Annotated in this window: 47 protein-coding genes and 2 pseudogenes (2 of these 49 only partly in view); 24 read left to right on the top strand and 25 right to left on the bottom strand. The window is 70.7% G+C overall.

The features are described 5' to 3' along the window. The 10 genes from CLM62_RS39865 to solA (CLM62_RS39820) form a co-directional block, all read right to left on the bottom strand. Positions 1-553: the 5' portion of a succinylglutamate desuccinylase/aspartoacylase family protein gene (locus CLM62_RS39865; RefSeq protein ID WP_095754760.1), read on the bottom strand. 401 nt of this gene lie to the left of the window's left edge; the window shows 553 of its 954 coding nt (coding positions 1-553); it begins with the start codon at positions 551-553; its stop codon lies off the left edge, out of view. Positions 554-576: 23 nt separating this feature from the next. Then, positions 577-1932: an aminotransferase class III-fold pyridoxal phosphate-dependent enzyme gene (locus CLM62_RS39860; RefSeq protein ID WP_095754759.1), complete on the bottom strand. Its 1356-nt coding sequence runs from the start codon at positions 1930-1932 to the stop codon at positions 577-579. Further along, a complete protein-coding gene (locus CLM62_RS39855) occupies positions 1929-2795 on the bottom strand; it encodes an ABC transporter permease (protein WP_095754758.1) in 867 nt (288 codons plus the stop codon). Before CLM62_RS39855 ends, CLM62_RS39860 begins: the two co-directional genes overlap by 4 nt. Further along, the gene (locus CLM62_RS39850) at positions 2792-3688 is read right to left on the bottom strand and encodes an ABC transporter permease (RefSeq protein ID WP_095754757.1); all 897 of its coding nucleotides are present in this window, start codon (positions 3686-3688) and stop codon (positions 2792-2794) included. Before CLM62_RS39850 ends, CLM62_RS39855 begins: the two co-directional genes overlap by 4 nt. Positions 3689-3691: 3 nt before the next feature. Then, positions 3692-4831: an ABC transporter ATP-binding protein gene (locus CLM62_RS39845; protein ID WP_095754756.1), complete on the bottom strand. Its 1140-nt coding sequence runs from the start codon at positions 4829-4831 to the stop codon at positions 3692-3694. After that, complete coding sequence (locus tag CLM62_RS39840) at positions 4824-5927, bottom strand: ABC transporter substrate-binding protein (protein ID WP_095754755.1); 1104 nt, start codon at positions 5925-5927, stop codon at positions 4824-4826. Before CLM62_RS39840 ends, CLM62_RS39845 begins: the two co-directional genes overlap by 8 nt. Before the next feature lie 86 nt (positions 5928-6013). Beyond that, positions 6014-6985, bottom strand: a complete 972-nt coding sequence (locus tag CLM62_RS39835) for a succinylglutamate desuccinylase/aspartoacylase family protein (protein ID WP_257004359.1) — start codon at positions 6983-6985, stop codon at positions 6014-6016. A gap of 77 nt (positions 6986-7062) precedes the next feature. Beyond that, entirely contained in the window at positions 7063-8094 is a 1032-nt protein-coding gene (locus CLM62_RS39830; RefSeq protein ID WP_257004358.1) for a succinylglutamate desuccinylase/aspartoacylase family protein, read from the bottom strand. A 5-nt stretch (positions 8095-8099) separates the two neighbouring features. Beyond that, the gene (solA, locus tag CLM62_RS39825; RefSeq protein ID WP_095754753.1) at positions 8100-9236 is read right to left on the bottom strand and encodes an N-methyl-L-tryptophan oxidase; all 1137 of its coding nucleotides are present in this window, start codon (positions 9234-9236) and stop codon (positions 8100-8102) included. Between the two features lie 42 nt (positions 9237-9278). Beyond that, positions 9279-10418 carry an N-methyl-L-tryptophan oxidase gene (gene solA, locus CLM62_RS39820; protein WP_095754752.1) on the bottom strand — a complete coding sequence of 380 codons (1140 nt, stop codon included), beginning with the start codon at positions 10416-10418 and terminating at the stop codon, positions 9279-9281. Positions 10419-10673: 255 nt separating this feature from the next. On the opposite strand from solA (CLM62_RS39820), the gene CLM62_RS39815 reads away from it, so the two are divergent. Beyond that, the gene (locus tag CLM62_RS39815) at positions 10674-11420 is read left to right on the top strand and encodes an IclR family transcriptional regulator (RefSeq protein ID WP_095754751.1); all 747 of its coding nucleotides are present in this window, start codon (positions 10674-10676) and stop codon (positions 11418-11420) included. Positions 11421-11520: 100 nt separating this feature from the next. Here the strand turns inward: CLM62_RS39815 and CLM62_RS39810 are convergent, their stop codons facing one another. Beyond that, entirely contained in the window at positions 11521-12711 is a 1191-nt protein-coding gene (locus tag CLM62_RS39810; protein ID WP_095754750.1) for an aminotransferase class V-fold PLP-dependent enzyme, read from the bottom strand. A gap of 328 nt (positions 12712-13039) precedes the next feature. On the opposite strand from CLM62_RS39810, the gene CLM62_RS39805 reads away from it, so the two are divergent. Then, positions 13040-13783, top strand: a complete 744-nt coding sequence (locus tag CLM62_RS39805; protein WP_095754749.1) for an IclR family transcriptional regulator — start codon at positions 13040-13042, stop codon at positions 13781-13783. Between the two features lie 193 nt (positions 13784-13976). On the opposite strand, the gene CLM62_RS39800 is transcribed toward CLM62_RS39805, so the two are convergent. The 3 genes from CLM62_RS39800 to CLM62_RS39790 are packed head-to-tail and all read right to left on the bottom strand — an operon-like array spanning position 13977 to position 19587. Continuing rightward, positions 13977-15416 (bottom strand): NAD-dependent succinate-semialdehyde dehydrogenase, encoded by a 1440-nt coding sequence (locus tag CLM62_RS39800; protein WP_095754748.1) that lies wholly within the window; start codon positions 15414-15416, stop codon positions 13977-13979. Next, positions 15413-18322 carry an FAD-binding and (Fe-S)-binding domain-containing protein gene (locus CLM62_RS39795; protein ID WP_095754747.1) on the bottom strand — a complete coding sequence of 970 codons (2910 nt, stop codon included), beginning with the start codon at positions 18320-18322 and terminating at the stop codon, positions 15413-15415. Before CLM62_RS39795 ends, CLM62_RS39800 begins: the two co-directional genes overlap by 4 nt. Beyond that, positions 18319-19587 (bottom strand): aspartate aminotransferase family protein, encoded by a 1269-nt coding sequence (locus CLM62_RS39790; protein WP_095754785.1) that lies wholly within the window; start codon positions 19585-19587, stop codon positions 18319-18321. The genes CLM62_RS39795 and CLM62_RS39790 overlap by 4 nt, the downstream gene beginning before the upstream one ends. Positions 19588-19813: 226 nt before the next feature. On the opposite strand from CLM62_RS39790, the gene CLM62_RS39785 reads away from it, so the two are divergent. Then, positions 19814-21457, top strand: coding sequence for a PucR family transcriptional regulator ligand-binding domain-containing protein (locus tag CLM62_RS39785; protein ID WP_095754746.1), 1644 nt, complete (start codon positions 19814-19816; stop codon positions 21455-21457). Between the two features lie 45 nt (positions 21458-21502). Here the strand turns inward: CLM62_RS39785 and CLM62_RS39780 are convergent, their stop codons facing one another. After that, positions 21503-22039 carry a DUF2269 domain-containing protein gene (locus tag CLM62_RS39780; RefSeq protein WP_095754745.1) on the bottom strand — a complete coding sequence of 179 codons (537 nt, stop codon included), beginning with the start codon at positions 22037-22039 and terminating at the stop codon, positions 21503-21505. A 283-nt stretch (positions 22040-22322) separates the two neighbouring features. After that, positions 22323-22898 (bottom strand): DM13 domain-containing protein, encoded by a 576-nt coding sequence (locus CLM62_RS39775; protein ID WP_095754744.1) that lies wholly within the window; start codon positions 22896-22898, stop codon positions 22323-22325. A gap of 188 nt (positions 22899-23086) precedes the next feature. On the opposite strand from CLM62_RS39775, the gene CLM62_RS39770 reads away from it, so the two are divergent. From CLM62_RS39770 to CLM62_RS39755, 4 genes are all read left to right on the top strand, one after another. Next, positions 23087-23500 carry a VOC family protein gene (locus CLM62_RS39770; RefSeq protein ID WP_095754743.1) on the top strand — a complete coding sequence of 138 codons (414 nt, stop codon included), beginning with the start codon at positions 23087-23089 and terminating at the stop codon, positions 23498-23500. Between the two features lie 209 nt (positions 23501-23709). Then, positions 23710-24642 carry a metal ABC transporter solute-binding protein, Zn/Mn family gene (locus CLM62_RS39765; RefSeq protein WP_095754742.1) on the top strand — a complete coding sequence of 311 codons (933 nt, stop codon included), beginning with the start codon at positions 23710-23712 and terminating at the stop codon, positions 24640-24642. A gap of 32 nt (positions 24643-24674) precedes the next feature. After that, entirely contained in the window at positions 24675-25481 is an 807-nt protein-coding gene (locus CLM62_RS39760; protein ID WP_095754741.1) for a metal ABC transporter ATP-binding protein, read from the top strand. Beyond that, positions 25478-26359: a metal ABC transporter permease gene (locus CLM62_RS39755; RefSeq protein ID WP_095754740.1), complete on the top strand. Its 882-nt coding sequence runs from the start codon at positions 25478-25480 to the stop codon at positions 26357-26359. The genes CLM62_RS39760 and CLM62_RS39755 overlap by 4 nt, the downstream gene beginning before the upstream one ends. Positions 26360-26443: 84 nt before the next feature. Here CLM62_RS39755 and CLM62_RS52835 read toward each other — a convergent pair. Then, positions 26444-26626, bottom strand: a pseudogene (locus CLM62_RS52835) (DNA-binding response regulator); the annotation flags it as partial. Between the two features lie 226 nt (positions 26627-26852). Between CLM62_RS52835 and CLM62_RS39745 the strand changes: the two are divergent. After that, positions 26853-27872: a LacI family DNA-binding transcriptional regulator gene (locus CLM62_RS39745; RefSeq protein ID WP_095754739.1), complete on the top strand. Its 1020-nt coding sequence runs from the start codon at positions 26853-26855 to the stop codon at positions 27870-27872. Between the two features lie 3 nt (positions 27873-27875). On the opposite strand, the gene CLM62_RS39740 is transcribed toward CLM62_RS39745, so the two are convergent. After that, positions 27876-31829 carry a glycosyl hydrolase gene (locus CLM62_RS39740; protein ID WP_095754738.1) on the bottom strand — a complete coding sequence of 1318 codons (3954 nt, stop codon included), beginning with the start codon at positions 31827-31829 and terminating at the stop codon, positions 27876-27878. 232 nt (positions 31830-32061) lie between these two features. On the opposite strand from CLM62_RS39740, the gene CLM62_RS39735 reads away from it, so the two are divergent. Continuing rightward, positions 32062-33360, top strand: coding sequence for an MFS transporter (locus CLM62_RS39735; protein WP_095754737.1), 1299 nt, complete (start codon positions 32062-32064; stop codon positions 33358-33360). 32 nt (positions 33361-33392) lie between these two features. Then, the gene (locus CLM62_RS39730; RefSeq protein ID WP_095754736.1) at positions 33393-34862 is read left to right on the top strand and encodes an L-fucose/L-arabinose isomerase family protein; all 1470 of its coding nucleotides are present in this window, start codon (positions 33393-33395) and stop codon (positions 34860-34862) included. Between the two features lie 90 nt (positions 34863-34952). Here the strand turns inward: CLM62_RS39730 and CLM62_RS39725 are convergent, their stop codons facing one another. After that, positions 34953-36008, bottom strand: coding sequence for a glycoside hydrolase family 5 protein (locus CLM62_RS39725; protein ID WP_095754735.1), 1056 nt, complete (start codon positions 36006-36008; stop codon positions 34953-34955). Between the two features lie 432 nt (positions 36009-36440). Here CLM62_RS39725 and CLM62_RS39720 point away from each other — a divergent pair, with 432 nt between their 5' ends. Further along, positions 36441-37532, top strand: coding sequence for a LacI family DNA-binding transcriptional regulator (locus tag CLM62_RS39720; protein ID WP_373559234.1), 1092 nt, complete (start codon positions 36441-36443; stop codon positions 37530-37532). A gap of 95 nt (positions 37533-37627) precedes the next feature. Here CLM62_RS39720 and CLM62_RS39715 read toward each other — a convergent pair. Beyond that, positions 37628-37813, bottom strand: a pseudogene (locus CLM62_RS39715) (SAM-dependent methyltransferase); the annotation flags it as partial. 46 nt (positions 37814-37859) lie between these two features. Here CLM62_RS39715 and CLM62_RS39710 point away from each other — a divergent pair. After that, positions 37860-39302, top strand: coding sequence for a GAF domain-containing SpoIIE family protein phosphatase (locus CLM62_RS39710; RefSeq protein ID WP_257004357.1), 1443 nt, complete (start codon positions 37860-37862; stop codon positions 39300-39302). A 37-nt stretch (positions 39303-39339) separates the two neighbouring features. On the opposite strand, the gene CLM62_RS39705 is transcribed toward CLM62_RS39710, so the two are convergent. Then, on the bottom strand, positions 39340-39780 hold the full coding sequence (locus CLM62_RS39705) for an ATP-binding protein (RefSeq protein WP_095754734.1): 441 nt from the start codon (positions 39778-39780) through the stop codon (positions 39340-39342). 316 nt (positions 39781-40096) lie between these two features. Here CLM62_RS39705 and CLM62_RS39700 point away from each other — a divergent pair, with 316 nt between their 5' ends. The 5 genes from CLM62_RS39700 (at position 40097) to CLM62_RS39680 (ending at position 44009) form a co-directional block, all read left to right on the top strand. Continuing rightward, the gene (locus CLM62_RS39700; protein ID WP_095754733.1) at positions 40097-40972 is read left to right on the top strand and encodes a helix-turn-helix transcriptional regulator; all 876 of its coding nucleotides are present in this window, start codon (positions 40097-40099) and stop codon (positions 40970-40972) included. Continuing rightward, positions 40969-41220 carry a DUF397 domain-containing protein gene (locus CLM62_RS39695; protein ID WP_095754732.1) on the top strand — a complete coding sequence of 84 codons (252 nt, stop codon included), beginning with the start codon at positions 40969-40971 and terminating at the stop codon, positions 41218-41220. The genes CLM62_RS39700 and CLM62_RS39695 overlap by 4 nt, the downstream gene beginning before the upstream one ends. Before the next feature lie 104 nt (positions 41221-41324). After that, positions 41325-42131 (top strand): SAM-dependent methyltransferase, encoded by an 807-nt coding sequence (locus CLM62_RS39690; RefSeq protein WP_095754731.1) that lies wholly within the window; start codon positions 41325-41327, stop codon positions 42129-42131. Positions 42132-42228: 97 nt separating this feature from the next. After that, positions 42229-43356: a CapA family protein gene (locus CLM62_RS39685; RefSeq protein ID WP_095754730.1), complete on the top strand. Its 1128-nt coding sequence runs from the start codon at positions 42229-42231 to the stop codon at positions 43354-43356. Next, the gene (locus tag CLM62_RS39680) at positions 43353-44009 is read left to right on the top strand and encodes an MBL fold metallo-hydrolase (protein WP_095754729.1); all 657 of its coding nucleotides are present in this window, start codon (positions 43353-43355) and stop codon (positions 44007-44009) included. Before CLM62_RS39685 ends, CLM62_RS39680 begins: the two co-directional genes overlap by 4 nt. A 25-nt stretch (positions 44010-44034) precedes the next feature. Here CLM62_RS39680 and CLM62_RS39675 read toward each other — a convergent pair whose 3' ends face one another. The 3 genes from CLM62_RS39675 to htpG form a co-directional block, all read right to left on the bottom strand. Beyond that, positions 44035-44232, bottom strand: a complete 198-nt coding sequence (locus CLM62_RS39675) for a hypothetical protein (protein ID WP_095754728.1) — start codon at positions 44230-44232, stop codon at positions 44035-44037. 385 nt (positions 44233-44617) lie between these two features. Beyond that, the gene (locus tag CLM62_RS39670; protein WP_095754727.1) at positions 44618-45289 is read right to left on the bottom strand and encodes a lytic polysaccharide monooxygenase; all 672 of its coding nucleotides are present in this window, start codon (positions 45287-45289) and stop codon (positions 44618-44620) included. 251 nt (positions 45290-45540) lie between these two features. Next, positions 45541-47439, bottom strand: coding sequence for a molecular chaperone HtpG (gene htpG, locus CLM62_RS39665; RefSeq protein ID WP_095754726.1), 1899 nt, complete (start codon positions 47437-47439; stop codon positions 45541-45543). Between the two features lie 190 nt (positions 47440-47629). Here htpG and CLM62_RS39660 point away from each other — a divergent pair, with 190 nt between their 5' ends. Further along, the gene (locus CLM62_RS39660; RefSeq protein WP_095754725.1) at positions 47630-49849 is read left to right on the top strand and encodes a sialidase family protein; all 2220 of its coding nucleotides are present in this window, start codon (positions 47630-47632) and stop codon (positions 49847-49849) included. A gap of 93 nt (positions 49850-49942) precedes the next feature. Here the strand turns inward: CLM62_RS39660 and CLM62_RS39655 are convergent, their stop codons facing one another. Beyond that, positions 49943-50659, bottom strand: a complete 717-nt coding sequence (locus tag CLM62_RS39655; RefSeq protein WP_257004355.1) for an FCD domain-containing protein — start codon at positions 50657-50659, stop codon at positions 49943-49945. Positions 50660-50952: 293 nt separating this feature from the next. Between CLM62_RS39655 and CLM62_RS39650 the strand changes: the two genes are divergently transcribed. The 6 genes in view from CLM62_RS39650 to CLM62_RS39625 are tightly spaced (at most 31 nt apart) and all read left to right on the top strand, a layout consistent with a single transcriptional unit that may run on beyond the window. Beyond that, positions 50953-51849 (top strand): proline iminopeptidase-family hydrolase, encoded by an 897-nt coding sequence (locus CLM62_RS39650; RefSeq protein WP_095754724.1) that lies wholly within the window; start codon positions 50953-50955, stop codon positions 51847-51849. Between the two features lie 31 nt (positions 51850-51880). Beyond that, entirely contained in the window at positions 51881-53605 is a 1725-nt protein-coding gene (locus CLM62_RS39645) for an ABC transporter substrate-binding protein (RefSeq protein ID WP_095754781.1), read from the top strand. Then, a complete protein-coding gene (locus CLM62_RS39640; protein ID WP_095754723.1) occupies positions 53602-54624 on the top strand; it encodes an ABC transporter permease in 1023 nt (340 codons plus the stop codon). Before CLM62_RS39645 ends, CLM62_RS39640 begins: the two co-directional genes overlap by 4 nt. A 5-nt stretch (positions 54625-54629) precedes the next feature. Then, complete coding sequence (locus CLM62_RS39635; RefSeq protein WP_095754780.1) at positions 54630-55598, top strand: ABC transporter permease; 969 nt, start codon at positions 54630-54632, stop codon at positions 55596-55598. A gap of 4 nt (positions 55599-55602) precedes the next feature. Continuing rightward, complete coding sequence (locus tag CLM62_RS39630) at positions 55603-56649, top strand: ABC transporter ATP-binding protein (RefSeq protein ID WP_373559233.1); 1047 nt, start codon at positions 55603-55605, stop codon at positions 56647-56649. After that, positions 56646-57328 carry the 5' portion of an oligopeptide/dipeptide ABC transporter ATP-binding protein gene (locus CLM62_RS39625; protein WP_218835661.1) on the top strand. Its footprint extends 361 nt past the window's final position, so 683 of the gene's 1044 nt are visible here — the first part of the coding sequence; its start codon is at positions 56646-56648; its stop codon lies beyond the right edge, outside the window. Before CLM62_RS39630 ends, CLM62_RS39625 begins: the two co-directional genes overlap by 4 nt.

The raw sequence follows: 57328 nt of genomic DNA, 5'->3' as shown, positions 1-57328 counted from the left end.
GGCGGACCGTGCCACCCCACTTGCCGCCCTTCCAGACCAGCTCGTGCCCGGCGGCGAGGGCGAGGTCGGTCGCCAGTTCCTCGTAGCCGCCCTGGAGAATGACCAGCGGGGCGATTTCGCCGAAGGTGCCGCCGGTGTGCAGGTCGACCAGGGCGTCGATGGCGGGGACGACCTGCTCGACGAAGGTGGCGGCCAGGCGCAGGGAGTACGAGCCGTCCGCGTCGCCGGGGAAGATGCGGTTGAGGTTGAGGTAGTCCAGGCCGCTCGTGCGGGCGGCTGCCTCGAAGGCCGGGGTGTTCATGCAGGGGATGCCGACGAGCGTGCCGCGCAGGGTGGCCGGGTCGATCTCGGCGAGGACGCGGCGGATGGCCTCCTGGCCGTCGTACTCGTCGCCGTGGACACCCGCGTCGACGCAGAGCACCGGGCCGTCCTGGGCGCCGTTGACGACGATCAGCGGGATGCCGAGCTCAACGCCGTAGCTGCTGGTGCCGACGGGGATGAGGCCCTGGGCGCGCTCGCCGGGGGCGACGGTCAGCGAACCGATGGAGTACATGTCGTTCCTTTCGAAAACATGGATCACAGGCGGGCGGAGGCCTCGGCGAGGGTGTCCGCGATGATGTCGGCGATACGGTCCAGGAGTGCGCGGTCGCTGATCAGCGGGGGCGCGATCTGGACCAGCGGTTCGGCACGGTTGTAGACGCGGGCGAGCAGCCCGGCCTCGCGCAGCCGTCGGGGGATCAGGTCGGCGACGAGCGCGGCGCGGGCGGTGTCGCTGAAGCCGCCGTCGTCCAGGTCGCCGACGAGCTCGAGAGCGTAGAAGAACCCGGCGCCCCGGACGTCCCCGACGATCGGCACAGCGGTCAGCGAGGCCATGCGCCCCGCGAGGTGGTCCTGGAGGTCCCGGACGTTCTCCAGGATCCGGTCACGTTGCATGATCTCGAGGCTGCGCAGGGCGATGGCCGCGCTCAGCGGGTGGCCGCTGAAGGTGTAGCCGTGGTTGAGGACCTCGCCGGGCCGGTTGATCACCTCGGCGACGTGGTCCGCGACCAGGGTCGCGCCCATCGGGGCGTAGCCGGCGGTGATGCCCTTGGCGACGGTGACGATGTCCGGACGAGCGCCGTAGCACTCGCCGCCGAACCACTCCCCCAGCCGGCCGAACGCGGTGATGACCTCGTCGGCGACCAGCAGGAAACCGTACCGGTCGGCCAGTCGGCGCAGGCCTTCCCAGTAGCCCTCGGGCGGGGTGATGCAACCGCCCCGGTTCTGCACCGGTTCCGCGATCAGCATTCCGACCGACTCCGGTCCCGCCGCGAGGACCGTGGCCTCCACGTCGGCGAGCAGGTACTCGGTGAAGGCAGCGTCGTCGAGCGGCTGCTCCAGCGCCGCGCGGTTGGTGTTCGCCACGAAGTGGGTCTCCACCGCACGCGGTCCGTACGGCTCGGTGAGGCCGGGGTCGTCGGTGAAGGACAGCGCGCCGAGGGTGAGCCCGTGGTAGGCACCGCGACGGGCGATGGCCTTGATGCGGCCCGGCTCGCCGCGCAGGGTGTGGTACCTGCGGGTGATCTTCCAGGCGGTCTCCACGGCTTCGGCTCCGCCGCCGCTGAAGAAGACCTGGTCGATGCCGTCGGGGGCCAGGGCGGCGATCCGCTCGGCCAGTTCCAGCCCGGTGGGGTGCGCGGATTCCGACCACAGGGGGCTGTAGCACAGTTCGCGCAGCTGCTTGCCCGCCGCCTCGGCGATCTCGTCGGCGTAGGAGTAGCCGATCTGGCAGCAGTACAGGCCGGACAGGCCGTCGATGTAGCGGTTGCCGGCCGCGTCGTCGACGTACGGTCCCTCGCCGCGACGGACGACGAACAGCTCCTTGCCCTGCGGGGCCAGGGACCCGTTCGCGGTCATGTTCAGCAGCAGGTGCCGCTGTGCGGTGGCGGTCATGCCGCGTCACCTCCAGGGGTGGCGATTCCCGTCGCGGTCTCGACCGACAGCAGGGAGTTCTGCCGTCCGGAGCCGAGCCAGCGCACCACGGCCACCAGGGCGAGGGCGAGGATCGCGAAGGCGATGAGGATCGCGCTGATCGCGGTCACGCTGGGGTCGATGTCGAAGGTCAGGGAGTTGTAGATCTGCACCGGCAGGGTGACGGTGTCGACCGAGGACAGGAACTGGGAGATGTAGAACTCGTCGAAGCTGGTGATGAAGGAGAAGATCGCCGCGGCGATCATGCCGGGGGCGGCCAGGGGAAAGGTGATCCGCCGGGCGATCGTCAGACGGCCCGCGCCCATGCTGGCGGCGGCGTCCTCCAGCCGTTCGTCGATCCCGCGCAGGGTCGCCACCAGGATCAGCACCGCGATCGGTGAGGCCAGCACGGTGTGGCCGAGGGCGATGGCCAGCGGGCTGCCCAGCATCGAGGCGGGCTCGAAGAGCAGGAACAGGCCCAGGGCGGTGACGATCTGCGGGATCAGCAGCGGTCCGAGGACCAGGGCGTAGACCGCGGAGCGCAGCGGGAGTTCGCTGCGGGTCAGCGCGGTGGCCGCGCTCACGCCGATGATCAGCGAGAACACGGTGCTCAGGCAGGCGACGAACGCGCTCATCGACAGAGCGGCCGGCCACTTGCTGCCGTCGGCGAAGAGCGCCTTGTACCAGTTGAGCGTCCACACGTCCGGCGGGAACGAGCCGAAGGCGTTGCTGCTGAACGAGGTGACGATGATGACGACGATCGGCAGCGCCAGGAACAGCAGGATCACGGTGGCGACCGCGGACAGCGCGATCCGCCCGGCGAGGCTGCTGCGCAGTTCCATCATGACGCGCTCCTTCTCTTGCGGCTGGCGCCGAGCGAGGTCACGAGCTTGACCAGCAGCAGTCCGGCGAAGGTCAGCAGCAGCAGGATGACGCCCTCGGCGGCCGCCCCGTTCCACTGGTTCTGCTTCATCACCTGCTGGTTGATGAGCGAGGCGATCATCGTCTGGTTCGGGCCGCCCATCAGGGCGGGGGTGATGTAGTAGCCCAGCGAGAGGATGAAGCTGAGCAGTCCGGCACTGGCAAGGCCGGGGGCGACCAAGGGCAGGTAGACCCGGCGGAAGATCGTCACGCGTCCCGCGCCCATGCTGGCCGCCGCCGCCAGCAGCCTGCGGTCCACGCCGCGCATCACGCCGTAGAGCAGGAGCACGGTGTAGGGCAGCATCACGGAGGTGGTGCCGATGACCACGCCGAGCTCGTTGTAGAGCAGCTGGTACGGCGCCCCGGGGAACCACAGGTCGGCCATGGCCTGGTTCACCAGGCCCTTGTCGCCGAGCATGATGATCCAGCCGTAGGTGCGCACCAGGGCGCTGATGAAGTGCGGGACGACGACGATCAGCATGGCCAGTCCGGCCCACAGGGGCTTGAGCCGGGAGATCGCGTTCGCCAGGACGAAGCCGAAGACGAGGCTGAACAGCGCCGTCTCCGCCGAGATCCGCACCGTGGTGAACAGCACGGAGAGGTTGACCCCGGTCAGCGCCTCGACGTACCAGTGCAGCGTCAGCGATCCGTCGGTGCCCTTCACACTGAGGAACAGCGTGCTGAAGATCGGGTAGACGAACAGCACCAGCAGGTACACGACGACCGGCAGCGCGTACAGGATGCCGACCCGTGTTCTGCGGGAGGCCAGGAGCTTGCGCGGCCGCGCGGGGGCGTTGGCGGTCAGAGTGGCGGCCATGGCTCACCCACCCTGTTCGGGGAGGAAGAGATTGACGTCCTCGGGATCGACGGTGACGCCGACCCGCTCACCGCCGACGGGACCCCGGCCGGCTGGTATCTCCAGGCGTAGCAGCGGAGCATCACCACCGTCGACCCGCACCCCGGCGCGGACGATGGTGCCCACGTACGTGGCGGCCTCCACCGTGCCGGTACAGAAGCCGTCCCCCGGCGCACCGGCGCGCAGCCGGCCCGGCTGCACGGCGACCTTGACCGCCGCCCCGGTGCCCAGGTCGTGGCGCCGCGCCTTCAGCAGGCCGCCGCACTGGTCGAGGCGGACCAGGGTGTGCTCGTCGGTGTGCTGCTCGATGCGGCCGGGGAGGAAGTTGGCCGCGCCGAGGAAGTCCGCGACGAAGGGGGTCCTCGGCCGCTCGAACAGTTCCCGAGGGGTGTCGAACTGCTCGATCAGGCCGTTGCGCATCACCGCGATGCGGTCGGACAGGACCAGCGCCTCTTCCTGGTCGTGCGTCACATAGATGACGGTCAGGCCGAGTTCCTGCTGGATGGCCTTGATCTCGACCTGGAGCTGGTCGCGCAGCTTCTTGTCCAGGGCGCCGAGGGGCTCGTCCATCAAGATGACCGGCGGGCGGTAGACCAGCGCGCGGCACAGGGCGACGCGCTGCTGCTGCCCGCCGGACAGCTCGCGGGGGCGACGACCGCCGAAGCCGGACAGACCGGCGATCTCCAGGGTCTCCCCCACCCGCCTGCGGATCTCGTCCTTCGGCACTCCGCGCAGTTGGAGCGGGAAGGCGACGTTCTCACTGACCGTCATGTGCGGGAAGAGCAGGTACTGCTGGAAGACGAAACCGAGGTTACGTTTCTGCGGGGCGAGCCGCGTGACGTCGCGGCCCCCGACCGTGATGGTGCCGGAGTCCGGTTCGCAGAACCCGGCGATCATCATCAGGGTCGTGGTCTTGCCCGACCCGGAGGCGCCGAGGAAGGTGACGAACTCCCCGGCCGCGATCTCCATGGACGCCTCGTCGACCGCGACGACATCCCCGTACGTCTTGCGCAGGGCCACCACCGACAGCGCTTTGCCGGTCGCGGCGGCCGGCGTACCGCCGGCCACCTTCACGGACGGGGTGACCACACCGAATTCAGCCACGAGCCCACTCCAGCCAGCGCTTGCTGACGGCCTCTTCGTTCTTCAGCCACCAGTCGACGTCCGCGTCGAAGCCCTTGTCGTAGTACTGCGGCGCACCGGCGAGTGCGTTGCGCTCCTCCTTGGTGAGCTTCTCGTAGGCCACCGGGGAAGACGGGTTCGACGGGAAGGCCTTGGCCAGAGCGGCCTGGACCTCGGGCCGCAGCGAGTAGTCCATGAGCTGGTAGGCGGCGTCCACATGGGCCGCGCCCTTGGCGATCGCGTAGCCCTGGAACTGTCGGCGCATGCCGTTGAGCTGCCTCGCGACCGGGACGCCCTGCTTCTGCAGATCAGCGAGCCGGCCGTCCCAGACGGTGGTCATCGTCACCTCCTGGCGGCTGAGGAGCACACCGGGGAGCGGGCCGCTGTCCCAGAACTTCTTGATGTCGGACCGGAGCCGGGTCAGCACCTTGAAGGCTCGGTCCACATCGAGCGGGTACAGCTTGTCCATCGGGACGCCGTCGGCCAGCAGCGCGAACTCCAGCTCGGGCAGGTCGCCGTCCGGGTTGCACATCGAGCGGCCGCCCTTGAACGCCTTGGTGTCCCAGAAGTCCGCCCACGACTGAGGCTTCTTGCCGCCGAAGGCGTCGGTGCGGTACCCGATGCACTGGCCGTAGAAGCTATTGGCGACGGCATGGTCGGTGATCTGGTTCTCGGGGATCTTGGCGGCCTTCAGGCTCTTGATCCGGTCGCGGTCCAGTGTCTCCAGGGCGTCCTGGGCCACGAATTTGTAGTGGTCCATCATCGAGTTGTTGATGAGGTCGCACTGGGGGCGGCCCTGCTTGATCTGGGCGAGCAGCGGGGCGCCGTCCAGGTTGACCACCTGGACGTTGATGCCGGTCTCCTGGGTGAACGGCGTGTAGATCGCCTTCTGGAGGGCCTCGCCGAAGGAACCGCCGCTGTCGCGGACGACCACCGACTTGCCGCCGCCCTTGGCGCTGCCGGACGAGGCCCGGCTGGTGCCGGTGCCGCAGGCGGCGATCGAGGGCACGGCGGCGAGAGCGGCCAGGCCGCCTGCTCCACGCAGAAGCGCTCTGCGGCCGATCATGGGATCACTCATCACAAATCTCCTGAAATTAGCGCGTGGGACCAGCTGAGCGGGGGTTGGGGGGTGGGAACCAGGGGGCGACGGGCGCGAGGGGCCCGTCAGTCGTGCGGCACCGCGATGGCCGCCAGCTCCGCTCCGGGGGCGACGGTGAGCCCGTTCATGCCGTAGAGGATCTGTCCGGTGGCGGTGGCGGTGACCTTGTGTTCGCTGCCGTCGGCCGGGTCGACGACCCGTCCGATGGTCTGTCCCTCGGTCACCTCGTCGCCGGTGGTGGCGTCGGGGTACCACAGGCCGGCGGCCGGGGACTCGACGGCGCCGGTCCAGACCCAATCACGCGGCTGCGCGGTGAGCGGTGCGACGTGCTGGGGCGCGTCGATCACGCCGAGGTGGTGCAGGAGCCGGTACAGGCCGTCGAGCAGGGTCCGCGTGGCGGCGGCATCCCGCTCTCCGAGCTGGCCGGTCTCGATGAGGATGGCGGGGATGCTGTGCCGGGCGGCCGCGGCGTGGCTGTTGCCGCCCTCCGCGTTGCGGCCGAAGAGTACACGCTCGTAGCCGACAGACTTCGCCATGCCCCGCGTCTTCGCGTCCAGTTCCTCGTCCGAGGTCAGGCGGTAACCGACGAAGTCGAGCAGGGTCTCGTCGATGCCGCCGCTGTGCAGGTCCGCGTAGGCGTCGGCGCCGCTGATCACGTTCTCGAAGAGCCAGGCCGCCAGCCGCTCGGTGGGCCCGCCGTCCTTGTCGCCGGGGAAGACGCGGTTGATGTTGACGCCGTCCAGCGGGGACTTGCCGAGGCGGCCGTCGTACACGGCAGGGGGGTTGGCCACCGGGCAGATCACCACCTGGCCGCTGACCTCCCCCGGTTCCAGCAGTCCGGCGAGGCGGGCGGCCGCGTCGGTGCCGATGAACTCGCCGCCGTGGACGCCGCCGGTGAGCACGACCCTGGGGCCGGGCCGGGAGCCGTTGACGAGGATGAGAGGGATGTCCACGGTGGTGGGACCGAGGTCCACGGGGACGGTGCCCCGGGTCTTGCGGCCGGGTTCGGCACTCAGGGGGCCGACGGTCAGTGTCATGTCGTACCTCATTCAGGCCGCGGTGCGGCGGAGCGTGGTGAGGAAAGCGGTCGGCGGGGAGCCGGGTCCGGTGCCGTTCAGTCGTGTGGCGCCGCGATGGCCGCCAGCTCCGCGCCGGGGGCGACGGTGAACCCGTTCATGCCATAGAAGATCCGGCCGGTCGCGGTCGCGGTGACCTTGTGCTCTGGGCCGCCGGCCGGATCGATGATGCGGCCGATGACCTGCCCCTCGGTGACCTCGTCGCCGGTGGCCGCCTCCGGATACCACAGGCCGGTGGCCTCGGACGCGGCGAGGCCGACCCAGACCCAGTCGCGCACCGGCCGCGGTGCCGGCGCCGGGCCGGACGGCTCGTCGTCTCCGTACGGTCCGGCCGGGTCGAGGCAGCCGATGTGGCGCAGCAGCCTGTACAGGCCGTCGAGGAGGCGGCGAACGGTGGCCGGGGTCCGGTCTCCGGCCGTACCGGTCTCGATGAGGATGGCGGCGATGCCCTGGCGGGCGGCGGCCGCGTGGCTGTTCCCGCCGTCGGCGGTCAGCCCGACGATGACATCCCGGTAGCCGACCGACCGGGCCATGGCCTCGGCTTGTGCGTCGAGGGCCGCGTCGCCGGTGAGGCGGTAGCCGACGAAGTCGTCCAGGGTCAGGTCGATGGCGCCGGCGTGCAGGTCGGCGTAGGCGTCCGCGCCGTCGAGCAGGGTGGCGAAGAGCCAGGCGGCCAGGCGTTCGGTGGGGCCGCCGTCCGGGTCGCCGGGGAAGACGCGGTTGATGTTCACGCCGTCCACCGGTGAGACGCCCAGCCGACCGCCGTAGGCCGCCGGCGGGTTGGCCACGGGGCAGATGACGATCTGCCCGTGGACCTCGCCGGGTTCCAGTGCCGCCGCGAGCCGTGCGGCGGCGTCCACGCCGGTGAACTCTCCGCCGTGCATGCCTCCGGTGATCACCAACCGAGGGCCGGGGTGGGCGCCGTTGATCAGGGTGAGCGGGACGTCCGTGGTCAGGGTTCCCAGGTCGGCGGTGACGCTGCCGCTGGTCTTGGTGCCGGGCTCGGCGCGCAGGGTGGCGATCGTCAGGTCGCGGGTCATGGCGCGCGCGTCGTTGTCGTCGTTCGTCATGGCGGTCAGGCCTCCGTCCGGCCGGTGGTGGAAAGGAAGTCGATGGGCTGGGCCGAGGAGCCGTCCAGCGCCAGGTCGGCGGCGATGTCGCCGAAGGCGGGCGAGAGCTTGAAGCCCTGGCCGGAGAAGCCGGCCAGCAGGATGATGTCGTCGCGGCCGGGCAGGGGCCCGACCAGCGGGCGGGTGCTGTCGGTGTAGCCCTCCATGAAGACGGCGAGCCGTACCGGGTCGGGGTTCAGGCCGGGGAGGTAGCGGCGGACCATCGCGGTGAAGGTTTCCAGTTCTTCGGGGGCGACGGTCCGGTCGAGCTTGTTGGGGTCGTCCACGGGCTTGTGGTGGGCCTGGGACAGGCCGAGCTTGACGGCGAGACCGTCCGGGGACGGGATGCCGTAGAAGGGGATGTCGCCCCGGCGGATGAAGGCAGGGCGCTCCGCGTCGGCCTGGTGGTCCTCGTTGGGCAGGAACCAGGCGCTGATCGCGCGGTAGACGCTCACCTCCCACGGCAGGTCGGGCAGCAGGTCGCCCACCCACGGGCCGGGGGTGACGACCGCGGCGTCGAAGCGTTCCGTGTCGGAGTCCGTGCGGACCTCCACGCCTCCCCCGGCAACGGGGTCGACCTCCCGCACCGGGGTGTAGCGGCGGATCCGGGCGCCCAGTTCCTCGGCGCGGCGGGCCGCGGTCTGGACCGTCAACTCGGGGCGGACGAAGCCCGCACGGGGGTCGAGGACCGCCAGGTCCCCGTCGTCGACGCGGAACTGCGGGAAGCGCTTGGCCAGCGCCTCGGCGTCGATCACCTCGTGGTCGAGGCCGTGCTCGGCGATGACCTTCATGATGGTGCGCATCTCGGGGTCGTCGCCCGGCCCCGTGAACAGGCAGCCCGTCAGCCGGCGCAGCTCCCGGCCGGTCTCCGCCTGCAACTGCTTCCAGAGGGCGTCGGCGTGCCGGACGAGCGGCACGTACCGGCCGTCGTCGGTCTGCACGCTGCGGAAGACCCGGGTCTCACCGCCGGCGGCGCTGCGGTCGTGCCCCGGGGCGAAGCGATCGTAGGCAACGACCTCGGCGCCCCGTGCCGCCAGCCGCCACGCGGCCTGGCTGCCCACCGTGCCGGTACCGACGACGGCGACACGTTTCCTCGTGGCCATGTGGTTCTCCTTGCCCGTGTGCCGGATCGTGGTCGGGGCGGCTCAGGCCACGGTGCGGTCGACGGTGGAGATGAAGTCGATGGGCTGGGATGACCGGCCGTCCAGCGCCAGGTCCGCCGCGATGTCGCCGAAGGCGGGTGAGAGCTTGAAGCCGTGGCCGGAGAACCCGGCGAGCAGGATCACGTTCTCGTTGCCGGTGCCGGGCAGGGGGCCGACCAGCGGGCGGCTGCTTTCGGTGTAGCCCTCCATGTAGACGGAGAGGCGGGTCGGGTCGGGGTGCAGGTCCGGCATGTAGCGGCCCATCAGCTCGGTGAAGATCTCCAGCTCCTCCGGCTGCACCGTCCGGTCCAGCTGGTTCGGGTCGCCCGCGAGCCGGTGCAGGGCACGGGAGAGGCCGAGCTTGACGGAGACGCCGTCCGGCGAGGGCAGGCCGTAGCAGTGGGTGGGCGCCGTACGGATGAACGCCGGGCGCTCCTCGCCGAACCAGGCGTCGCTGGTGGGCACGTACCAGGCGCTGACGAGGCGGCGGATCTCCACCTCCCACGGCAGGTCGGGCAGCAGGTCGTTCACCCACGGGCCGGGGCTGACCACCGCCGCGTCGAACCGCTCGCTGCCGGCGTCGGTGTGGACCTCCACCCCGCCGCCGCTCGGCACGATCTCGCGGACCGTGGTGTAGCGGTGGATGCGGGCGCCCAGTTCCTCGGCGCGGCGGGCGGCGGTCTGGATCGTCAGCTCCGGCCGGATGAAGCCCGCGCGGCGGTCGAGCACGGCGGCGTCGCCGTCCTCGATCCGGAACTGCGGGAAGCGCTTGGCGAGCAGTTCCGCGTCGAGCACCTCGTGGTCGAGGCCGTGCTCGGCGATGGACTGCAGGACGGTGGCCATCTGCTGCTGCTCGGTCGGCCCCATCAGCAGGCAGCCGGTCAGGCGGCGCAGCTCACGGCCGGTCTCCTGCTGCAGCCGCTCCCAGAGGGCGTCGGCGTGCTGGAGCAGCGGGACGTACCGGGAGTCCTCGAAATGGGCGCTGCGGAAGATCCGGGTCTCCCCGCCGGCGGCGCTGCGGTCGTGGCCGGGAGCGAACCGGTCATAGCCGACGACCTCCGCTCCGCGGGCCGCCAGGCGCCAGGCGGCCTGGCTGCCCATCGTTCCGACGCCGACGACGGCGACACGCTTCCTGACAGACACAGGGCTTTCCTTTCGATCGCCGGGTGCGCATGCTGGGCCCCGACACAAGAGGCTGGTGCGATTCGCGTGGCGTGGGGTCGGCGGAGATCCAGAGCTCGTGGCCGACCGGGGTGGGATCCGAATCGTTCTCTCGGTTCATGCCACATTGTGGAACGCTGTGCTAAGATCTGGCACGAGAATGACAGCCACTCCTGCGGGAGTCAAGGGGATGTCGGCCAGGTATTTCGAGGATTAACAGGGGGAAACCGGATGGAAATGAAGAGCGTGACCAGGTCGCTGCGCATCCTGGAGGCGGTCGCCCAGCACCAGCCAGTCACCGTCGGGGAGTTGACGAAGCTCTTCGGGCTTCCGAAGTCGACCGTGCAGCGCACGCTGGTCACGCTGGCCGAGGCCGGCTGGCTGCGCGCGAACCGCAAGGACACCACCCGCTGGGAGATCGGCGCCCGCGTCCTCGCCGTACGCCCCGCCGCCCTCCAGGGCTCCAGCCTCCTCGCCGCCGCCCACGAACCCATGGTCCGCCTCCGCGACACGGTCAACGAGACCATCCACCTGACGGTGCCCGACGCCCTGCAGTGCATGGTCGTCGTCGACCGCGTCGACTGCGACCACGCCGTACGGACCTTCCACACCATCGGCGACACCTCGCCCCTGCACGCCACCGCCACGGGACAAGCCGTTCTCGCACATCTGCCGAAGGCCGACATCGACGAACTCGTCGACCGTGGACTGGAGCGGTTCAGCGACTCCACGCCGACCGATCCCGCACAGCTGCGGGCCGAACTGGACCGCGTGCGGGCAGAGGGCTACTCGGTGAACGTCAACCAGTACCGTCCGGACGTGTGCGCGGTGGCCGCGGCCGTGCTGAACGAGGACGGCACACCGCTCGCGGCGGTGGCCGTGTCGATGCCGGCTTCCCGGTACGACCCGGACCGGCTGCCCGAGTGGGGCCGCCTCGTCGCCGACACGGCGGCGGAGATCGCCGCGCGCCGCACGGGCGGCTGAGCCGGGGAGGCTGCCCGGGCCAGCGAGGACGGGCCGGGCAGCCGCGCCGCCATGGCAGGGGCGACCCGTGGGAGGCGTGGGTCCGACGCTGACCCGGAGGTCACAGAGGCCCGCGCTCGGAGTATTCCTTCTCGACCACTTCTCGGAGCGCCGAGACGAAGCGGTCGAGCTCGTCCTTGCGCGTGTAGATGCCCGGTGACACACGAAGCCCGCTCAGATGCCGTACCTCGCGGTACTTGGTGTGGACTCGGTAGATCTCCCTCAGTTGCCGCTCCACGGCCCTGTTGTCCAGGTGGTCGATCGAGAACAGCGTGACGGCACCCAGGTTCTCCGTGTCCAGCGGGGTGTGCAGCCGGAATCCGGGGATGTCCTGGGCGAGATCCACCCAGTAACGGGTGAGCTCCCGCAGCCGCGCGTGGATTGTCTCCACGCCGATCTCCTTGTGGAGCCGCGTGGCCGGCGCGATTCCCGCCTGGAGGGCGGAGTTGTACGTGCCGAGGTTCCAGTGGTCGAACTTGTCGATGCGCAGCGGCGGCGGGTCGAAGGGAGCCAGCAGCGGCCAGGTGTCGTCGATCCGGTCCCGCCTGACCACGAGCATGCCGTTCCCCACCGGCGCGCCCATCCACTTGTGGAGGCTGGTGATGTAGTAGTCGCAGCCGAGTTCGCGGAAGCTGACCGGCATCTGCGCGAAGATCTGAGCGCCGTCGACGACGGTGCGGATGCCGTTCTCCCTCGCCAGACGGCACAGCCGCTCGGCCGGCACGACCCGCCCCGTCCAGTGGTACATGTGGGTCACCTGCAGCACCCGCGTACGCGGGGTGAGCGCCGCGGCGTACGCCGCCACGATGTCGTCGTCGCTGTCCATCAGGTCGAAGCCGGCCGTCACCACCTCGATCCCCTCGCGGTCCTGCCGCTGCCGCCAGGCCGCGAGCACGCTCGGGTAGTCCCACGCCGACACCACGACCCGGTCGCCCGCGGACAGCGGTATTCCGAAGATCGCCGTGCAGAGCCCTTCGGTGGAGTTGCGGTTGAGCGCGATCTCGTCGGGCTCGCAGTCGATCAGTTCCGCGAGCTGCGCCTTGACGTCGGGAAGCCCGGCATCGAGCTTCTGCCACATGGTGGAGTCGGGGTTCTGACTGACCAACCGGTAGGCATCGATCGTCGCCTGCTCGACTACCAGCGGCGGCGGGCTCACGGCCGCGTTGTTCAGGTTCAGCAAGGGCCGCTGCTCCGGGTAGGCCGCGCGGACGCGTTCCCAGAAGTCGTCCCCGGCGAGATCGGTGCTGCTCATGAGGGCATCTCCATCGTCTTGGCGGTAAGGCAGGGCTGCGGCAGACGGTCCGCGCCCCGTGCCCCGGCCGGGGGGAGGCCGGGGCACGGGGCGGCCTCGCGCGGTGCGAGACGGCGCGGTCAGGGCATGACCGCCGCAAGGGCACCGGCACCGCGAGGTCCATGGCGTCGAGGAACTCCCCGACAAGGCGAGGCTGTCTCACAGCAAGCCGTGCCACATTCTGGAACCCTATGCTAATATCCGGCACGAGAATGGCAGCCGGCAAAGAGGCAGTCAAGAGGGTGTTGGTCAGATATTTCGAGGATCAGCAGGGGGAAACCGGATGGAAATGAAGAGCGTGACCAGATCGCTGCGCATCCTGGAGGCGGTCGCCCAGCACCAGCCGGTCACCGTGGGAGAACTGACGAAGCTGTTCGGACTGCCCAAGTCCACCGTGCAGCGCACCCTGGTCACGCTGGCCGAGGCCGGCTGGCTGCGCGCGAACCGCAAGGACACCACCCGCTGGGAGATCGGCGCCCGCGTCCTCGCCGTACGCCCCGCCGCCCTCCAGGGCTCCAGCCTCCTCGCCGCCGCCCACGAACCCATGGTCCGCCTCCGCGACACGGTCAACGAGACCATCCACCTCTGCGTACCCGACGCCCTCCAGTGCATGGTCGTCGTCGACCGCGTCGACTGCGACCACGCCGTACGGACCTTCCACACCATCGGCGACACCTCGCCCCTGCACGCCACCGCCACCGGGCAGGCCGTCCTCGCACATCTGCCGAAGGCCGACATCGACGAACTCGTCACCCGCGGACTCGAGGGTTACAGCGACTCGACCCCCACCGACCCCTCACGCCTGCGCGCCGAATTGGGCCGCGTGCGCACCGACGGCTACGCGGTCAACCGCAACCAGTACCTGCCCGGTGTCTGCGCCATCGCCGCACCTGTCCTGGACGATCGCGGCAGCCCGCTGGCCGCCGTCGCCGTCTCCCTGCCCGACTCCCGCTTCTCCCAGGACCGGCTGCCTGAACTGGGCCGGCTGGTCGCCGACACCGCGGCGGAGATCACCGCACGCCGCCTGGGCTGACGCCGACACCGAACGCCGCGCTCGACAGCTGGGACGGCAACGCCCGTAGCCCGGGACGCCGTCGAAGGACGGCCTCCCGGGTTACGGGCGGGGCAGGTGAGGGCCGTCCGACCCGTGCCCGGTGGCCTGGAAGACCGGGCACGGGTCAGCCCGTCACGGTGCGCGACGCGGAGGAGTCAGGGCATGACCGCCCTCATCGCACGGGCACCGCGAGGTACTGGTACTCCAGGAACTCGTCGATCCCCACCCGGCCGCCTTCCCGGCCGAGCCCGGACTGCTTGACGCCGCCGAAGGGGGCGGCCGGGTTGGAGACGAGCCCGGTGTTGAGGCCGACCATCCCCACCTCCAGGCGCTCACTGACGCGCAGGGCACGGTCCAGGCCCTCGGTGAAGACGTACCCGACCAGGCCCCAAGGGGTGTCGTTCGCACGGCGGACGACCTCGTCCTCGTCGTCGAAGGTGAGGATCGCCGCGACCGGACCGAAGATCTCCGTGTCCATCAGGCGGCTGCCGGGGTCCACGCCGGCGAGCACGGTAGGCGGGTAGAAGCAGCCCGGGCCTTCGGGCGTACGACCGCCCACGATCACTCGAGCGCCGCGCTCCACCGCGTCGGCGACCAGTTCCTCGACCTTGGCACGTCCGGCCCTGTCGATCAGCGGGCCGACATCGACGCCGTCCCGGGTGCCCGGACCCACGACGAGCGCGCCCATGCGCTTGGCGAGCCGCCGTCCGAACTCCTCCGCCACGGAGCTGTGGACGAAGAAGCGGTTCGCGGCCGTGCAGGCCTCGCCCATATTGCGCATCTTGGCGACCATCGCGCCGTCCACGGCCACGTCCAGGTCGGCGTCCTCGAAAACGATGAACGGCGCGTTGCCGCCCAGCTCCATGGACGTGCGTACGACCGTGTCGGCGCACTGCGCGAGCAGCAGCCGTCCGACCTGCGTGGAGCCGGTGAAGGACAGCTTGCGGATCCGGCCGCCGCGCAGCAGCGGTTCACATACCTCGCCCGCCCGGGAAGTGGTGACGACGTTCAGCACCCCGTCAGGCAGCCCGGCCTCCTTCAGGATCGCGGCGAGGGCCAGGCTCGACAGGGGTGTCTGCGGGGCCGGCTTGAGGATCATCGTGCAGCCCGCCGCGATCGCCGGGCCGATCTTGCGGGTGCCCATCGCCAGCGGGAAGTTCCACGGGGTGATCAGCAGGCAGGGGCCGACCGGGCGGCGGGAGAGCAGCATGCGGTTGCGGCCGTCGGGCAGGACGCCGTAGCCGCCGTCGATGCGCACGGCCTCCTCGGAGAACCAGCGGAAGAACTCCGCCGCGTACGCCACCTCTCCCCTGGCCTCGGCCAGCGGCTTGCCCATCTCGGACGTCATGAGGTGGGCGAGCTCGTCGGTGCGCTCCAGGATGATCTCGTGCGCGCGGCGCAGGATCTCGCTGCGCGCCCGGGGCGCCGTACGGGCCCACTCCTCCTGCGCCTCGACGGCCGCGTCCTCCGCGAGCCGGGCGTCCTTCGGGCCCGCGTCGGCGACGTGGCAGAGGATCTCGCCGGTCGCCGGGTCGTCCACGGGCATGGTGGCGCCGTCCGCGGCGTCCACCCAGGCACCGCCGATGAACAACTGCGTGGGTGTGTCGGTCATGAGGTCTCTCCTGGCTGATTGGCGGGGTCGAGGAGTTCCGCGAGGTGCAGGGCGCGGATGTCCCGGTCACCGGCGAGGTGGTCGATCTGGGTGGCACAGCTGAAGCCGTCGGCCACGACGGCGGTGCGTGAGTCGCCTCGTGCCGCCTCGTCGATGCCGTCGAGGCGGGGTTTGAGGGCCAGGTCGGCGACGGCCATCGAGGTGTCGTAGTGCTCTGCCTCGAAGCCGAAGTTCCCGGCGAGTCCGCAGCAGCCCTCGGCCTCGTCGACCTTGCGCACGCCTAGCCGGCGCAGCAGGTCGGCGGCGCGGCGGCCCTTGAAGGTGGCGTACTCGTGGCAGTGGGTCTGCAGCACGACGTTCCCGGGCAGCGGCGGCGGGGTCCAGCCCTCGTCGGCGAGGTCGGTGAGGGCGCCGGTGAAGGTCTGGACGCGGTCCGCGACGCGCTGGGCGGCCTCGGTGCCGAGCAGTTCGGGTACGTCGCGCTTGAGGGCGGCGGCGCAGCTTGGCTCGGCCACGATGATCGGCCGGTCGTCGCCGTCGTCCAGGTGGGCGACCGTGCGGGCCATGATCCTGCGGGCCGTGGACAGCTGGCCGGTGCTGACCCACGTCAGACCGCAGCACAGGCCGTCCTGCGCGGTGGTGGGGATGCCGGCGTCGGCGAGGACGCGGCTCGCGGCACCCGCCACCTGGGGGCGGAAGGCGCGGGTGAAGCTGTCGACGAAGAACAGGGCCTTCGCCGGCTCAGCGGTTCTCGCGGCGCGCAGGGTTTTCCGTAGGGCGCGCCGGGAGGCGAAGGCCGGGATCCTGCGCTTCGTCGTCACGCCGCCGAGGCGGGCGAGGAGCCTGCCGATCGGGCCGCGCAGCAGCAGATTGACCGGGCGGGCGGCGTAACCGGCGAGGGCGGAGGTCAGCGGCAGCCAGCCCAGCGAGTAGTGGGAGCGTGGCCTGAGCCTGCCCTTGTAGTGGTGGTGCAGGAACTCCGCCTTGTACGTGGCCATGTCGACGCCGACCGGGCAGTCGCTGGAGCACGCCTTGCAGGACAGGCACAGATCGAGGGCGTCCTTGACCTCGGTCGAGCGCCAGCCGTCCTGGACGGCCTCGCCGCGCACCATCTCCTGGAGCATGCGGGCCCGGCCGCGGGTGGAGTCGTTCTCCTCTCCCGTGGCCCGGTAGCTGGGACACATCACGCCGCCCGCGTCGCTGCGGCAGCGGCCGACACCCACACAGCGGCGCACGGCACCCGCGAAACCGTCCTCGTCGTGCGGGAAGCTGAACAACGTGCTGACGGGCACCACGTCGGGCGTGTGCAGCGCGAGGTCGGCGTCCAGCAGGGCCGGATCGACGATGATGCCGGGGTTCAGCAGCCCCTCGGGGTCGAAGATCTTCTTGAACGCGGCGAACGCGCCGATCATCCGGTGGCTGTACATGACCTCCAGCAGCTCGCTGCGGGCCCGTCCGTCGCCGTGCTCGCCCGACAGCGTGCCGCCGTGCTCGACGACCAGGGCGGCCGCCTCGGTGAGGAACCTGCGGGCGGCGGCCCGGCCGGTGTCCGTGCCGAGGTCGAAGTCGACCCGCACGTGGACACAGCCCGCGCCGAAGTGCCCGTACAGCACGCCGGTCAGCCTGTGCGTGGCCAGCAGCTTGCGGAAGTCGCGCAGGTAGGCGGCCAGGTTCTCGGGGGCGACCGCCGCGTCCTCCCAACCGGGCCAGGACTCCCCGCCGTCCACGAGGCGGGCGGCGAGCCCGGCCCCGTCCTCGCGGACCCGCCACAGGGAACGCCGCTCGGCAGCGCTCTCCACGACCCGTCCGCCGGTCAGCCGACCCTGTGCCTTGAGTGCGTCCAGCAGCTCGGCGGCGCGGGCGGTGACCGCTGCCTCGTCCTCGCCTTCGAGGCCTTCGAGTTCGACGTAGAGCCAGGCGCGGCCCTCAGGCAGGCCGGTGACGGAGTCCGGGCCGCGGCGGGCGCGCATGGTGGCGACGATCGCCTCGTCCAAGCCCTCCACGGCGCTGGGCGACCAGCGCAGGATCTCCGGCACGTCCTCAGCCGCGTCGACGACGTCGTCGTAGCCGAGGGTCAGCAGCGCGGAAGCCTGTGCGGTCGCCACCAGGCGGACCGTCGCTGCGGTGACGACCGCGCAGGAGCCCTCGGTGCCCACCAGGGCGCGGGCCATGTCGAACCCGTTCTCCGGCAGCAGGTGGTGCAGCTGGAAGCCGGAGACCTGGCGGGGGATGCGCCCCAACTCGGTGCGGATCGGCGCCAGGTTGTCGTCGATCAGGCGCCGCAGGTCCGTCTCGAGCCGGGCGACGCGCCGCACGGCTTCCGCGTCGCCCGGCTCGGCGGCACGCAGCCCGCAGTGGTCGGCGACGGCCCGCACGCCGTCGGCCGTCACGATCTCCAGGGCCTCGATGTGGCCGCTGGTGCGCCCGTCTCGCACAGACCGGTTGCCGCACGCGTCGTTGCCGATCATGCCGCCGAGGGTGCAGCGGCTGTGCGAGGACGGGTCGGGACCGAAGGTGAGCCCGTGCGGGGCGGCGGCGCCGCACAGCGCGTCGAGGACCACGCCGGCCTCGACGCGCGCGGTGCGCGCCTGCGGGTCGATGTCCAGGATCCGGTTCATGTACCGGGAGAAGTCCAGGACCACACCGAGTCCGACGGCGTTGCCGGCCATGCTGGTGCCGCCGCCCCGCGCGGTGACCGGGATGCCCACCTCTCGGCAGGCCCGCAGCACCGCGACCACGTCGTCGGCGGTGCGCGGGAAAGCCACGGCGCGTGGCAGTACTCGGTAGTTGGAGGCGTCGTAGGCGTAGGGGCCCGTGCCGCCAGGGCCGGTCTCCACCCGCAGGCCGGGCGCGATCTCGGCGATGCGGGCCGTCAGACCCGCCAGGTCGCGGGTGGCGGTGGTCATCGGTCCGCCGCTCCCGACGTCCCCGCCTCCACGGCGTTCGCCCAGGCCTGGAGGCCCTCGTCCACGCCCGCCTCGTCGATCACGAGCGCCGGGATCATCCGGACCACCTGGTTCCAGGCACCGCACAGCAGCAGGAGCAGGCCCTCGTCGATGGCGGCCCGCTGCACGCGGGCGGCGGTCTCGGGGTCGGGGCTGCCGTCCTCGGTGACGAACTCGGTGGCCAGCATCAGCCCGAGGCCGCGCACGTCCCCGATGCCCGGGGTCCGGTCGGCCACCGCCTCCAGGCCCTGGCGCAGCCGGGCGCCCATCGCCTCGGCGTTCTCGACGAGCTTCTCGTCGCGTACGACGTCGAGGGTGGCGCAGGCCGCGGCGCAGGCGACGGCGTTGGCGCCGTACGTACCGCCCTGCGAGCCGGGCCACGCCTTGGTCATCAGTTCCTCGGAGGCGGCGATGCCGGAGATCGGGAACCCGCTGGCCAGCCCCTTGGCGGTGATCAGGATGTCGGGCGCGACGCCGAAGTGGTCGTGCCCCCAGAACCGGCCGGTGCGGCCCACGCCGGTCTGCACCTCGTCGAAGGTCAGCAGGAAGCCGTGCCGGTCGGCGCGCTCGCGCAGCCCCTCCAGGAAGGCGCGGTTCGCGGGCACGTATCCGCCCTCGCCGAGCACCGGCTCGACGATGATCGCGGCCGTGTCGGCGGGCGACGAGATCGTCTGGAGGGTGTAGTCCAGCTCCCGGAGGGCGAAGCGGGTGGCGGTCTCCTCGTCCCAGCCGTACCGGAAGGCCGTCGGGAAGGGGGTGACGACCACGCCGCTCATCAGCGGCGAGAAGCCCGAACGGAAGCGGGTGCCGGAGGTGGTCATGGAGGCGGCGGCCACGGTCCGGCCGTGGAAGCCGCCGTGGCAGACCAGGACGTTCGGCCGGCCGGTGGCCTGGCGGGCGAGCCGCAGCGCGGCTTCGACGGCCTCGCTGCCTGAGTTGGTGAAGAACAGGCTGTCCAGGCCGGCCGGCAGCACCTCGCCCAGCTTGTCGACCAGGCGCCGCAGCGGCTGGTGCATGACGGTCGTGTACTGGCCGTGGATGAGCGTGCCCACCTGCTCCTGCGCCGCCGCCACGACCTTGGGATGGCAGTGCCCGGTGCTGGTGACGCCGATCCCGGCGGTGAAGTCCAGGTAGCGGCGGCCGTCCTCGTCGTAGAGGTGGACGCCTTCGCCCCGGGCCGCCACTACGGGCGTGGCCTGGCGAAGGTGCGGCGACAGTGCGGTCATGTTCGTCTCCCGGCCCATGCGTTGCGGTCTACTGCGGCATCTCGAGCATCCCGGCCCATCTGGACGGCGACAACGCCTGATCTGTCCAGCTCGGCAGTCCTGTTCGGACGTTGTGTCAAGCGTCCCGGGCACGGCGGCGGGGCCGGGGCCGCGACGGCGGCCGTAGGGTCGCTCTTGCGCAGGTCAAACGCGCTTGTCACAGTGTCCGGGCACGCAGGGAGGCACCATGAGCGAGAACGTCGAAGCGTCCGCGCCGCCGGTCACCGAGGATCACGAGTCCGCCGCGTCCGGTGGCGCGCTCACCGTGGCCGACGTGCTGGCCCTCCCGGTCCTCGCCGCGGGGCGGCCCCAGGTCGTGACCGGCGTCACCCGTCTCGACCGGCCGGTCCGCTGGGTCCACATCACCGAGCTGACGGACCCCGCCTCCTTCCTCAAGGGCGGCGAACTCGTCCTGACCACCGGCATGCCCCTGCCCGAGGACCCGGCGGGTGTCCGCCGCTACGTCGACGAACTCACGGACGTGGGCGCCGCCGCCCTGGTCATCGAGCTCGTACGGCGCTACCACCGCCCGCCCGACGCCCTCGTCCAGGCGTGCCACGCCCGGGGCCTCCCGCTCGTCACCCTTTCCAAGGACGTCAACTTCCTGGAAGTCACCCAGGTGGTCCACGCGCTCATCCTCGGCAATCAGGCGGACGCGATGCGCAGGACCCAGCGGATCCACGAGGCCTTCACCACGCTGACGCTGCGCGGCGCGGGCCCGGAGGACGTGGTGCGTGCCGCAGCGGAGATGAGCGGCCGTACGGTGGTCCTGGAGAACCTGGTCCACCAGGCGCTGACCTGCGAACCTTCGGGCACGACGGTGGAAGAGGCGCTCACCGACTGGGAACGCCGCTCCAGGGCGACCCCGACCGGCGATCACACGGAGGTCCGGGGCCCGGAGTCCTGGCTCGTGGCACCCGTGGAGTACCGGGGCGAACGCTGGGGGCGCGTGGTGATGCTGTCCTCCGTGGCTTTCGGGCACGAGGACGTCACCGTCCTGGAGAGGACGGCGATGTCCCTCACCATCGCCCGCCTGATCCACCCCACGCCCTGGGAACGCACCGCGCACCGAAGCGCCCTGCGCGATCTCGCCGAGCGGCGGCACCGCTCCCCCGAGGACGCCCGCGCCCGCTGCGCGGCACTGGGCCTGCCCACGGAGGGCGGCACCTTCCTCGCCGTACTCGTGGAAACCCGCACGGAAGACGGTGGCTCCGAGACGGAGGCCCGCCTGTCCCAGGAACTGCACACCGCGGGGATCCCCGCACTCGTCGGTCAACTGGCCCCCGGTCGCCTCGGCATCCTGCTCGCCCTGCGCCCCACGCAGTCCTGGCGCCCCGTGGTGGAGCGACTGAGCCGCACCGCGCTGGACCTGGACCCGGAGGTGGTCGTGAGCGTCGGTTCCGAGGTGGCGGACCTCTCCGACGCCGCCCGCTCCTTCCGTCAGGCGGCCCGCGTCACCGAGGCCGTCCTGCCCGGTCAGCCCCTCCCCGAGGGCAGGTCCTTCCACGAACTGACCGACATCGGCCTGCGCCATCTGCTGTACGCGCTCCGCGAGGACACCCGGATCCAGGAGTACGCCGAGCGTCAACTCGGGCCGCTCATCGACCACGACACCCGGCACGGCACCGACCTGCTGACGACCCTGCGCCACTACCTGGACGCGGCAGGCAACAAGACGACCGCGGCACGTCGCGGCAACCTGTCCCGGGAGACCGTCTACCAACGCCTGCGCACCATCGAGCGCCTGCTCGACCGTGATCTCGAATCCGGGGAACAACGCACAGAACTGCACGTGGCACTCACCTCGCTCGATGTCCTGCGGGTCGGCTGAACGAGGGCCGACGCAACCAGCCCGGCGCAACCAGCCCGGCGCAGCTCAGGCGGTCTGGCGGGCGCGCTCGGCAGCCACCGGCCCGCGGGCGGACGCGCGCAGGTTACGACCACGCCGAGTCAGCCCCCAAGGCTTGAGGACGGAGATCACCGTCATGAAGACGTAGGCGGACAGCGAGACGATCGGCCCGAACAGGACGTCGCCGGCGTCGGGCAGCGCTTCGCCCACGGCTACGGCGGCGACCGCGGAGTTCACCCCGGGGCGCAGTGCGAAGACCGTGGCGGTGGTCGTGGCCAGGGTCAGCCAGAACTTCGTGCAGACCCATCGATGCCTCGCCAGTCCCCACGGAGTGCCCAGGGACAGCACCAGGCCGCTGAGGAGGGTGAGGAACGCGACGGGGAGCAGGAGCCAGTCGGCGAAGAGCTTCATGGCTCGGACGGAGGCCTCCATGGTCACCGGGGATCCGGTGGTGGCCGCGGTGACCCCGAGTGCGAGCAGCCCGAGCGTGAGCCCGAGCCAGCCGGCGGAGGCGATTACGTGGACGACGAGGGAAGCCCGGCGTGCGGGTCGGCTCAGTTTCACGTCACTCACCGTGCCGTCCGGGGGCGGCGAGTACGTCTGACAGCGGGAGTAACCCCGCGTACTGGCGTCGGCGTACCCGGCACGACTCGACGTACGCCGTGCACCCTGGTCCGCATCCGGGTCCGGGGCGGTCCGGGCGGCTTCTACCGGCCGGCGGCACCCCTCCTGGCCCGGCAGGTCCGCTCGTCCCTGGCCAAGGACCTGCGCGACCTCGAACGCGGACTCACCGAATGACCGGCGGCGACGTCCGTGAGCCCTCACCGGCCGTGCCCACGCACCGGCATCAGGCCCGGGCGAGCTCGGCGGCGCCGAAGGAGACGTCGAAACGGTCGCACCAGATGCTGACGCTGCTGTAGCGGGCGGGGTCGACGTCGGCGGGCACGGCGTAGTTCTGGCTTCCCTTGTTGCCCTTGAGCTTGCCGAGACTGACGTACTCCCCGTCGTCGAAGACGTGCCAGCCGGCCCGCCCCTCCTTCACCGGCGCGTCGGTCAGCCACACGCGCAGGTCCGGCCCGTTGCTTGTGTCGAGGTTCTCCAGCCGGACGACGTGGGAGCCGTCGGCCAGCCGTACGAGCTTCACCGTGCCCGACGTCGCGTGCTCGTGGCTGATCAGCTCACCCCCGGCGAGCGTCCGCGGCCCGGAGGGCGACGCGGAGGAGTTCGCCGAAGGCGCCGCCTCGGGAGCCGCTTCAGGAGGCTCGGCGGCCTCCACGACGCCGGGCAGGGCCTCGTCCACGGTCTCGTCCTGCCACAGCTTCCACGGCTGGAACCAGTAGAGCCCGAAGCCGACGCCGACGACGGCGACCACCAGCACTCCGATGCCCCACGGTCCGCCCAGCACCTTCCGCACGCGCCCCATTCCCGCCCCGCTTCCTGTGAGTTCCTGTCGCTGTCCCATTCAACGGGGCGGGCGGCCGTCGCGGACCCCGAGAAAGATGACGGAACCCTTACGTCGTCGGAGCGGGGCCGAAGCGGAGGACAGAACTATCTGCCTTTCGGATAATGATCTGCACCAATCATGACATTTCCCCCACCCTGGGAGGTCTCATGGCTTCGCGCCTCAACCCGTACATCACCTTCGGCGGCGACGCCCGGCAGGCGATGGAGTTCTACAGGGAGGTCTTCGGCGGCACCCTGACCCTCAACACCTACGCGGAGTTCGGCCAGGCGGACAGCCCGGAGGCCGACAAGATCATGCACGGCATGCTCGAGACGACGAGCGGCTTCACCCTGATGGGCGCCGACGCCCCTCCGGGCATGGACCACACCCCCGGCAACAACTTCTCGATCAGCCTCAGCGGCGACGACGACGCCGAGCTGCGCGGCTACTGGGAGAAGCTGTCCGCCGACGGCTCCGTCTCCGTCCCGCTGGAGCGGCAGATGTGGGGTGACGTGTTCGGCATGTGCACCGACCGCTTCGGCATCCCCTGGATGGTCAACATCAGCGGGCCGCAGAGCTGACCGGAGTGCCGACGGGCACGGAGGGCGAGCGATGCCGCAGGTGGCGCAATCCATAGCGGACGTCAAGCGCCGGCAAGGATTTGGGCATGGTCGGGATTCAGCCATGGTTCTGACATTCGTTTCCACCTAGCGTGGTGTGGGCCCGGCCCACGCCGGGTCCCGCTCTCGGGAACACCCCTGCTCACACCTGTCGTAGAGGACCCATGCCCATGTCCATGTCCCCGTCCCGGCGCCTCGCCCTGATCACCGGCGCCTCACTGGCCCTCCTCGCAGGCTGTGGCAGTTCGTCGGACTCCGGCGGCGGGAGCGGTTCGCAGAAGCCGGCCGCCGCGTCCAAGGTCGCTGTCGTCGCCTCCACCAACGTCTATGGCGACATCGTCGAGCAGATAGGCGGCGCGAAGGCCGACGTCACCTCGATCATCAGCGACCCCGACCAGGACCCGCACTCCTACGAGGCCGACACCCAGAACCAGCTGGCGCTGTCCAAGGCGAAGGTCGTCATCGAGAACGGCGGCGGTTACGACGACTTCGTCGACCGGATGCTCAAGAGCGGCGGCTCCTCCGCCGAGGTGATCAACGCCGTCAAGGTCTCCGGCAAGAGAGCCCCGAAGGGCGGCGAGCTCAACGAGCACGTCTGGTACGACTTCCCCACCGTCGCCAGGATCGCCGACCGCATCGCCGCCGCGCTCGGCAAGGCCGACCCCGACGACTCGGCCACCTTCACGAAGAACGCCGAGACCTTCAAGACGAAGCTGGAACCGCTGGAGGCGAAGGAGGCCCGGATCAAGAAGGACCACGGCGGCGAGGGGGTGGCCATCACCGAACCCGTGCCGCTGTACATGCTCGACGCGTGCGGCCTGGTGAACAAGACGCCCGAGGAGTTCAGCGAGGCCATCGAGGAAGGCGACGACGTCTCGCCGAAGACTCTGCAGAGCACCCTGGCGTTGTTCACGGACAAGCAGGTCAAGGCCCTGGTCTACAACGAGCAGACCTCCGGCCCGCAGACCGAGAAGGCCGAGAACGCGGCGAAGACGGCCGGCGTCCCCGTCGTGCCGGTGACCGAGACCCTGCCCGAGGGCAAGGACTACCTCGACTGGATGACCGCCAACGTCGACGCGCTCGCGAGCGCGCTGGACCAGTGAGCGGGTCCACCGTGGCCTGCGGGACCGGTGCTGTGATCAGTCTGCGCGGGGCCGCCCTGTCCTACGGCGACCGCGTGGTGTGGCAGGACCTCGACCTGGAGGTGCGGCCCGGGGAGTTCCTCGCCGTGCTCGGGCCGAACGGGTCGGGCAAGACCAGCTTCGTACGGGCCCTGCTGGGCCGGCAGCCACTGTCCGCCGGGACGCTGACGGTCCTCGGCCGGCCCCCGCGTGAGGCGGGCAGGCATCTCGGCTATGTGCCCCAGCAGGCGGAACTGTCCGCGCAGGCGATGCTGCGCGCCCGCGACCTCGTGCGCTTCGGCATCGACGGGCACCGCTTCGGCCCACGGCCGCGCAATCGAGACGTCCGCCGCCGGGTGGACGAGATCCTCGCCTCGGTCGGGGCCTCGGCGTACGCCGACGTGCCGCTCGGCCTGCTGTCCGGCGGCGAACGGCAGCGCGTGCGCATCGGACAGGCCCTGGCCACCGATCCGCGGATCCTGCTGTGCGACGAGCCGTTGCTCTCCCTCGATCTCCACCACCAGCGGGCCGTCACCGAACTGGTGGACGCCCGGCGCCGTACGCACGGCACGGCGGTGGTCTTCGTGACCCACGAGATCAACCCCGTGCTCGGCCTGGTGGACCGGGTGCTGTATCTGGCGCCCGGCGGTCACCGGGTCGGCACACCGGAGGAAGTCCTGACCTCCGAGTCGCTGTCGCGGCTCTACGGCACACAGGTCGATGTCGTCCGTGTCCGCGGCCGCGTCGTGGTCGTCGGGGCCCCCGACGAGCCGGCCGCGCCACCGCACCACACCCCTGAGATCGAGGAAGTACACCCATGACGCTCGCCGACGGGGTCTGGCAGCAGATCTTCAGCTTCGAGAACTACGGCGAACTCCTGGCGCTGGTCCGCAACTCCCTCATCGCCGGTGCCGCGCTCGGCCTGGTCGGCGGTCTGGCCGGGGTTTTCGTCATCATGCGCGACCTGCCCTTCGCGGTGCACGGCATCAGCGAGCTGTCCTTCGCGGGCGCGTCGGCGGCGCTGCTGATGGAGGTGAACATCGTGGCGGGCTCGATCGTCGGCTCGCTCCTCGCGGCCGGCGCGATCGGGATCCTGGGTGCGCGCGCCCGTGACCGCAACTCGGTGATCGGCATCATCATGCCGTTCGGCCTCGGGCTCGGCGTGCTCTTCCTCGCCCTCTACAAGGGCCGGGCGGCCAACAAGTTCGGCCTCCTGACCGGCCAGATCGTCGCCGTCGACACCCCGCAGATGTCGTGGCTGCTCGGCACCTCCGCCGTGGTCCTGCTCGCCCTGGCGGTCATGTGGCGTCCGCTGACCTTCGCCAGCGCCGATCCGGATGTCGCGGCGGCCCGCGGGGTGCCCGTGCGTGCGCTGTCCTTCGCCTTCATGATCGTGCTCGGCCTCGCGGTCGCCCTGTCCGTCCAGATCGTCGGCGCGCTGCTGGTCCTCACCCTGGTCGTCACGCCCGCCGCGGCCGCCGCCCGCGTCACCGCGTCACCGGTGCTGCTGCCGCTGCTCAGCGTCCTGTTCGCCGTCGTCTCCATCGAGGGCGGCATCCTGCTCGCCCTGGGTGGATCCATCCCCATCAGCCCCTACGTCACGACGATCTCGTTCACTCTCTACGCCACGTGCCGCATGGTGGGCACCTACCGCACCCGGAGATGGGGAGCCGGAAGAGCGACCACGCAGCCCGCCTGACGGCAGATCCTGCTGGGCCTCGCGGACCACCCAAGCCCGCGAGGAATCGACATACGCCTCAGCGTCGCCGAGCGCGTCGGCGGCTACCCGCCCGTCCACGTGCACCCGCCGGGTGCGCAGATCGAGCGCGAGGTCACCGGCTCGCAGGACGGACGCCTCCGAGGTACCGTCCGCCCGCAGCCGCAGCCGTACCCGCGCCAGCAGTTCCTCGCAGGCGAACGGCTTGGAGATGTAGTCGTCCGCGCCGCCCTCCAGGCCCGCGACGACGGGCTGAGCACGACCCGGTCTCTGAGCATCATCCGGCCAGTCTGCCAACCACCGGAAAACAATGGTCGATCACGAGAGGATTCTCATCTGACGCCCGTGTGCAGGGCCTGGTGCGGTCGTCGTGGACCAACATGAAAAACGTTCTAACCGCGGCCGGGGTAGACTTGCGTCGCCCATGAGGACCACGTCGTGCCTGGTCGCACGGCTGCCACAGCGAGGGGGGTGGATGGACGCCATCTCGGCTCGCCCCGCCCGCATCCAGGACGTCGCGGCCGCCGCGGGGGTCTCGGTGTCGACGGTGTCGAACGTCCTGAACCGGCCGGAGCGCGTCAACGCCCGCACCGCCGAGCGGGTCCGGGACGCGGTCGCCGCGCTCGACTACGTTCCCCATCCGGGAGCCGCCGGTCTGCGGACCGGACAGTCGTCCTCGATCGGTCTGGTGCTGCCGGACGTGGCCAACTCGTTCTACTCGCGCATCGCACGGGGCGCGGCGGACGCGGCGTACGACCACGGTTACTCCCTCGTGCTCTGTGACAGCGGGGACGCGCCGGAGCGGGAGCAGGGCTACTTCACCATGCTCGTCGAGCAGCGGGCCGTCGGGACCGTGGTGGTTCCGCTCAGCGCCGATCCCACCCGGCTCGCGCGGCTGCGTGAGCGCGGCATCCCCCTGGTGCTGGCCGACCGTGCCATGTCGGCCGAGGACGGCTGCTCCGTCTCCGTCGACGACATCGCCGGAGGCCGCATCGCCGTGCAGCATCTCCTGGACCGCGGAGCGCGCGACATCCTCGTCGTGAACGGAGAACGCGGGATACGGCAGTGCGCCGACCGGTACCAGGGCGCCCGGCAGGCCGTGCGCAGCCGGCGTGAGGCGCGGCTGGGCCAGGTCGTCGCCGAGGAGATGACGGTGGCCTACGGCAGGGAGATCGCCCTCCGGCTCGACGACCTGCCCGACGGGGTCTTCTGCACCAACGACTTCCTCGCCGCGGGGCTGTGCCGCGGCCTGGGCGAGCGGGGCGTGCGGATTCCCGAGGACGTGCAGGTGGTCGGTTACGGCGACCTCGACATCGCCAGCTTCGTGGGAACGCCCCTGACGACGGTCCGGCAGCCGGTCGAGGACCTCGGCAGGGCGGCTGTGGAGATGCTGCTCGACGAGGTGGAGGCCCGCGCGGAACACGCCCACGAGGCGCGGGTGTTCGCACCCGGCCTCGTCCTGCGGGACTCCACGCGGCCGCCTTCCGGCGCCTGAGCTCTACCGCCCCGCGTCGAGGCCGGGGATCCGCAGCGTCACCGGTCCCAGCAGGCCCGAGGAGAGCTGCGACGGGAAGGCCCAGGCGGTCGGCGTCGCTTCGGCGAGATACGGGGCCAGTGTGTTGTGGACGGTCACGTCGACGGGGACGGTACGCCCGGCGGCACCGCGCAGCTGGAAACGGTACGGGGCGCAGAACGCCTCGCCGACGGGTTCCCCGTCGAGGAACACCGCGACGCTGCCGCGCACCCGCCCCAGATCCAGCACCGGATCCGGCCCGGCCGGTACCTCCAGGGCACGCGTATAGGTCACGCCCCCGCTCCAGCCGCCCAGCCCCACCGAGCGCCAGTCCCCCAGCGGCAGCGGCGCCGGTACGGTACGCACGCGCACCGGCCCGTGCCAGGCGGAGCCGCCCCGCAGCACGGCCGTGGGCACGGTGACGACCTCGATCTCCGTCGGCTCTGCCAGCGGTTGATCGAGCGTCAGTTCTCTCCGACCGTCCAGCAGTTGCTCAAGTCCGCTTCCGACCCGCACCCGTGCGGGAAGCGCCAGCGGCAGGTCGGCCGACACGGTGCCCGACGGCACGGTGAACCGGAACCGCTGCGCACGCTCGTGGACGTCGTCGGTGGATCGCAGGGGCAGTACGGCGTTGCCGAGCACCGGAGCGCCGGTGAGCCACTCGGCGTCCGGCAACGGGTGCGGCCGTACGGCCGCGTAGCAGTGCTGCAACTCGCCCCAGCGGCCCTCGTGTTCGACAGTGTGTCCGCGCCACTTGCCCGTCTCCGCCTCCCAGCCGGTACCGCTGACCAGCGCGGTCACGGAGGAACCCGCGGACGCCACGAGATCGACGAACACCGCGTCCCGCGTATCGACACTGTCGGCCACGACCTCGAGTACGTGCTCGCCCGCGCGGAGCGTCAGTGGGTGGCGGAAGAACATCGGCACCGCGCCCCAGTCCGCCTCGTAGTACTCCACCTTCTCCTGCCGCGCCACGGCATCGCCGTCGAGCAGCACGGTGACACCCGCCGCGGCCCCCACGACGAGCACCGCCTCCGCGCCGTGGCTCGACAGTCGCAACCGAGCGCGGTAGGTCACGCGGCCGTCCGGTCGTACGTCTTCGGGAAGAGACATGAACTGCGGACGCGGCGTGAATCCGTCCGGGCGGGACAGGCAGAAGTAGCTGCCCAACGGTGTGCCGGCGGCGCCCGAGATGAGCAACGGACGGTCCTGGGCGTCCGCGAGTTCGTACTCGAGCACGTTGCGGGGCTGTTCCACGTCCACCCGGGCGGACGCCAGATAGCCGCCGCCCGTGTCCAGCCGCTCGCCGTTCCACCACACACGCTTGGCCGCCGCCGCGCCGATGTGCAGTTCGGCGGGTCCGCGGTGGTCGGTCTCCACGATCGTGCGGACCCGGGCGACGGTTCCGCTGCCGGGCACCGGGACGCGCACGAACTCCTCGGCCACCAGCCCCTTGTTGCCGAGCAGCCCCTCGGGATCCGGGATCCCGCGGCTCGACGAGTACAGCGAGACGCGCCAGCCCGCGTCCGGGGGCACGAGGGGCAGCTTTCCGGCCAGGATCCCTTCGGCGGAGGCGCTGTCCAGCGGGTCGGGGGCCTTCTCGGAGGGCACGGGGGGCAGGACGCGCACCCGATTGCCGTATGTCACCCGTGTCCGCTCGTCCTGCGCGTCCGTCTCGCTCCATCGCATGGTCCAGATCTGCGGCTCGTCGACGGACGATCCGGGGGGCAGTGCCAGATCGCCCCAGGTGTTGTCCATGGTGGGGACCAGGCGGCCCTCCCAGCCGGTCGAGACGTCCATCGTCTCGACCGGCTCCGGCGGCGGTGTGGCCGTCCGGGGCGCGGGGGTGCCTTCGCGCCATACGACGAGGGCGGCGGGGGCGCCTTCGAGCGGCACCTCGATGGTCGAGACGCCGTCGCAGACGGTGACGTGTCCGGGGCGGCGGGCGCCGGTCGCCGGGTTCCAGACCTCGGCCTCGGCGACCGCCGCGTGCACGGTGGCGGAACGGGTGTCGGCGTAGCGCGCGGGGTCGATCTCATGGTTTCCCCTGGGCGGATGCGTACGGGCGTCGGGGAAGGCTCCCGTCACCAGGGCGACCGCCACGTCGTCCTTCCGCCTGACGAGCAGCGGCACATCGCCGGTCGCGTATCCGGCGGCGTCGGCCACCGCCGCCGCGCCGGCCTCGGCGTCGCCCGCCCGCTCCAGCCGCGGATGCGCCGCCAGCGCCGCGACGACGGAGTCGTCACCGGACAGGCCGGCCGCCGTCGCGGGCGGTCGACCCACCACCACGACTCGTCCTCCCGCGTCGAGGAGTTCGGTCAGCCGACGTGCCGTCGCCTCCTCCACGACGCTCGCCGAGGGCAGCAGAACCGCGGTGTACGCCAGGTCCCCGACGCACAGGGCGCCGTCGGCGGCCCCGGCTCGCTGCACCGAGGCGTCGTCGATGACGTCGAAGGAGACTCGGCGCCGGTCCAGGGCGCCGATCCGGGGCCGGAGCCAGTTGTTCGTGCCGCACAGCTCCAGGTAGTGCCGCTGCGTCTCGTCGACGTCGGCGTGGCCTTCGCCGAGGCGGCCGTCGCCGAAGTGCTTGACGGGCGCGTCCAACGGGATGAGGGCCTGCATGGTGGCGGTGGGGTGCAGGACCGCGACGTCGGCGCTGTAGGTGCCCCACGACATGATCGAGCAGATCCGGGCGACGGCCCGGGAGAACGCCGGGTACTGCTGCCAGTAGGGCTGACGCCAGTCGGTGGACGGCGGCGCCCATTCGAACCAGCCGCCCGCGGTGCCGAAGTAACTGGCGTGCGGGTTGTACAGGTTGGCGCCGCTGCGCAGGAACGGCAGGAGCCAGTCGTAGGTGTCCTCCAGGGTGCCGCCCCAGCCGGAGGAGTGGAACGCCTCGATCCAGACGCGCTCGTGGCCGTAGAGGTGGGCCATGGAGGAGTGGACCTTGGCGTCGCCGTGGTGGTCGCTGCCGGCGGCGCCGTACCAGCGGTGGGTGCGGAAGTAGTCCGTGTAGAGCTGCGTCGACTGGGCCGGGTAGCCGGCGCGGGCGGGGTTGCTCTGGTCGCAGCCCAGGAGCATGCCGCGCTCGTCGTGCCAGGCGGCGAGCGGCTTGAAGAGGGCCTCTTCGGTGAGTTCGGCGCGGACCGCGTAGTAATCGGCGCGGATCTTCGAAGCGTTGGGAGCGTCGCCGAAGAGGGCCGGCAGGTGGTCGAGCAGGTCGTAGCCGCGCCGGGAGCGGAACTCCTCGGGGAAGCGGCGGCTGAAGGAGTTGGTGCCGGGCAGTTCGTCCTGGAAGCTGCCCGCGATGACGTTGCCCAGGTATTCCGGGACGCGACGGTCGTACTCGTGGTGGACGGCGTCCAGCAGCAGGCCGACGGCGTGCGGGTCCAGGTAGTCGAACGCCGTGGGAACGGCGACGACGAGCCGCACCTCGGTCCCGTCGGCGACCGCGATCCGGGCCGTGTCAGCGACGCGCAGGCGCGCACCCGCCATGTCGTACGCGCCCACGAGCGTCTCGGGGCCCTTCAGGGGGACGGTGCCGCCTGAGACGACGGCCCGGCGCGAGCGCAGGGCCTGCCCCGCCGCCTCGGGGTGCCGTCGGGTGATGCTTCCTTGGACATTGGCGCCGGAGAACCCGATCTGGTCGTAGAACCACAGGCGCATGCCCAGGTCCCGGGCGATCTCGCAGGCGTCGGTGAGGCGTGCCCACCACTCCTCGCCGAACCACGCCGGCTCGTCGGCCCGGGCGCCGAAACTCGGGCCTGCCGGGGCCAGGTTGATCACGACGAGATTGTGGACGCCGCCCTCCGCGAACCTGCGCATCTGCCATGCGAGGCGCTCTCGGGTGACCCTCGCGCCCGACCACCACCACAGCGGAGTGGGGCCGAAGCCCCGGGGCGGATCCTCGAACAGCTGCTGCAGTGCGGGAGAGATCACGGGTGCGGTCCTTCCGAGTACGGCTCCGGCGCCTCACTGATCTAAAAACGTTTTATATCTGCCTCACCGTAAGCGACCTGGGGTGTTGGAGCCAGATCCGCGGCTTGGAGAGGCGGTGGGCTCTTCTTGCTGCGGATGTGCGCGCGGAGCCTTGTTGGAACGTTTTTCGGCTCCTATAGTCACCGTCGATCGAGGACCACCAAGGCCACTCCCCAGCCGACGGAGTCTCATCATGTTCCGAACCTCGACTGCCCAGGATCCCGCGGAACAGCCCATCCCCAAGCGCCTGTGGAAGGTCGCGGCGCTGTCGGGCATGGCCTCGTACCTGGACGCCGCTCTCATCGTCAGTATCGCCGTCAACCTTGCCATCTACCGGGACAGTTACGACATGGGCGTGTGGATGGCGGGCGCGATCAGCGCGATCGTCACCGGCTGCATCGCCGTCGGCTCTCTCGTCGGCGGACGGCTGGCCGACATGTTCGGCCGCCGCCGCGTCTACAACTGGGACATCTTCTGCTTCGCGCTCGGCGCGGTCGTCATCACGCTGGCGCCGAACGACATCGTGCTGTTCGTCGGCGTGCTCGTGGCGGGGCTGGCGGCCGGTGCCGATCTGCCGACGTCCCTGGCCGTGGTCTCGGACGCCGCACCCGCCGACGGCCGGGCGCGTCTGGTGTCCTTCACGCAGGTCATGTGGGTGGCGGGCATCGTCGTCGTCATCTTCCTCGGCTACCTCCTGTCGGACGCGGGCATGACCGGGGCGCGGCTCATCACCGGCCATCTGGCCGTCGCCGCGCTGGTCACCTGGCAGCTCCGCTCCCGTCTGGAGCTGGCCGACGAGCCGTCCGACGAGGAGGTGGAGGCCGAGGCTGCCGCGCTGGCCGCCCCGCGCGGCACCGCGCTCAAGAACGTGTGGAACCGTGCCGCGTTGCTGCCGATGGCCGCGACCTTCGTCTACTACGTCACCTGGGGCATCGGCGCCAACACCTTCGGCCAGTTCGGCACCTATCTGCTGGTCACGGTCAGCGGTGCCTCGCAGAGCCTGGCCACCGGAATCAATCTGGCCTTCCTCCCGATCGCGCTGGTGCTGACCTTCGTCTTCGTCCGGATCGCCGACACCCCCTGGCGCGACCGGCTGTTCTACGTGTTCACGGTCGTGCAGATCGTCGCCTTCTGCATCGCCTCCCTCACGGCCGGCGCCCTCGTCGGCATGCTCGTCTTCTTCGTGCTCTACCAGATCTCCAACCCCTTCGCGGGGGAGGCCAGTTACAAGGTGTGGTCGCAGCTCACGCTGCCCCCGGACACCCGCGGCACGACCCAGGGCCTCACCTACGCCCTGTCGCGGGGGGTCTTCGCGGGCGTCGCGTTCGTCACGCCCGCCCTGATGGAGTACAGCGCGTCCGTCCTGCTCTGGTCGATCACCCTGTGCATGGCGGCGTCAGCGGTCGCGGGCGGGTACATCGTCCGTGTCCTCATCCGGCGCGCCCCCGGCGCCGCTGCCGCCCCGGCGGATCTGGGCGTGGCCCGGGCCTGAACCCGAACCGGACCTCACAAGGAGCACCGACCATGGCAACGACCGACACCCCGACCGTGACCGTGGACCGCGCCGCCGCCCTGCGCGATCTGCTCCCCCCGGTGACCCGCCGCCGCACCCGCATCGGCCTGGTCGCCGGCGGACTCGGCACGTACTGGCCGCAGTTCCCCGGTCTCCTCCCGCAGTTGAAGGAGTCGGCCGCGTACGTCACCGAGCGCCTGCGGCGGATGGACGCGGAGGTCACCGACGTCGGCTTCATCTCCGACGCCCAGGAGGGCGCGGCCGCCGCCGAGCAGCTCCGCCGTACGGACTGCGACCTCATCGTGCTGTTCCTGACGACCTATCTGACCTCGTCGATGGTGCTGCCGATCGCCCAGCGCTCACACACGCCCGTCCTGGTCATCGACCTCCAGCCGTCGGAGCGGATGGACCACGCCACCTTCGACACCGGCGACTGGCTGGCGTACTGCGCGCAGTGCTCGGTGCCCGAGGTCGGCAACGTCTTCCGTCGCGCCGGCATCCCCTTCCGGTCGGTCTCGGGCTGGCTGCGCCAGGAGGCCGCCTGGCGGCGCATCGAGCAGTGGGTCCGCGCCGCCCACGTCCGCGCCGCCCTGCGGCACGCCCGGCACGGCCTGATGGGGCACCTGTATCCCGGCATGCTCGACGTGTCGACCGATCTGACGCTGCTTCCGGCGACGTTCGGCTCGCATGTGGAGGTGCTGGAGTTCGACGACCTGCGGCACCGGGTGGAGAAGGTGACCGAGGCGGAGACACGGGAGCGCATGGCGCTCGCCCGGCAGGTCTTCACCCTCGACGACAGCGTGGTGGACGAGGACTTCGCGTGGGGAGCGACCGTGTCCGTCGCCCTCGACCGGCTCGTCGAGGACTTCGGCCTCGACACCCTCGCGTACTACCACCGCGGTCTCGACGGCGAACTGCACGAGCGGCTCGGCGCCGGCATGATCCTGGGCGCCTCCCTGCTCACCGCCCGGGGCGTGCCCGCCGCCGGCGAATACGAACTGCGCACCAGCATTGCCCAGTTGGTCTCGCAGAGTGTCGGTGGCGGAGGATCCTTCACCGAGATCCAGGCCCTCGACTTCGAGGACGACGTCGTCGAGATGGGCCACGACGGGCCCGCCCACCTCGCCGTCAGCGCCCGTGACCCGCTGCTGCGCGGCCTGGGCGTCTACCACGGCAAACGCGGCTGGGGCGTCAGCGTGGAGTTCGACGTCCGGCACGGCCCCGTCACCCTCCTCGGCCTCGGCCAGGACGCCGACGGCAGCCTGTCGTTCATCACCTCCGAGGGCACCGTCGTCCCCGGCCCTCTGCTCGAGATCGGCAACACCACCAGCTGTGTCGCCTTCGGCCGTGATCCCGGCGAGTGGGTCGACGCGTGGAGCGCCACGGGCGTCGGCCACCACTGGTCCCTCGCGGTCGGCCACCACACCGCCGACTTCCGGGCCGCCGCGAGTCTGCTCGGCATCGACCACCGGGAAGTGTGACCTCGCGCCCGGCCGGCGGAAGGGAAACCACCGCGGCCGGCCGCGATGCGCGAGCACCGCGGCCGGCCGATGGTTGTGCCAAGCGATGGGTCAGGGGCGTACGGGCTTGCCGCGTCCCCAGCCCCAGGCGAGCCGGTCGGCGCCGGACTGGTTGGTGGTGGCCAGCCAGGGGCGGGCGGGGTCGCCGGTCAGCTTCTGCAGCGAGTACGTGTCGCCGGTGCGCAGACCGGGCCAGTAGACGGAGCCCATCTTCAGCTCGCGGAAGGTGTCGGTGACGGCCTGCATGAAGTTGACGAAGTTGTTGTCGGGAGCCGGCTTGTTGTAGTCGAACCCGGTCGTCATGTGGGCGCCGAACTCATCCGCGACGGTCCGGTTCGCGCAGTCGCCGATGCGCACCTTGAGGTCGGCCACCCACTGGTCGTAGGTGGCGTACTCCTTCCAGAACCCGTAGTGGTGCAGCGACAGGTAGGTGCCCTTCAGGCGCGGGTCGGCGCACACGGAGGTGACGTGGTCGTTGTAGCCGGCGCCACTGACGAAGACCCGGTTGCGCGGCACCGAGGGATAGGTGTCCAGCCACTTGGCGGCGAGGTCGGCCCACTCGGTGTCGGTGTAGCCGTGGGGTTCGTTCATCGGCTCGAAGTAGACCCGGGAGTTGCCCTTGTAGGCCTTGACCACGGTGTCCCACATGGGCCAGAAGGTGGCCTCGTCGTCGATGAAGCCGTCCTTGCGGGGGCCCGTGCCCTCCCAGTAGGAGAGGATGACCTTGAATCCCTTGGCCGTCGCCGCGTCGATGACCCCGCGGTAGGACTTCCAGTAGGAGCCGTTGACGGTGTACGGGTTGATGGGCAGCCGGACGGTGTTGGCACCGAGGTTCGCGCGGAACGCCGAGATGACCCGGCTCGCCTTGGTATAGCTCTGGGCGTAGGTGTCGGAGGTCGACAGGCCGGACAGGACGACCGGGTCGTCGGCGAAGTTGTCGCGGGGGTCGGCCCAGTTCACGCCCTTGAACTGGGTGGTGTCGGCGCTCGGCGCGGCGGAGGCGGGGCTGCCGGCGAGGGTCGTACCGCCGAGGGCGGCGATCGCGACCGCCACGAAGGCGGAGCGCAACCGGGGAGTGAAGCGGGTTCTGGTGGGGGTCTGGCGCATCGGCTTGCCCTTTCAGGAGATGGCGGCGCTTGGCGTGAGGGGGTATGGGGGGAGTTCTGCCGCCCGGCTGTCGCCACGGGACGGTGACCAGCTGCTCAGGGATGGCGTAGGGCAGGCCCTACGGGGAGGTTCGTGACGGCGCCGGCTTTCGGGACGGCCGGCGAGCTTCCGGTGTGCGTCCTCACCTGCGGTGCTGGGACCAACGTTCCGCTCCTCCCTGCTCCACCGACCGCGATGCCGTGTTTACGTAAACATGCCGAGAACAAGCCGGTGAGCCAGGGCTGCTCGTGCGGGGATGTTTACGTAAACTTCAGGGCGTCGGAATCGTGGCACCCGCCCCAGCGATCGTCAAGGTTTCCCACGCGTAACATCCGATGCACCGCGTGGCGGAGTCCCGGCCCCGGGGTCGAGGGAAGCGGGAGTGGTGGAGCGATGGACCTGAACAACCCGGAGACGCTGGTCTCCGCAGCCGCGGGCGGCGCGCAGCGCGGCGGCTCCGGTGTGCCCGGCGGGCGCCGCAAGCAGCGCGTCTCCATGGCCGATGTCGCCAAGCTGGCGGGGGTCTCGTCCCAGACGGTCTCGCGGGTCTCCAACGGCCATCCCGGAGTGATCAGTTCGACGCGGGAGCAGGTGCTCGCGGCGATGCGGGAGCTGGGCTACCGGCCCAACAGCGCCGCGCGCGCCCTCAGGTACGGCCAGTTCAACACCATCGGCGTGATCCTCTTCAGCCTGTCCTCGACGGGCAACAGCCGCACCGTGGAGGCGATCGCCACCCACGCCGCGGCCGAGGGATACGCGATCACCCTGATCCCCATCGACGTCCCGACCCAGGACAACGTGCTGGGGGCGTTCACCCGGATGGGTGAGCTGGCCGTCGACGCCGTCATCGTCATCATGGAGATCCATCTGCTCGACACCGGCACGGTGCAGCTGCCGCCGGGCGTGCACGTCGTCGTCGTGGACTCCGACGCCGGGGACCGCTACAGCGTGGTCGACACCGACCAGGCCGACGGCGCCCGGAAAGCCGTCCGGCACCTGCTCGACCTGGGCCATCGGACCGTATGGCATGTGACCGGCCCCGAGACGTCCTTCGCGGGCCAGCGCCGTACCCAGGCCTGGCGCGCGGTGTTGGAGGAGGCCGGACGCCCGGTGCCGCCGCCCCTGCACGGCGACTGGTCGGCCGAGTCCGGCTACGCGGCCGGCCTCGCGCTCGCCGGGGAACCCGACTGCACCGCCGTGTTCGCCTCCAACGACCAGATGGCCCTGGGTCTGCTGCGCGCCTTCCACGAACGCGGCCTGTCCGTCCCCCGGGACGTCAGCGTGGTCGGCTTCGACGACATCCCCGACGCCGCCTTCTTCGTCCCGCCGCTCACCACCGTCCACCAGGACTTCGCCGAGGTGGGCCGTCGCTGCGTCCAGGGAGTCCTCCAGCAGATCCGCACCCGCGGCGGCTCCCGGCCCGGGACCGACCTCGTCCCGACCACTCTGGCGATCAGACACAGCACCGCACCGCCACGGAGGTGACGTTCCACGGAGTCCGCCGGTGACGCCGGCGGGCGCGCGGGCCCCGCGCCACCCGGTCTTGTGGGCCACGGCCACGGGGTCGTTGTCCGCACGGCCCGTCCGAGGAAGGCGCGGTTGGCCCGGGCCAGGGTGCGCACCTGGGGATCGATGGCCGTGGGGGCCGCCACCGCCTCCCGGTCGATGCCGAAGTTGTGCTGTCCGCCCAGCATCGCGTCGTACATCCGCGCGACGCTCGCCTTGTCGGGATCGGCCCCCGGCAGGAGACCCTCCGTGTCGGACACCACAACTCCCCTCTTTCCCAGGAATCTTGACGCACCATCATATAGTTTGCCGAACGACGCACGGCGAACACTTGTCCCGCCACGCGCCCGCACTCCCACCCCGAAAGGCACCACCCTGCGGAACGAACCGCGCAGCCGCACCGACCGCGCACCCGCAGCCGCGCACCCGCCCCGTCGGTCGCTCTTCTCCCCCGCGGCCGACGTCATCGGCTCGGAACTCGATCTGCCCCTGACCGGCAGCCAAGTCGTGCACGCGCTGACACCCGGCTTCTGCGACGCCGCGTCGCTCTATCTGCTGGAGCGCTGGCGGCGTGAGGAGAACGCGTACGTCACCGCGGATCCGCCCCGGATCGAGGCTCGTCGACTGGCGTTGCGCGTGGGAACGGACACGCTCGCGGACTGGGAGAGTGCGCTGCCGGTCGGTGAGGTGGTCGTCTTCCCGCGTGAGACGCCGTACGCCCGCGCTCTCGCCGCCGGGCACGCGCAGGTGCTCGACACGGTCGATCCGCACACGTCCGAGCGGCTCGTCGCGGCCGCCGGCGGTGACGCCCGTATCGGCGATGTGATGTCGCGGGTGGGGTCCTTTCTCGTCGTCCCGCTGCGGCTGCGGGGCGCCGCTGTCGGCTTCCTCACCTGTACGCGCGGACCGGACCGGGCGCCGTTCCTGCCCGCGGACGTGGCGGCCGTGGAGTCGCTGGCCGCCCGGGCCTCCGTCGCCCTGGACAACGCGCGCCTGTACGAGCGCGAGCGCCGTACCGCCCTGGCCATCCGTAACAGTCTGCTGCCCGGCGCGGTCCAGGAGTTCGAGGGCTGCCGCATCGCCCACGGCTGTCTGCCCGCCGGGCAGGGCACCGTCATCGGCGGTGACTGGTTCGACGTGCTGAAGCGGCCGGGTGACCGGGTGGGCCTGATCGTCGGGGACGCCATGGGGCACGGTCCCGAGTCCGCCGTCGCGATGATCCAGCTGCGCACCGCCGCCCGTACCCTGGCGGGACTCGACATCCCTCCGGCCGATCTCATACGGCGGCTCGACGCGCTCGCCGACGACACTCCGGGCGCCTCCTTCGCGACCTGTATCTACGCCGAGTGGGACGCGCGGCGCTGCACCTGCACCCTTGTGGGCGCGGGTCACCCTCCCCCACTGATGCGCGGCCCAGGCGGCCGGACGGCCCCGGTCCCGCTCGTCGGAGCGGGCCTGCCCCTCGGACTCGGCGCGGACACCTACGAGGCCACCGTGCTGAACGTGCCGGAACCGGCCCTCCTCGTCCTCTACAGCGACGGCCTGGTGGAGTGCCGCGACGCCGACATCGATCAGGAGATCACCCGCCTCGCGCACACCCTCGACACGGCCGCCGTGGAGCCCGTGGACGCCGACGACCGCGACGCACTGCCCGCACTGTGCCGGCGGCTCCTGCACGCCCCGTCCGACACGACCGGCGCCGACGACCGCACCGTGCTGCTCGCCGAGCTGACGCCCGCGAGGGGCTGAACCGGGCTGCCGGGCAACGCCTTTGCCCAGCGCGCGCTCAGACCTTCAGGTTCGCCCACACCGCGTTGCCACCGGTGAGTCTCGACCGGTCGACCCCCCAGGCGTCCGCGAGCCCCTCCACGAGGAGCAGGCCGCGGCCGCCCTCGTCCTCCGGGCAGGGCCGGCGTCGAGGCAGGCCGCGGCCCGGCCGGCCGTGGTCGTGCACCTCGAGGCGCAGGCACCCGTCCGTGACGAGCCCGATGCCGCACAGGACCCGCGCGCTGAGGGTGTGCCGTACGGCGTTGGTGACCAGCTCGGACACGAGCAGCACGGCGTCCGCGCACACCTCGCCCGGCAGCCGCCACATGGTCAGCCGCGTGCTCATGGAACGGCGGGCCACCGAGACGCTGGAGCGGTGTGCGGGGAGTTCCAGCCAGTGCGTTCGGTCCGGGCTCGGGACGTCTAACAGCTGGGGAGAGGACGTCGTGTGGGGGGACACGGTGTTCGCCTTCCGTGGGGGGCGGGCGCAGCCGGAAGTGGGGGGGGAGGTCGGCGACGGGCCTGCGAGGAAGGGGTGTTCCGGAACAGATCCTGTGCCTTGAACGTCGGGGCGCGCCAACGCTCATGTGGGGCATGGGACGTTGGCGATGAAGCGGCTCGCGTGTGGCGGGACGATTCACACAAGTAACTATGCTCGCACCTGTGTTCATGCTGCAACCGTCTGCCTGATAATTTCAGCTAGCCGGTATCCGTCTGGCGACGTCATCAAGTCGCTGTCAGACTCGCACCGGTGACAGTCCCTCAGGAGGTAGGGCGTGAGCGAAGGCCGTTCGGGCACGGGCAGCACCAGTGCGCCCACCGTTCTCCGCATGATCCTCGGCCGGCGGCTGCAGGAGCGGCGGCAGGGTGCGGGCGCGTCGCTGGAGGACGCGGCCAGGGCCCTGCGGGTGAAGCCCTTGACCATCCGCCGCCTGGAGAAGGCGGAGGTCGGCCTCAAGCCGCTCTACGTGGAGAAGCTGCTGCAGACCTACGGGGCCGACCAGCAGGAGATCGACGAGTTCGTCGACCTGGCCGAGCGGGCCAACGAGCCCGGCTGGTGGCACACGTACCGCGATGTGCTGCCGAACTGGTTCAGCGGTTACGTGAGTCTGGAGACGGGGGCCAAGACCCTGCGGACCTATGAGTCCCACTACGTCACGGGGCTGCTGCAGACCCCTCAGTACGCGCGCGGAGTCCTGCGCGGGGGCTTCCCGAACGACAGCGACGAGGATCTTCAGCGGCGCGTGGATCTGCGGCTGCGCCGCCAGGGCCTGCTGGAGAGATCCGACGCTCCCACGCTGTGGGTGGTGATGGAAGAGGCCGTACTGCACCGGGTGGTGGGCGACTTGGAGGTCATGCGGGGGCAGATCGACCGGCTCCTGGAGGTCACGGCACTGGAGCACGTCAGCGTCGACATCGTGCCGTTCACCGCCGGCGCCCACGTCGGCGCCTGCGCCCCGTTCACCTACTTCCGGTTCGAGGAGCCCGAGCTGCCGGACATCGTCTACAGCGAGATCCTCTCCGGTGCCATGTACCTGGACCAGCGCTCCGATGTCGCGGCGCATCTGGAGGCCCACAACCGTATGTCCCTGCTGACCTCGGACGCGGTCAGCAGGGCGCTCCTTCACCGCATGCGCAAGGAGTACTCATGACCACCATCGACGCTCACGTCTACAACGGGATGCCCGCCTCGGACCTCGGCGAGCACGGCTGGGAGTCTCCGTGGAGCGGTCCCAACGGGGGCCAGTGCGTGCAGACGAAGCAACTCGCCGACGGCCGCGTGGCCCTGCGGCAGTCGACCGATCCCGCCGGTCCCGCGCTGATCTACACCCCCGAGGAGATCGCCGCGTTCCTCGCGGGAGTCAAACGCGGCCTCGCGGACCACCTGGCGGCCGGCTGAGAGCCTGACACAGCCTCTGACCCCGGACCCCAGCGGGAAGGCCCGAGCCCGCCCCGACCACGACCTGCCCGACACCCCCCACGCACAAAACCGAAAGGGACAGGATGACCAACACGCACGCCGCGCGGGACATCGACACCAGCAGGCCCCACTCTGCCCGGATGTACGACTACTACCTCGGCGGCAAGGACCACTTCGAGGTCGACAAGAAGGCGGCCGAGACCGTCGCGGCGGCCTACCCCGGCATCTTCGTGTGCGCCCGCGAGAACCGCGCCTTCATGCACCGCGCCACCCGAGTCCTCGCGCAGGAGCACGGCATCCGCCAGTGGCTGGACATCGGCACCGGCATCCCCACCGAGCCGAACCTGCACCAGGTGGCCCAGTCCGTGGTCCCCGAGGCGCGCGTGGTCTACGCAGACAACGATCCCCTCGTCCTCAAGTACGCCGAGCGCCTGATGCGCAGCACGCCCCAGGGCCGCACCACGTACATCGAGGCGGACGTCAACGACCCGGACACGCTGCTCAGCGCCCCGGAGCTGGGCGAGGTCCTGGACCTGGACCGGCCCGTGGCCCTGTCCCTCAACGCCCTGATGCACTTCGTCACGGACGCGCAGGACCCGTACGGCATAGTGGACCGTCTGCTGTCCGCGCTTCCCTCGGGCAGCGCGCTGGCCCTGAGCCACTGCACGCCCGACTTCGACCCGGCCACCTGGCAGAAGGTCACCGACATCTACACGGGCGCGGGGACGCCGGTGCGGTTCCGCTCGCGCGAGGACGTCGCCCGCTTCTTCGACGGGCTCCACCTGCTCGACCCGGGCATCACCGTCGGCCACCGCTGGCGCCCGGACGGTGTCCCCGCCGCCACGGACGCCGAGGTCAGCCTGTGGACCGGGGTGGGCATCAAGCCGTAGCCGAAGCGGTGCGCGCCGGGCGGCGGCGCCGTTGTCGCCCTCGCCGCCCCGCGGTACGAGCGCGCGACACGCGCGCGGCGGCTCGTACCGTTGAGGTATGACCGGCGGCGGCGTGGTGACGCTGTTCGTGTGCGGCGATGTGATGCTCGGGCGTGGCGTCGACCAGATCCTGGCGCGCCCCGGCGATCCGGCGCTGCGGGAGGACTACGTCACGGACGCCCTGTCGTATGTGCGCCTGGCGGAGTCGGTCAACGGGCCGATCCCGGCCCCCGTCGACCCGTCCTGGCCGTGGGGCGAGGCACTGCGCGTGCTGGAGGCGGCCGCACCGGACGTCCGTGTCGTCAATCTCGAGACGTCCGTCACGCGCAGTGACGCGTTCGCTCCCGGCAAGGCGGTCCACTACCGCATGCATCCGGCCAACCTGCCCGCCCTCACGGTGGCCCGTCCCGACGTCTGTGTCCTGGCCAACAACCATGTCCTGGACTTCGGCCGCGCGGGCCTGGAGGAGACACTGGACGCGCTGCGCCACGCGGGTCTGCGGGTGGCCGGCGCGGGTCGGAACGCCGACGAGGCGCACGCGCCCGCGGCCGTCCCCGTGCGTACCGGTGGCCGTGTGCTCGTCTTCGCGCTCGGGGCGCGGTCCAGCGGCATCCCGTCCGGCTGGGCGGCGACCGCGGATCTGCCCGGCGTCGCCTACGTTCCCGAGCTGTCCCTCACAGCGGCCGACGCGGTGGTGCGGCAGGTGCGGGAGGTGAAGCGGGCGGGCGACATCGCGGTCGTGTCCGTGCACTGGGGCTCCAACTGGGGATACCTCGTTCCCCGGGACCAGCGCCGCTTCGCACACGCCCTGGTGGACGGCGGCGTCGACCTCGTCCACGGGCACTCCTCGCACCATCCCCGCCCCGTCGAGGTGTACCGGAACCGGCTGATCCTGCACGGCTGCGGCGACTTCATCGACGACTACGAGGGCATCGGCGGCTACGAGGAGTACCGCGACGACCTCCGGATCGTCTACCTCGTGACGGTGGCGGCGGACACGGGCGGGCTGACCGGTCTGCGCATGGTGCCCCTGCGTGCCCGGCGGATGCGGCTGGAGTCCGCCCCGCCGGAGGACGCCGCCTGGCTGCACGCGACCGTCGACCGCGTCAGCGTCGGCGTACGTCTCACGCTGGAGCCCGACGGCACGATCACGCTGGTGCCGCCCGCGGCGGGTGCCGTTCCGTGAACCGTTGGCTGCGGCTGACCCTGCTCGGTGTCGGGGCGATGAACTCGCCCCGGTTCGCACCGGCCGGTCTGCTGCTGCGGTACGCCGGACACCGTGCGGCCTTCGACGGCGGCCCCGGCGCCGAATCGCCGCCCGGGCGGCTGGACGGCTGGCTGGTCACCGACGAGCAGGCGGAGCTACGGACCGCGCTGCGCCGGAGCGCGGCCGAGCGGGGCGTGGCGATCCGCGCCGGTGACCTGGACCTCGGCGAGGTACGAGTGGGCTGCCGCCCCGTGGTGCACACCTCGCACCCCGCCTACGGCTATCGCATCGAGGCCGGCGATCTGGTCGTGGTGTGGGCGCCGGAGTTCTGGGAGTTCCCGGCCTGGGCCGCGGGGGCGGACCTGATGTTCGCCGAGGCCGCCGCCTGGGACCGGCCGATACGGTTCCGGGGCGGCGTGGGCGGCCACGCCACCGTGCAGGCCGTCGCCGAGCAGGCCGTACGGCACGGCGTACGGCGACTTGTCTACGCCCACATCGGGCGGCCCAGTCTCCGGGCGATCGATGCCGGCTTGAAGCCGCCGGAGGGTGAATGGGGAGTCGAGGGCCGCACCTATTCCCTGCGGCAGGCCCGGGACGGCGCGCGGAACCACCACGGGCCCCGGATCAGGTGATCCGGGGCCCGTGGGACACGCTCGTTCAGTGAGCGCCGAGCTGCAGGTCCGCGCCCGCCGCGACGCCCTCGGCCGAGAGGAAGGCGAAGGCGTCGGCGCAGACGCCGAGCGGCGGGACCTCAAGGAAGAGACCGCCGGAGCCGCCGCCCGCCATACCTCCGGAGACGTTGTCCAGGTCGACGTCGGACATCTCGGCCGTTTCCACCTGAGGGATGAAGTTCATAACGCGCGGTTCCTTTCGCATAAGAAATTCTCTATGGCGGTCTTCGCCCGATTCCCGAAACGGCAACCGTCCCGGGCGGCTCACGCCATGCGGAGGATCGAAGCACGTCGAAGGGCAGACGGCCAGTCTCCCCACTTCGATGCGGAAGGCCTTCCGGCATCTCCCTTCACCAGTGTGAAACCGTGGTCACCGAATTCACCAACTCCTTCACGTGAATTGCCGCCACGCTGCACATTCAAGTGTTGCCACGGGGTTTCCAAGACGGACACTCCCCCACCAATACGCCGAGCGGCGGCACAACTGTGACTACTGCTCAGTTTCCTTACGACTTACTGGTGAACGGTGTGCAGGTTTGCCATTTTTTCCGCCGGTCGGGAGTCGCCGCTCAGCGGAAGTTCACGTCGCTGCACAGGAAGTAGGTCTGGTCCATGTGCGACGCCTGCCAGATCGTGTAGACGACGTGGCGGCCGCTGAGGCCGGACGTGCTCACGTCGATCGAGTAGTTCTGGCTGGGGGCGTAACGGCCGGTCCTGGCGACCAGTTGGAGGTCGTCCCAGGTCAGAGGCTGGGTGGCGGGGTCGAAGCCCTGCCGGGTGACGTAGACGAGGAAGTAGTCGGCGCCGTGGCTGGCCTGGTCGTACAGGCGCACGGTGAAGTCGCTGCCGATGTCCGTGGTCTTCCAGGCGCCCACGGCGTCCAGGGAGTTGTACCGGCCGCCTTCCGTCCGGCCGCCGCTGCACAGCTGTCCGTCGGGGACGACCGCCTCGAAGTTGCCGCCGGAGCCGTTGCGGTACAGGCCGTTCCAGTTCCACATGGCGTTCGGGTTGTCCTGCCATGCCTGCCAGCACATGGGGTCTTGCTGCGCCATGGCCGGGTTCTGGAAGTCGGATCCCCAGCGGAGCCAGCAGCCGTAGTTGCGGGAAGCCGGGTCGACGACCGAGCCGTGGGCGGCGGCGGTGCCGCTCCAGGGGATCAGGCAGAGCAGCACCGCGGCGAGCATGCTCAGAGCGAGTGTGGGGCGAGGGCGGACTCCCTTGATCCTGTTTGATCTGCTCATGACAATTCACGTCCTGTCCACCGGGGCAGCGGGTACGGGGTTGGGTACGGGCCGCTCATGGGAGCGCTCCCGCACTTCCAACCTGCGCCCCATGAAACGGAGCTGCAACATTCGATTGCGCCACTTTCGAGACCCCGTTGGCGCGTTCGATGCGTTCGACGTGTGCCCGCTGTCGTCGGCAGAAGTGGGCTCGGGGCGCCCTGAACGAGCGGGCACCCCGAACCGTCGCTGTAGCCGCGCGCCTGTCGCGGCTACAGCGTGCGCTCCAGGCGCTCGGCCACCAGCTTGACGAACCGTGCGGGTTCCTTGGGCTGGCCGCCCTCGGCGAGGACCGCCAGGCCGTGGAGCAGTTCGGCGGTGTCGGCGAGCCGCGTGCGGTCCTCGCGTTCCTTGTACGCCTGGTTCAGGCCCTTCACCAGCAGGTGGTCGGGGTTGAGTTCGAGGATCCGCTTGGTGGGCGGCACCTCCTGGCCCATCGCGCGGTACATGTTCTCCAGCGCCGGGGTCAGGTCGTGCGCGTCCGAGACGACGCAGGCCGGAGAGACGGTGAGACGCGAAGAGAGGCGCACGTCCTTGATGTCCTCGCCCAGGTGTTCCTTCATCCAGCCGAGCAGCCCCGCGAACTCCTCGGTCTGCTTCTCCCGCTCGCCGTCGGCCTTCGCGTCCCCCTCGGCGCCGAGGTCGATCTCGCCCTTGGCTACGGAACGCAGCTTCTTGCCCTCGTACTCGCCCACGGCGTCGACCCACACCTCGTCGACCGCGTCGGTGAGCAGCAGGACCTCGATCCCCTTGGCCCGGAACGCCTCCATGTGCGGGGAGTTCTCGATGCTCTGCCGGGACTCGCCGGTGAGGTAGTAGATGTCGTCCTGGCCGTCCTTCATCCGCTCCACGTAACTCTTCAGCGTGGTCGGCTCGTCGTCGCCGTGCGTGGTCGGAAACGACGAGACGGCGAGGAGCGCGTCGCGGTTCTCCGCGTCGGTGACCAGCCCCTCCTTCAGGACGGCGCCGAACTCCCGCCAGAACGTGCTGTAGCGGTCCGGGGCGGACGCCATCATGTCCTTGACCGAGGACAGGACCTTCTTGGTCAGCCGGCGCTGGATCATCCGGATGTGGCGGTCCTGCTGGAGGATCTCGCGGGACACGTTGAGGGAGAGGTCCTGCGCGTCCACGACTCCCTTGACGAAGCGGAGGTACGGCGGCAGCAGCGCCTCGCAGTCGTCCATGATGAAGACGCGTTTCACATACAGCTGCACACCGCGCTTGAAGCCCTGGGTGAACAGGTCGTGCGGCGCGTGCGACGGGACGAACAGCAGGGCCTGGTACTCGAAGGTGCCCTCCGCCTGGAGGCGGATCGTCTCCAGCGGCTCACGCCAGTCGTGGCCGATGTGCTTGTACAGCTCGTGGTACTCGTCGTCGGACACCTCCTCGCGCGAGCGCGCCCACAGGGCCTTCATCGAGTTCAGCGTCTCGGGTTCGGACGCGGTGTCCCCCTCGCCCGATTCCGGGACGAGCCGGATCGGCCAGGTGATGAAGTCCGAGTACCGCTTGACGATCTCCTTGATCTTCCAGACGGAGGTGTAGTCGTGGAGCTGGTTCTCGGGGTCCGCCGGCTTGAGGTGCAGCGTGACGGCGGTGCCCTGCGGCGCGTCGTCGACCCTCTCCAGCGTGTACGTGCCCTCACCGCGTGACGTCCAGCGGGTGCCCTGGCTCTCGCCGGCGCGCCTGGTCACCAGGGTCACCTCGTCGGCGACCATGAAGCCGGCGTAGAAGCCGACGCCGAACTGGCCGATGAGCCCCTCGGCTCCGCCCGCCTCCTGGGCCTCCCGCAGTTCCTGGAGGAACTTGGCGGTGCCCGAGTTGGCGATGGTGCCGATGAGCTGCCCGACCTCGTCGTACGACATCCCGATGCCGTTGTCCCGCACGGTGAGCGTGCGGGCCTCCTTGTCGATCTCGATCTCGACGTGCAGGTCGGACACATCGGCGTCGAGCGTGTCGTCCCGCAGGGCCGCGAGACGCAGCTTGTCCAGCGCGTCGGAGGCGTTGGAGACGAGCTCGCGCAGGAAGACATCCTTGTTCGAGTAGACCGAGTGGATCATCAGCTGCAGGAGCTGACGGGCCTCTACTTGGAACTCAAACGTTTCGGTCGACATGGTTCGCGTGTACCTCACAGGTCCCTGAGTGGTCGCCGGAACTGGCGCCCAGTCACTGTAAAACACCAAGTCGGGGCGGAGTCACCGGCTTCCGGCAGCGGGCGGTGGTCCCTCTTCTGCTCAACTCCCCTCTCGCGTACCGTCGTTGCGTCTGAAGTGACCAGGGTGACGGAAGGGTTACGGGGTTTTCATGGGCAGAGGTCTGCTTTCGCTGGTTCTCGCCGCGGTCACCGGTGCCGCGCTCCTCACGGCACCGGCGTCCGCCGCACCGCCTCCCCCGCCGACGGACGTGTACCGGCCGGTCCGCGGGCCGTCCGCCCCGGCGGAGTACCGCTACCTCCAGAAGACCGTGCCGGGAGAGTCGATTCCGCGCCACGCCCACGACCTCGCGGCGGCACAGGCCCGGGAGCTGCCCACCGTCGGCGGGCGCTGGAAGGGCGTGGGCCCCACCAACATCGGCGGCCGGATCGTCTCCCTGGCGCTCGACCCGAAGCGCGCCGACACCCTCTACGCGGCGGCCGCGAGCGGCGGACTGTGGCGCAGCACCGACGCCGGGGGGACGTTCCACTCGGTGTGGCCCGACAGCTTCACGCAGGCCATGGGCGCGGTCGCCACCGCACCGGACGGCACCCTGTACGTCGGCACCGGCGAGCCCAATCCGGGCGGCGGAAGCATCACGTACGAGGGCACGGGCATGTACCGGAGCAAGGACGGGGGCCGGACCTGGACCCCGCTCGGCCTACGCGACTCCGGCGCGATCAGCGCCATCACCATCGACCCCGCCGATCCCCGCCGTATCTATGTGGCCGCCGCGGGGTCTCTCTACAACGGCGGTGGCGACCGGGGCGTGTACCGCTCCGAGGACGGCGGCGCCACCTGGGAGCGGATCCTGGCCGGCGCCAACGAGTTCACCGGCGCCACGGAGATCGTGGTGGACGGCGACCAGTTGTACGCCGTGCTGTGGGACAAGCGCCGTCGCCCCGATCTGCGGACGTACGGCGGTGTGGGCTCCGGCGTCTTCCGCTCCGCGGACGACGGCGAGACCTGGGAACGGCTCGGCGGGGGCCTGCCCGCGCAGGGACCCGACGTGGGACGCATCGGCCTGGGCGTCGCGGGCGACCGGCTCTACGCCATCGTCAACAAGGCGGGCGGCTCCTTCGAGGGCTTCTACGGCTCCACCGACGGCGGCGACAGTTGGACCCGCACACCGGCCAACGAGGATCTCACCAACTCACAGTCCAGCTTCGGCTGGTGGTTCGGCAAGGTGTGGATCGACCCCCGGGACACCGAGCACGTGCACGTGGCCGGGGTCGCCCTGCTGACCACGAAGGACGGCGGCACCACCTGGAGCGCCGACGACACGAGCATGCACGTCGACCATCACGCCATGGTGTGGGACCCGCGCCGGCCCGGCCGGGTCTACCTCGGCAACGACGGCGGCGTCTACCGCTCCGACTCCGGCGGCGACGGCGGCTGGGTCAAGTCCCGCCACCAGCCGTACACCCAGCTCTACAGTGCGGCGATCACCCCGCAGGACACCAGCCGCATCTCCGGCGGCTCCCAGGACAACGGCTCGCTGCGCTCCTGGGGCGGGGAGAAGTTCAACGAGTACCTCGGCGGCGACGGGGAGGAGAACCTGATCGACCCGGCCGACGTGAACAACGTCTTCGCCTGCTACCAGTACGGCAACTGCTTCCGCTCCACCGACGGCGGCGACACCCTCACGTACTTCGCCGACCGGACGACGTTCCAGCGCCGCAACTGGTTCACGCCGGTGGAGTTCGACCCGCGTGACCCGAAGATCCTCTACTACGGCGCCGAGGTCCTCAACCGCTCCACGGACGGCGGCGAGACCTGGCAGGCCATCAGCCCCGACCTGTCCGGCGGGCCCGGCTCCGACCCGCTCTACGCCAACTACGGCACCATCACCTCGATCGCCCCGGCCGGCGACGGACGCACGGTGTACGCCGGCACGGACGACGGCCGCGTCTGGGTCACCAAGAACCTCGGGGCGACCTGGACGAAGCTGGCCGAGGGGCGCCCCTGGGTGACCCGTGTGGTGGTGGACCCGAAGAACCCGAACCGGGTCTGGACCACCCACTCCGCCTACCGCTCCGGCTCACCCCTCCCCCACGTCTACGGCAGCACCGACGGAGGCAAGCACTGGCGGAACCTGTCGGGCAACCTCCCGGCGGCACCCGTCAACGACCTGGTCGTCGCGCGGGGCGGCATCCTGTACCTCGCCACCGACCAGGGCGTGTTCACCAGCGTCACGGGCGGCGGCCGCTGGCTGCGCCTCGGACGCGGCATGCCGCAGGTGCCGGTCGACGACATCGAGTACGACGCGGGACACCGCCGTCTGGTGGCCGCGACGTTCGGCAGGGGCTTCTACGAACTGACCACTGTCTGAGCAGATCGCTTACGGCGCAGCCGCCCGGCATTGACCAGTGCCGGGCGGCTGTTCCGCGAACCGAAGCTGTGCGGTCCTCAGGACGTGCGGTCCTCAGGACGTTTCCGCGGCCCGCACGCGCGCCAGTACGTCGCGGATCATGTCCGCACTGATCAAGAAGTGGTCCCGGGCGACTTCCTCCGCTCGCTCGGGCTCGCCCGCCGCGATGGCCTCGTACAGGGCCGTGTGGCCCTCGCCGGCCCGATGGAAGTGGGACCGCTCGCCCTTGCCCCACGGCTCGATCGGGAAGCCGAGGCTGATCCGGGTCAGCAGGTCCCGGCTGAGCAGGGCGATCTGCGGATTGTGGGTGGCCGCGCAGATGCTCCGGTGGAACGCGCTGTCGGCGGCCTGTTCCTCTCGGGGCGTGCGCGCGGACAGGTGCGCGGCCAGGGCCTCCCGCATGGGTTCGAGGTCCTCGGGTCGTCGGCGTCGAGCCGCCGTCGCGGCCACCATGCCTTCCACCAGCCCGCGCAGATCGAAGAGCTGCTCGAACTCCTCCCACCGGGGCAGCAGCGTGCGGCGGACCGCGGCCCCGGAGGACTCGGTCCAGCTGTCGCGTACGAAGGCGCCCCCGTTGCGGCCCCGACGGATCTCGATGACTCCCAGGGTCTGGAGGCGTCCGACGGCCTCGCGGACGGTGGGGCGGCTCACCCGCAGCAGCCGGGTCAGCTCGCGTTCGACCGGCAGCCGTTCGCCCGGCAGGAAGTCTCCGACGGCGATCGCGGTGAGCAGCCGGTCGGAGACCTCGTCGACCGCCGAGGCCACGCGCACCGGGCGCAGCGACGACGACGGCGAACCGCCGAGCAGGACACGGTCGAGTACGCGGGAGAACTCGTCCCCCGGTTCGGGTGACTCAGGTGCGGATGTCAGCTGTCCTCCCCATCGAGTGCCGCCTTTGTAAACGCGCGGGGGCCACGTGAACACGCCGTTACGTCTTGCACCGGCCCCGCCAAAAGGTCTTGTGCGCTGACCTTTTGCCCAATCACTATCTCATCCATCCGTCACACCCAACTGGTTTAAGACAGAGGTCGGCATTCATTCCGGCCGGTCTGGGAGGCTTCCCCGTGGCGATCCCCGAACCGAACCACACCGGAACCGTCGACTTCAACGGCTGGTCCACCTGGTACCGGATCACGGGCGAACCGGGCAGGACACCTCTGGTCGTCCTGCACGGCGGACCCGGCGCCGGTCACAACTACACGCTCAGCATCGCGGGCATCGCCGGGCAGGGTCGCCCCGTGGTGCACTACGACCAACTCGGCACCGGACTGTCCACCCATCTGCCCGGCAAGGGCGCCGACTTCTGGACCGTCCAGCTCTTCCTCGACGAACTCGACAACCTCCTCAAGGCGCTGGGCATCGCCGACGCCTACCACGTCCTCGGCCAGTCCTGGGGCGGCATGCTCGCCGCCGAGCACGCCGTGCGCCGCCCACCCGGGCTGCGCGGCCTGGTCATCGCCAACTCCCCCGCGTCCATGGAGCTGTGGCTGTCGGCCGCACACGAGTTGCGTGCCGCCCTCCCACCGGAGGTCCAGCACACCCTCCTCGCCCATGAGACGGCCGGCACCACCGACCACCCGGACTATCGCGCGGCCGAACAGGTCTTCAACGAGCGCCACGTGTGCCGCCTGGTCCCCAACCCGCCCGATGTGCAGGCCACTTGGGACAACATCGAGGCCGATCCGACCGTGTACCACACGATGAACGGCCCGAACGAGTTCCATGTCGTCGGGACCCTGAAGAACTGGTCGGTCATCGACCGGCTGCACCTGATCGACGTGCCGACCCTGCTGGTGTCCGGACGGTACGACGAGGCGACTCCCGAGACCGTCAAGCCCTTCGCCGACCACATCCCCGACGTGCGCTGGCACTTCTTCGAGCACTCCAGCCATATGCCGCACGTCGAGGAAGAGGAGCTCTACCTCCGGGTCGTGGGCGCGTTCCTCGACTCCACCGACTGATCCACCGACGGGAGTTCCCCGGATGTCCCGCATGTCCCGCAGCAAGAGACGGAGCGCGCTCGCCGCCGCCACCGTCGCCCTCGCCCTGACCGCCGCCGCCTGTTCGTCCTCCGACGACGGCTCCTCCTCCGGCCCGACCGCGTCCACGTCCGGCTCCGGTTCCTCCGCCTTCCAGCCCGAGCACAAGGGCGGCACCCTGAAGCTCGTCGCCCACGCGGCCGCGGGCAGCTTCGACCCGCAGGTCAACTACACGCTCCAGTACTGGCAGTTGTACCAGTCGATGTACGACGGGCTGCTCTCGTTCAAGAAGGTCGGCGGCCAGCAGTCGTTCACCGTGGTCCCGGACCTGGCCGAGGCGATGCCGAAGGTGACGGACGGCGGCAAGACATACACGTTCACGCTCCGCAAGGGCATCTCCTTCTCCAACGGCAAGCCGGTGACCACCGACGACGTGGTGGCGTCCTTCCAGCGCCTCTTCAAGGTCTCCAGCCCCACCGCGGGCACCTTCTACAACGGCATCGTCGGCGCCGACGCCTGTCTGAAGAAGCCCGCCTCCTGCACGCTCGAGGGAGGCGTGACGGGCGACGCGAAGGCCAACACGGTCACCGTCAACCTCACCGCCCCGGACCCGGAGTTCCCGTACAAGCTGGCCGTCCCGCACGCCAGCGTCGTACCGAAGGACTCGCCGGCGAAGGACGCCGGCACCAAGCCGCTGCCGACGACCGGCCCCTACATGGCCGCCTCGTACGACCCGAACCGGGCGCTGAAGCTGGTGCGCAACCCGCACTTCAAGGAGTGGTCGCGTCCGGCGCAGCCCGAGGGCTACCCCGACGTGATCGACTACACCTTCGGCCAGACCGTCGAGTCCCAGGTCACCGCGATCCAGAACGGCCAGGCGGACTGGATGTACGACCCGCCGCCCGCCGACCGGCTCAACGAGATCGGCACCAAGTACGCCTCCCAGGCGCATGTGAACCCGCTGACCGCGTTCTGGTACGCCACGCTGAACGTCAACATGGCCCCGTTCAACAACAAGCTGGCGCGGCAGGCGATCAACTGGGCCGTCGACCGGGCCGCCGTGGTGCGGCTGTACGGCGGTACGAACCTCGCCTCTCCCGCGTGCACGATCCTGCCGCCGGGCTTCCCCGGGCACGTCGACTCGTGCGCCTACACCAAGGGCGGCGGCACAACCTGGTCGGCCGCGGACCTGGCCAAGGCCAAGGAGCTGGTGAAGCAGTCCGGTACGACGGGGCAGGAGGTCGGCATCGTCGTCCAGGACGACGACGTCAACAAGTCGATCGGACAGTACCTGCAGAGCCTGCTCACCCAGCTCGGCTACAAGGCGAAGCTCAAGCCGCTGTCGGGGAACATCCAGTTCACCTACATCCAGAACACCAAGAACAAGGTGCAGCTGGCCCTGACGCAGTGGTACCAGGACTATCCGGCGGCCTCGGACTTCCTCAACGTGCTGCTGTCCTGCGCCTCGTTCCATCCCGGCAGTGACTCCAGCATCAACATCGCCGGCTTCTGCGACAAGGGCATCGACGCGAAGATGCAGACCGCGCTGGAGACCGGGCAGACCGACCAGAAGAGCGCCGACCAGCAATGGGGCGCCATCGACCAGGAGATCATGACCGAGTCCCCGGTCGTTCCCCTGATCAACCCGAAGATCATCGACTTCACGTCGAAGCGGGTCGGCAACTACCAGTTCAGCAAGCAGTTCTACATGCTCGTCGGGCAGCTGTGGGTCAAATGAGCCACGTGCTGCCCCCGTCGCCCCAGGCCCGGCGCTCGCCGGGCCCCTGGCGGACGGCCGCCGCCGACCTGTCGCACAACAGGTCGGCGGTGGCCGCGGCCGTCGTCCTGCTCGTCATCGTGCTGGCGGCCCTGTGCGCTCCGCTGTACGCGGACCACGTCGCCCACACCGACCCGTTCCAGTCCCATGTCTCCGGCACCACGGTCGTCGACGGCAAGGCCGTGCCCGTGCTCACCCCCAGCAGCACGGGCCTCGGCCTCGGGGTCACGCCCATCGGCCCCACCTGGGACCCCGCCCACTACTTCCTCGGCGCCGACAACCAGGGCCGCGACGTCATGGCGCGCCTGCTGTACGGCGGCCGTACGAGTCTGTTCATCGGCGTCACGGCGGCCCTGCTCACCTGCGTCCTCGGTACGGCCGTCGGGGTCGTCGCCGGCTACGCGGGCGGTGTCGTGGACGCCGTCATCTCCCGGATCCTGGACGTGATCTGGGCGTTCCCGGTGTACCTGCTGGCCATCTGCCTGTCGGTCGTCCTGCTCACCAACGGGCTGCGCCTGGGGCCGCTCACCGTGGACGCGGGAAGCCTCTGGCTGCCCGTCGCGATCATCGCGGCGATCTACGTTCCGTACATCGCCCGGCCGATGCGCGGCCAGGTACTGGTGCTGCGCAACAAGGAGTTCATCCAGGCGGCCGTGGGCTCCGGAGCCCCCACCGTGCGCGTGCTGCGCCGGGAGGTGCTGCCGAACGTCCTGCCCACGGCGATCGTCTTCGTCCCGCTGATGACGGCGCTGGCCATGCTCACCGAGTCGGCGCTGTCCTTCCTGTCCGTCGGCGTCCAGCCGCCCGACGCCAGCTGGGGCACGATCATCGAGGACGGCCTGGGTCTGCTCTACACCCGGCCCGCCGTGACGATCGCCCCAGGACTGCTGATCGCCCTGACCACGGCGGCACTCAACGTCCTGGGCGACGGGGTGCGCGACGCGCTCGACCCGAGTGCCCGGCTGCGCGGAGGGGTGTGACGGTCATGCTCCAGTTCGCGCTCAAGCGCTTCGGCTCGGCCCTCCTGGTGATGTTCGCCATCAGCGTGCTGGTCTTCCTGATCTTCTTCGCCACCCCGGGAGTCGATCCCGCGGCACGCATCGCGGGACGCAACGCCGACCCGGCCACGCTCGCCCAGGTACGGCACTCCTTCGGCCTCGACCGTCCGATGCCCGTCCGCTATCTGCTGATGATGCGTCACCTGCTGGTGGACGGCGACCTGGAGTCGTTCGTCAACCGCGGTGCCCGCGTCGTTCCCCAGATCATGCAGGCCACCCCCGTGACCCTGTCGCTCGTCGTGGGCGCGGCGCTGATCTGGATGACGGCCGGCATCCTCATGGGCACGGCCGCGGCGACCCTGCGCGGCAAGGCCGCCGACCCGCTGATCATGCTGGTCGGCGTGGTCGGTGTCTCGCTGCCGGCGTACTGGCTCGGCGAGGTCGTCAACCTCGTGACCCAGAAGCAGTTGCACGGCTCGGTGTTCTCCTGGGTGCCGCCGCCCGGCTACGTCGGCCTGAGCCAGGACGCGGGCCAGTGGGCGCTGCACCTGCTCTTCCCCTGGCTCACCCTGGCGCTGCTGTACGCCGGGATCTACGCCCGCCTGCTGCGCGGCGAGGTCGTCAACGCGCTGAACGAGGACTACGTCCGCACCGCCCGGGCCAAGGGCCTGACCGAGCGGCGGATCCTGGTGCGCCACGCCCTGCGCTGCTCGCTGATACCGATCGTGTCGCTGTTCGGCCTGGACTTCGGCGCCCTCGTGGGCGGCGCCGCGCTGCTCACCGAGGTGGTCTTCGGCCTGCCCGGCATCGGCAAGCTCACCTACGACGCCCTGCAGAACCTGGACCTGCCCGTGATCATGGGGACCGTCCTGTACGCGGCGTTCTTCGTCGTCCTCGCCAACGCACTGGTGGACATCCTGTACGCGCGACTCGATCCGAGGGCCCGCCATGCCTGAGCCTTTGCCTGAGCCTCTGCTGGACGTACGAGATCTGCGGGTCTCCTTCCGCACCCGCACCGGCCCCGTCACAGCCGTCGACGGTCTCTCCTTCACCGTCGCTCCCGGCGAAGTCCTGGGCGTCGTGGGCGAGTCGGGCTCCGGCAAGAGCGTGTCGATGCTGGCCGTACTGCGGCTGCTGACCAGCCCGAACGTGACCGTGTCGGGCGAGGTCCTCTTCCGTGGGCGTGACTTGCTCGCTCTCCCCGACAAGGAGATGCGTGCGACACGGGGCCGGGAGATCGCCATGGTCTTCCAGGACCCGATGACCGCGCTGACGCCCGTCTACACCGTCGGATGGCAGATCGCCGAGCAGATACGGGCCCACGCCCAGGTGTCCCGCAAAGAGGCGCGCGCCCGCGCCGTCCGGTTGCTCTCCGATGTCGGCATCCCCGACGCGGCCTCCAGGGTGAACGCCTACCCGCACGAGTTCTCCGGCGGCATGCGCCAGCGCGTGGTCATCGCGATGGCCCTGTCCTGCAGTCCCGCGCTGCTGATCGCCGACGAACCGACCACGGCGCTCGACGTGACCGTGCAGGCGCAGATCCTCGATCTGATGCGCGAGCTCAACGGGCGCGGATCGGCCGTGGTGCTCATCACCCACGACATGGGGGTGATCTCCCGGATCGCCGACCGGGTCCTGGTCATGTACGGCGGCCGGGCGGCCGAGGAAGGCCCGCGCCGGGCGGTGTTCCACGGTCCGCGGCACCCATACACCTGGGGGCTGCTCGACTCGGTGCCCCGCGTCGGCGGCCCCAGGCTGCGGCGGCTGCCCACCATCGCGGGCGTGCCGGTCTCGCCGGGCGGCCTTCCGCAGGGGTGCGCGTTCGCGCCGCGCTGCCGGCTGCGTCACGACCGGTGCGCCGAACGCCCCGCGCTGGCCGCGGGCGACGGCGACACCGCGCATCGCGACGCCTGCTGGCTTCCGCCCGACGACCGCGGTTCGCTGCGGCTCACGGCGCGCGCGGCGGCGACGGACGTACCGGACGTGGCAAGGGAGACGACACCGTGACGGCGCAGAACCTCGTGACCGTGGACGACGACAGCGATGCCCGGCCGGGCGGCGAAGTGCTGCTGCGCGCCACGGACGTCACCAAGCACTATCCCCTGCGCACGCAGGCGCTGTCCCGGCACCGCAGGGTGCTGCGCGCCGTGGACGGAGTGTCGCTGGAGGTACGCCGCGGGGAAACGCTCGGCATCGTCGGCGAGTCGGGCTGCGGCAAGTCCACCCTCGGCCGCTGCCTGGTACGGCTCACCGAACTCACCGGCGGACGAGTCGAGTTCGACGGGCAGGACATCACCACGCTGTCCGCCCGCCGGCTGCGACCCGTACGTCCGGGTATGCAGCTGGTCTTCCAGGACCCGCAGGCCTCGCTGAACCCCCGCCGCCGCGCCGGGGACATCGTGGCCGAGCCCCTGCTCGTGCACCGCTACGGGGACGCCGCCGCGGTCCGCCGCCGGGTCGCCGAGCTGTTCGACGTCGTAGGACTGGCCGCGGCTCATCTGGACCGCTATCCGCACGAGTTCTCCGGCGGGCAGCGCCAGCGCATCGGCATCGCCCGGGCCCTGGCCACCTCCCCGAAGCTGATCGTCGCCGACGAACCGGTGTCCGCGCTCGACGTGTCGATCCAGGCGCAGGTACTGAACCTCTTCGCCGACCTCCAGGAGGAGTTCGCGCTCACCTACGTCTT

The organism is Streptomyces sp. SA15, from assembly GCF_002291145.1.
Taxonomy (GTDB): domain Bacteria; phylum Actinomycetota; class Actinomycetes; order Streptomycetales; family Streptomycetaceae; genus Streptomyces.
This window is presented reverse-complemented; position numbering and strand designations above follow the sequence as displayed.

What these genes read in the sequence shown, in the direction of transcription:
- CLM62_RS39860 (WP_095754759.1), bottom strand. Translation starts at nt 1,932, where the DNA reads ATGACCGCCACCGCACAGCGGCACCTGCTGCTGAACATGACCGCGAAC.
- CLM62_RS39855 (WP_095754758.1), bottom strand. Translation starts at nt 2,795, where the DNA reads ATGATGGAACTGCGCAGCAGCCTCGCCGGGCGGATCGCGCTGTCCGCG.
- CLM62_RS39850 (WP_095754757.1), bottom strand. Translation starts at nt 3,688, where the DNA reads ATGGCCGCCACTCTGACCGCCAACGCCCCCGCGCGGCCGCGCAAGCTC.
- CLM62_RS39840 (WP_095754755.1), bottom strand. Translation starts at nt 5,927, where the DNA reads ATGAGTGATCCCATGATCGGCCGCAGAGCGCTTCTGCGTGGAGCAGGC.
- CLM62_RS39835 (WP_257004359.1), bottom strand. Translation starts at nt 6,985, where the DNA reads ATGACACTGACCGTCGGCCCCCTGAGTGCCGAACCCGGCCGCAAGACC.
- CLM62_RS39830 (WP_257004358.1), bottom strand. Translation starts at nt 8,094, where the DNA reads ATGACGAACGACGACAACGACGCGCGCGCCATGACCCGCGACCTGACG.
- solA (WP_095754753.1), bottom strand. Translation starts at nt 9,236, where the DNA reads ATGGCCACGAGGAAACGTGTCGCCGTCGTCGGTACCGGCACGGTGGGC.
- CLM62_RS39815 (WP_095754751.1), top strand. Translation starts at nt 10,674, where the DNA reads ATGAAGAGCGTGACCAGGTCGCTGCGCATCCTGGAGGCGGTCGCCCAG.
- CLM62_RS39810 (WP_095754750.1), bottom strand. Translation starts at nt 12,711, where the DNA reads ATGAGCAGCACCGATCTCGCCGGGGACGACTTCTGGGAACGCGTCCGC.
- CLM62_RS39805 (WP_095754749.1), top strand. Translation starts at nt 13,040, where the DNA reads ATGAAGAGCGTGACCAGATCGCTGCGCATCCTGGAGGCGGTCGCCCAG.
- CLM62_RS39800 (WP_095754748.1), bottom strand. Translation starts at nt 15,416, where the DNA reads ATGACCGACACACCCACGCAGTTGTTCATCGGCGGTGCCTGGGTGGAC.
- CLM62_RS39795 (WP_095754747.1), bottom strand. Translation starts at nt 18,322, where the DNA reads ATGACCACCGCCACCCGCGACCTGGCGGGTCTGACGGCCCGCATCGCC.
- CLM62_RS39790 (WP_095754785.1), bottom strand. Translation starts at nt 19,587, where the DNA reads ATGACCGCACTGTCGCCGCACCTTCGCCAGGCCACGCCCGTAGTGGCG.
- CLM62_RS39785 (WP_095754746.1), top strand. Translation starts at nt 19,814, where the DNA reads ATGAGCGAGAACGTCGAAGCGTCCGCGCCGCCGGTCACCGAGGATCAC.
- CLM62_RS39775 (WP_095754744.1), bottom strand. Translation starts at nt 22,898, where the DNA reads ATGGGGCGCGTGCGGAAGGTGCTGGGCGGACCGTGGGGCATCGGAGTG.
- CLM62_RS39770 (WP_095754743.1), top strand. Translation starts at nt 23,087, where the DNA reads ATGGCTTCGCGCCTCAACCCGTACATCACCTTCGGCGGCGACGCCCGG.
- CLM62_RS39765 (WP_095754742.1), top strand. Translation starts at nt 23,710, where the DNA reads ATGTCCATGTCCCCGTCCCGGCGCCTCGCCCTGATCACCGGCGCCTCA.
- CLM62_RS39755 (WP_095754740.1), top strand. Translation starts at nt 25,478, where the DNA reads ATGACGCTCGCCGACGGGGTCTGGCAGCAGATCTTCAGCTTCGAGAAC.
- CLM62_RS39745 (WP_095754739.1), top strand. Translation starts at nt 26,853, where the DNA reads ATGGACGCCATCTCGGCTCGCCCCGCCCGCATCCAGGACGTCGCGGCC.
- CLM62_RS39735 (WP_095754737.1), top strand. Translation starts at nt 32,062, where the DNA reads ATGTTCCGAACCTCGACTGCCCAGGATCCCGCGGAACAGCCCATCCCC.
- CLM62_RS39730 (WP_095754736.1), top strand. Translation starts at nt 33,393, where the DNA reads ATGGCAACGACCGACACCCCGACCGTGACCGTGGACCGCGCCGCCGCC.
- CLM62_RS39725 (WP_095754735.1), bottom strand. Translation starts at nt 36,008, where the DNA reads ATGCGCCAGACCCCCACCAGAACCCGCTTCACTCCCCGGTTGCGCTCC.
- CLM62_RS39720 (WP_373559234.1), top strand. Translation starts at nt 36,441, where the DNA reads ATGGACCTGAACAACCCGGAGACGCTGGTCTCCGCAGCCGCGGGCGGC.
- CLM62_RS39695 (WP_095754732.1), top strand. Translation starts at nt 40,969, where the DNA reads ATGACCACCATCGACGCTCACGTCTACAACGGGATGCCCGCCTCGGAC.
- CLM62_RS39690 (WP_095754731.1), top strand. Translation starts at nt 41,325, where the DNA reads ATGACCAACACGCACGCCGCGCGGGACATCGACACCAGCAGGCCCCAC.
- CLM62_RS39685 (WP_095754730.1), top strand. Translation starts at nt 42,229, where the DNA reads ATGACCGGCGGCGGCGTGGTGACGCTGTTCGTGTGCGGCGATGTGATG.
- CLM62_RS39675 (WP_095754728.1), bottom strand. Translation starts at nt 44,232, where the DNA reads ATGAACTTCATCCCTCAGGTGGAAACGGCCGAGATGTCCGACGTCGAC.
- CLM62_RS39670 (WP_095754727.1), bottom strand. Translation starts at nt 45,289, where the DNA reads ATGAGCAGATCAAACAGGATCAAGGGAGTCCGCCCTCGCCCCACACTC.
- htpG (WP_095754726.1), bottom strand. Translation starts at nt 47,439, where the DNA reads ATGTCGACCGAAACGTTTGAGTTCCAAGTAGAGGCCCGTCAGCTCCTG.
- CLM62_RS39660 (WP_095754725.1), top strand. Translation starts at nt 47,630, where the DNA reads ATGGGCAGAGGTCTGCTTTCGCTGGTTCTCGCCGCGGTCACCGGTGCC.
- CLM62_RS39645 (WP_095754781.1), top strand. Translation starts at nt 51,881, where the DNA reads ATGTCCCGCAGCAAGAGACGGAGCGCGCTCGCCGCCGCCACCGTCGCC.
- CLM62_RS39640 (WP_095754723.1), top strand. Translation starts at nt 53,602, where the DNA reads ATGAGCCACGTGCTGCCCCCGTCGCCCCAGGCCCGGCGCTCGCCGGGC.
- CLM62_RS39635 (WP_095754780.1), top strand. Translation starts at nt 54,630, where the DNA reads ATGCTCCAGTTCGCGCTCAAGCGCTTCGGCTCGGCCCTCCTGGTGATG.